Annotated in this window: 45 protein-coding genes (1 of these 45 only partly in view); 15 read left to right on the top strand and 30 right to left on the bottom strand. The window is 38.5% G+C overall.

The annotated features are described in order from the left end of the window. Window positions 1-22: 22 nt before the first annotated feature. Window positions 23-403 carry a nuclear transport factor 2 family protein gene (locus H4J46_RS09445; protein WP_182233247.1) on the bottom strand — a complete coding sequence of 127 codons (381 nt, stop codon included), beginning with the start codon at window positions 401-403 and terminating at the stop codon, window positions 23-25. A 172-nt stretch (window positions 404-575) separates the two neighbouring features. On the opposite strand from H4J46_RS09445, the gene H4J46_RS09440 reads away from it, so the two are divergent. Continuing rightward, window positions 576-1232 carry a TetR/AcrR family transcriptional regulator gene (locus H4J46_RS09440; RefSeq protein WP_182135772.1) on the top strand — a complete coding sequence of 219 codons (657 nt, stop codon included), beginning with the start codon at window positions 576-578 and terminating at the stop codon, window positions 1230-1232. 139 nt (window positions 1233-1371) lie between these two features. Here H4J46_RS09440 and H4J46_RS09435 read toward each other — a convergent pair whose 3' ends face one another. Continuing rightward, window positions 1372-2127: a 3-deoxy-D-manno-octulosonic acid kinase gene (locus tag H4J46_RS09435; protein WP_220462988.1), complete on the bottom strand. Its 756-nt coding sequence runs from the start codon at window positions 2125-2127 to the stop codon at window positions 1372-1374. A gap of 48 nt (window positions 2128-2175) precedes the next feature. Between H4J46_RS09435 and H4J46_RS09430 the strand changes: the two genes are divergently transcribed. Genes H4J46_RS09430 through H4J46_RS09420 form a run of 3 tightly spaced genes read left to right on the top strand, consistent with a single transcriptional unit; the run spans window position 2176 to window position 4406 of the window. Further along, window positions 2176-3264: a glycosyltransferase family 9 protein gene (locus tag H4J46_RS09430; protein ID WP_182233246.1), complete on the top strand. Its 1089-nt coding sequence runs from the start codon at window positions 2176-2178 to the stop codon at window positions 3262-3264. Window positions 3265-3284: 20 nt separating this feature from the next. Then, window positions 3285-3728, top strand: coding sequence for an NUDIX hydrolase (locus tag H4J46_RS09425; RefSeq protein ID WP_182233245.1), 444 nt, complete (start codon window positions 3285-3287; stop codon window positions 3726-3728). A gap of 51 nt (window positions 3729-3779) precedes the next feature. Continuing rightward, complete coding sequence (locus H4J46_RS09420) at window positions 3780-4406, top strand: PepSY domain-containing protein (RefSeq protein ID WP_310650226.1); 627 nt, start codon at window positions 3780-3782, stop codon at window positions 4404-4406. A 33-nt stretch (window positions 4407-4439) separates the two neighbouring features. On the opposite strand, the gene waaA is transcribed toward H4J46_RS09420, so the two are convergent. Then, window positions 4440-5732, bottom strand: a complete 1293-nt coding sequence (gene waaA, locus H4J46_RS09415) for a lipid IV(A) 3-deoxy-D-manno-octulosonic acid transferase (RefSeq protein WP_182233243.1) — start codon at window positions 5730-5732, stop codon at window positions 4440-4442. A gap of 112 nt (window positions 5733-5844) precedes the next feature. After that, complete coding sequence (locus H4J46_RS09410) at window positions 5845-6273, bottom strand: Lrp/AsnC family transcriptional regulator (RefSeq protein WP_182233242.1); 429 nt, start codon at window positions 6271-6273, stop codon at window positions 5845-5847. Between the two features lie 177 nt (window positions 6274-6450). Between H4J46_RS09410 and H4J46_RS09405 the strand changes: the two genes are divergently transcribed. Genes H4J46_RS09405 through glpG form a run of 4 tightly spaced genes read left to right on the top strand, consistent with a single transcriptional unit; the run spans window position 6451 to window position 9894 of the window. Further along, a complete protein-coding gene (locus H4J46_RS09405; protein ID WP_182233241.1) occupies window positions 6451-7665 on the top strand; it encodes a glycine C-acetyltransferase in 1215 nt (404 codons plus the stop codon). Between the two features lie 2 nt (window positions 7666-7667). Continuing rightward, window positions 7668-8696: an L-threonine 3-dehydrogenase gene (gene tdh, locus H4J46_RS09400; RefSeq protein ID WP_182233240.1), complete on the top strand. Its 1029-nt coding sequence runs from the start codon at window positions 7668-7670 to the stop codon at window positions 8694-8696. Next, the gene (gene glpE / locus H4J46_RS09395) at window positions 8696-9028 is read left to right on the top strand and encodes a thiosulfate sulfurtransferase GlpE (RefSeq protein WP_182233239.1); all 333 of its coding nucleotides are present in this window, start codon (window positions 8696-8698) and stop codon (window positions 9026-9028) included. The genes tdh and glpE overlap by 1 nt, the downstream gene beginning before the upstream one ends. Then, a complete protein-coding gene (gene glpG, locus H4J46_RS09390; protein ID WP_259365766.1) occupies window positions 8992-9894 on the top strand; it encodes a rhomboid family intramembrane serine protease GlpG in 903 nt (300 codons plus the stop codon). Before glpE ends, glpG begins: the two co-directional genes overlap by 37 nt. Window positions 9895-10093: 199 nt before the next feature. On the opposite strand, the gene H4J46_RS09385 is transcribed toward glpG, so the two are convergent. Beyond that, window positions 10094-10474 (bottom strand): flagellar basal body-associated protein FliL, encoded by a 381-nt coding sequence (locus H4J46_RS09385; RefSeq protein ID WP_182233238.1) that lies wholly within the window; start codon window positions 10472-10474, stop codon window positions 10094-10096. 312 nt (window positions 10475-10786) lie between these two features. Here H4J46_RS09385 and H4J46_RS09380 point away from each other — a divergent pair, with 312 nt between their 5' ends. Further along, window positions 10787-11353, top strand: coding sequence for a chorismate lyase (locus H4J46_RS09380; RefSeq protein ID WP_182233237.1), 567 nt, complete (start codon window positions 10787-10789; stop codon window positions 11351-11353). Between the two features lie 12 nt (window positions 11354-11365). Continuing rightward, window positions 11366-12226, top strand: coding sequence for a 4-hydroxybenzoate octaprenyltransferase (gene ubiA, locus H4J46_RS09375; RefSeq protein WP_259365765.1), 861 nt, complete (start codon window positions 11366-11368; stop codon window positions 12224-12226). A gap of 150 nt (window positions 12227-12376) precedes the next feature. Here the strand turns inward: ubiA and H4J46_RS09370 are convergent, their stop codons facing one another. The 3 genes from H4J46_RS09370 to plsB form a co-directional block, all read right to left on the bottom strand. After that, window positions 12377-13864, bottom strand: a complete 1488-nt coding sequence (locus H4J46_RS09370) for a glutamate synthase subunit beta (protein ID WP_182233236.1) — start codon at window positions 13862-13864, stop codon at window positions 12377-12379. Between the two features lie 20 nt (window positions 13865-13884). After that, the gene (gltB, locus tag H4J46_RS09365; RefSeq protein WP_182233235.1) at window positions 13885-18492 is read right to left on the bottom strand and encodes a glutamate synthase large subunit; all 4608 of its coding nucleotides are present in this window, start codon (window positions 18490-18492) and stop codon (window positions 13885-13887) included. 1423 nt (window positions 18493-19915) lie between these two features. Next, complete coding sequence (gene plsB, locus H4J46_RS09360) at window positions 19916-22357, bottom strand: glycerol-3-phosphate 1-O-acyltransferase PlsB (protein ID WP_182233234.1); 2442 nt, start codon at window positions 22355-22357, stop codon at window positions 19916-19918. A gap of 208 nt (window positions 22358-22565) precedes the next feature. On the opposite strand from plsB, the gene H4J46_RS09355 reads away from it, so the two are divergent. Then, window positions 22566-23057: an NYN domain-containing protein gene (locus H4J46_RS09355; RefSeq protein WP_182233233.1), complete on the top strand. Its 492-nt coding sequence runs from the start codon at window positions 22566-22568 to the stop codon at window positions 23055-23057. A 190-nt stretch (window positions 23058-23247) separates the two neighbouring features. After that, window positions 23248-24192 carry a response regulator gene (locus tag H4J46_RS09350; protein ID WP_182233232.1) on the top strand — a complete coding sequence of 315 codons (945 nt, stop codon included), beginning with the start codon at window positions 23248-23250 and terminating at the stop codon, window positions 24190-24192. 295 nt (window positions 24193-24487) lie between these two features. Here H4J46_RS09350 and fic read toward each other — a convergent pair whose 3' ends face one another. The 18 genes from fic to H4J46_RS09260 all read right to left on the bottom strand — a co-directional run bounded on the left by fic (window position 24488) and on the right by H4J46_RS09260 (window position 52266). Beyond that, window positions 24488-25594: a protein adenylyltransferase Fic gene (fic, locus tag H4J46_RS09345; protein ID WP_182233231.1), complete on the bottom strand. Its 1107-nt coding sequence runs from the start codon at window positions 25592-25594 to the stop codon at window positions 24488-24490. Window positions 25595-26001: 407 nt separating this feature from the next. Then, window positions 26002-26436, bottom strand: a complete 435-nt coding sequence (locus tag H4J46_RS09340) for a 5-methylcytosine restriction system specificity protein McrC (RefSeq protein WP_182233230.1) — start codon at window positions 26434-26436, stop codon at window positions 26002-26004. 100 nt (window positions 26437-26536) lie between these two features. Further along, window positions 26537-28222: a nuclease-related domain-containing DEAD/DEAH box helicase gene (locus H4J46_RS09335; RefSeq protein ID WP_182233229.1), complete on the bottom strand. Its 1686-nt coding sequence runs from the start codon at window positions 28220-28222 to the stop codon at window positions 26537-26539. Beyond that, window positions 28222-33843: a sacsin N-terminal ATP-binding-like domain-containing protein gene (locus H4J46_RS09330; RefSeq protein WP_182233228.1), complete on the bottom strand. Its 5622-nt coding sequence runs from the start codon at window positions 33841-33843 to the stop codon at window positions 28222-28224. Before H4J46_RS09330 ends, H4J46_RS09335 begins: the two co-directional genes overlap by 1 nt. 55 nt (window positions 33844-33898) lie before the next feature. Further along, entirely contained in the window at window positions 33899-36889 is a 2991-nt protein-coding gene (locus tag H4J46_RS09325) for a type I restriction endonuclease subunit R (protein WP_182233227.1), read from the bottom strand. A 2-nt stretch (window positions 36890-36891) separates the two neighbouring features. Then, window positions 36892-38046 (bottom strand): restriction endonuclease subunit S, encoded by a 1155-nt coding sequence (locus H4J46_RS09320; protein WP_182233226.1) that lies wholly within the window; start codon window positions 38044-38046, stop codon window positions 36892-36894. Continuing rightward, entirely contained in the window at window positions 38043-39524 is a 1482-nt protein-coding gene (locus tag H4J46_RS09315; RefSeq protein WP_220462987.1) for a class I SAM-dependent DNA methyltransferase, read from the bottom strand. The genes H4J46_RS09320 and H4J46_RS09315 overlap by 4 nt, the downstream gene beginning before the upstream one ends. Continuing rightward, window positions 39521-41302 (bottom strand): DUF262 domain-containing protein, encoded by a 1782-nt coding sequence (locus H4J46_RS09310; RefSeq protein WP_182233225.1) that lies wholly within the window; start codon window positions 41300-41302, stop codon window positions 39521-39523. Before H4J46_RS09310 ends, H4J46_RS09315 begins: the two co-directional genes overlap by 4 nt. Further along, entirely contained in the window at window positions 41302-42783 is a 1482-nt protein-coding gene (locus H4J46_RS09305) for a class I SAM-dependent DNA methyltransferase (RefSeq protein ID WP_182233224.1), read from the bottom strand. Before H4J46_RS09305 ends, H4J46_RS09310 begins: the two co-directional genes overlap by 1 nt. Before the next feature lie 193 nt (window positions 42784-42976). Further along, window positions 42977-44059 (bottom strand): Fic family protein, encoded by a 1083-nt coding sequence (locus H4J46_RS09300; protein ID WP_182233223.1) that lies wholly within the window; start codon window positions 44057-44059, stop codon window positions 42977-42979. A 398-nt stretch (window positions 44060-44457) separates the two neighbouring features. Continuing rightward, the gene (locus H4J46_RS09295; protein WP_259365781.1) at window positions 44458-44973 is read right to left on the bottom strand and encodes an inovirus Gp2 family protein; all 516 of its coding nucleotides are present in this window, start codon (window positions 44971-44973) and stop codon (window positions 44458-44460) included. 579 nt (window positions 44974-45552) lie between these two features. Continuing rightward, a complete protein-coding gene (locus H4J46_RS09290; RefSeq protein ID WP_182233221.1) occupies window positions 45553-45777 on the bottom strand; it encodes an AlpA family transcriptional regulator in 225 nt (74 codons plus the stop codon). A 138-nt stretch (window positions 45778-45915) separates the two neighbouring features. Further along, entirely contained in the window at window positions 45916-46752 is an 837-nt protein-coding gene (locus H4J46_RS09285) for a hypothetical protein (RefSeq protein ID WP_182233220.1), read from the bottom strand. A gap of 36 nt (window positions 46753-46788) precedes the next feature. After that, entirely contained in the window at window positions 46789-48054 is a 1266-nt protein-coding gene (locus H4J46_RS09280; RefSeq protein WP_182233219.1) for a site-specific integrase, read from the bottom strand. A 191-nt stretch (window positions 48055-48245) separates the two neighbouring features. After that, window positions 48246-49109 (bottom strand): YicC/YloC family endoribonuclease, encoded by an 864-nt coding sequence (locus tag H4J46_RS09275; protein ID WP_182233218.1) that lies wholly within the window; start codon window positions 49107-49109, stop codon window positions 48246-48248. Between the two features lie 124 nt (window positions 49110-49233). Further along, complete coding sequence (locus H4J46_RS09270; RefSeq protein ID WP_182233217.1) at window positions 49234-50958, bottom strand: GMC family oxidoreductase; 1725 nt, start codon at window positions 50956-50958, stop codon at window positions 49234-49236. Continuing rightward, entirely contained in the window at window positions 50955-51725 is a 771-nt protein-coding gene (locus H4J46_RS09265; RefSeq protein WP_182233216.1) for a gluconate 2-dehydrogenase subunit 3 family protein, read from the bottom strand. Before H4J46_RS09265 ends, H4J46_RS09270 begins: the two co-directional genes overlap by 4 nt. Next, window positions 51703-52266: a thioredoxin family protein gene (locus H4J46_RS09260; protein WP_182233215.1), complete on the bottom strand. Its 564-nt coding sequence runs from the start codon at window positions 52264-52266 to the stop codon at window positions 51703-51705. Before H4J46_RS09260 ends, H4J46_RS09265 begins: the two co-directional genes overlap by 23 nt. A 167-nt stretch (window positions 52267-52433) precedes the next feature. On the opposite strand from H4J46_RS09260, the gene rph reads away from it, so the two are divergent. Both rph and pyrE read left to right on the top strand, forming a co-directional pair. Then, the gene (gene rph, locus H4J46_RS09255) at window positions 52434-53147 is read left to right on the top strand and encodes a ribonuclease PH (protein WP_146879660.1); all 714 of its coding nucleotides are present in this window, start codon (window positions 52434-52436) and stop codon (window positions 53145-53147) included. An 18-nt stretch (window positions 53148-53165) separates the two neighbouring features. Beyond that, on the top strand, window positions 53166-53807 hold the full coding sequence (gene pyrE, locus H4J46_RS09250; RefSeq protein ID WP_182233214.1) for an orotate phosphoribosyltransferase: 642 nt from the start codon (window positions 53166-53168) through the stop codon (window positions 53805-53807). Between the two features lie 114 nt (window positions 53808-53921). Here the strand turns inward: pyrE and H4J46_RS09245 are convergent, their stop codons facing one another. From H4J46_RS09245 to bioH, 3 genes are all read right to left on the bottom strand, one after another. Beyond that, a complete protein-coding gene (locus H4J46_RS09245; protein ID WP_182233213.1) occupies window positions 53922-54905 on the bottom strand; it encodes a putative metalloprotease CJM1_0395 family protein in 984 nt (327 codons plus the stop codon). A gap of 5 nt (window positions 54906-54910) precedes the next feature. Beyond that, complete coding sequence (locus H4J46_RS09240; protein WP_182233212.1) at window positions 54911-55219, bottom strand: hypothetical protein; 309 nt, start codon at window positions 55217-55219, stop codon at window positions 54911-54913. Window positions 55220-55356: 137 nt separating this feature from the next. Continuing rightward, window positions 55357-56151: a pimeloyl-ACP methyl ester esterase BioH gene (bioH, locus tag H4J46_RS09235; protein ID WP_182233211.1), complete on the bottom strand. Its 795-nt coding sequence runs from the start codon at window positions 56149-56151 to the stop codon at window positions 55357-55359. Between the two features lie 54 nt (window positions 56152-56205). On the opposite strand from bioH, the gene H4J46_RS09230 reads away from it, so the two are divergent. Then, entirely contained in the window at window positions 56206-56973 is a 768-nt protein-coding gene (locus tag H4J46_RS09230; protein WP_182233210.1) for a ComF family protein, read from the top strand. Window positions 56974-56977: 4 nt separating this feature from the next. Here the strand turns inward: H4J46_RS09230 and H4J46_RS09225 are convergent, their stop codons facing one another. Continuing rightward, window positions 56978-57671: the end of a M14 family zinc carboxypeptidase gene (locus tag H4J46_RS09225; protein ID WP_182233209.1), read on the bottom strand. 1859 nt of this gene lie beyond the right edge of the window; only the last 694 of its 2553 coding nucleotides appear in the window; the start codon falls outside the window, past its right edge; it ends in the stop codon at window positions 56978-56980.

Below are 57671 nucleotides of genomic sequence, written 5' to 3'. Positions count from 1 at the left end.
ATCAAATAATTTAAACTACACCCTACTGTTTCAGCTTAGCTAACATGGCCGTCATTTGATCATTAATCATATTTAACGCTTTGTAGGGGCGGATCATTACTTTGAATTCAGTAATTTTTCCGTGCTCATTCCATGTAATCATATCAATACCATTGATGTCGATGCCCTGAATATTTAACGAAAACTCTAATACGGCTGAATTATCGCCTGAAAACTCTCGATCGTAATTGAATGTACCATTTAGAAATGTCTGAAAGGCAGCCGTTAAGTACATGCTGACCATTTTTTTTCCTTGAATAGGTGTATGGATAACAGGTGAAAATAGGGTGACGTCGTCAGCAAGCAAAGTAGAAACCTGAACAATTGCTTTACTTTTTATCAGAGTGTGCCAATTATTAAGCATTTTTATTATTCCTTTTATTTGGTTTTTGTTCACTGTAAACTAAGGCTCAACCAAATCTAACAGGTGTCAACATTAAGTTTACTTAAAGTATTTACTCGAAATGCTTTAATTTTCGCTGATTTTGATAGTATGATGGAAAAATATCTGACAACCAATACAAGAAGTAGTGTCCATGAAAACTCGGGATAAAATAATTCAAGCCAGCATTGTCTTATTTAATGAACAAGGTGAGCGTAATGTTACCACCAATCACATTGCCGCTGATCTTGGTATTAGCCCTGGTAATCTGTATTACCACTTTCGTAATAAAGAAGACATTATACTTTCGATCTATGAAGAGTATGCGCGCAACCTTTTAATAGAAACCATGCCGGAAGTGAACCCTGATGTAAAACCACTTGATGCCATTATTTTGTATATGGATGTGGTGTTTCTGGCGATGATGAAGTTTCGTTTCTTTTATAGTAATTTACCGGTACTGCTAGCAAAAAATCCGTTATTGCACGATAAATATGTTGAAGTACAAGGCTTTATTGCACAACGCGTCAGTGAATTGTTACTGTCGCTGCGTAACGCAAACATGATGGATTTTTTAGATGAAGACCTGCCTGACATTGTCAGTATTTTACGTTTAGTGAACACTTTTTGGCTCAGTTTTTATCAAACACAAAATAATGATAATGAAATGAACGACGCAGTATTCTATCAAGGGGTATTGAAAATATTAGTCATAATTCAACCATACATTAGTGATGAAGCTAAGGATGAATTTTTAGAAGCTCGTGCTATGTACCGTCAACGTTGCCAAGATAGCTTAAAGGTCGCTTAACTACTGCTTAGAGCTCACTTAACTACTGTATAAGTAATCCATAAGCATTGAATGTCATTGAAAGTACTTACTCAAAGTACTTTCAATTAGTAATAACTCAAACTACCAGCAAACCCCGGCTATAGCCATAGCTTAACTTTTAAGACTGGTAGCCGTTTAACAACGCTTGCCAATTTTTTTCACACCATTGAAAATTTGTTATCCTATTATTTTCTTTGCGAAACGATCTCAGTAGTCTAGCCATATTTTCTTCTGGCCATTTAGTCTGCTGTTTACGCTGTTCACCTTGGTCAAAATCGATTAACCAAACCTGATCATTGTCATCAACTAAAATATTATGAGCATTTAAATCATGATGATAAATACCTTGCTGATGAAAAGCCTTTATTACCTTGCCTATTTGTTGCCAAAGTAAGTCATTGATTGCATACTTACTGAGCAAGCCGACCAAATCACTGGCATTTTCAACACGGGATGACAATAAATCAGCGCGATAAAACAAGCCATTTTTAATCACCCGAAAAGCAATAGGTTTTGGCGCGGGTAAGCCTAATGCCCGCATGGATTTGAGTAAAGCAAACTCACGAGCCGCACGCGTATTTTCAATGCCGGTATATAAATATTGATCCTTAATTACTTTGCCAATTAAACCGCCACGATAGTAATGACGCAACACCCAGTTTCGCGCCGTGCCCATAGCATTTTCAGTAGCAATAAACCAAGTCGTGCCACGACCTTGAGCACTGCCAACTACACTATTTTTTGCTTGCCAATAATCACTATTAAGCATTTCAGGTATAAAAGTGCTGACTTCGTCACTATCGTATCGACAATAAACATGGCCTTGATGAAAAAATTTTTCAAGACAAGGTTTTACAATTGCGGGCTGGTTCAAGATAATAGGCCTATATTATATTTATACTCCTATTGTGGTGAATCCTTTATGCTGGGTCAATTATCTGCTCCAAAAAATTTATGTTTATTGCGATTATCTGCCATTGGTGACGTATGTCATGCGGTGGCTATGGTACAAAGTATTCAGCGACAATGGCCAGAAACCCAAATCACTTGGGTAATAGGCAAGATTGAAGCGAGCTTATTACAAGATATGGTTGGCGTTGAGTTTGTTATTTTTGATAAACGTGCCGGCCTAAAAGGCTATCGCGATTTAAGGGAAAACCTTAAAGACCATAAATTTGATGTTTTGCTGCATATGCAAGTAGCACTGCGAGCTAGTATTGCCAGCCTATGTATTCCAGCCAAGGTCAAAATTGGCTTTGATCGCCAACGCGCAAAAGAGGGCCAATGGTTATTCACCAATAAAAAAATAGCGCCGCAAAATCAACCTCATGTGCTAGACGGTTTTATGGGCTTTGCCAAAGCCCTAGGTTTGGAAGTTACTGCACCTTTATGGCAAATGCCGTTAACAGATGACATTCAATTATGGGCTAGTGAAAAGCTTAGTGCCGCGAATACTGCCAGCAAACCCATTGCCGTTATTTGCCCTGCAGCTAGTAAAGCAGAACGTAATTGGCATACTGAAGGATACTCGCAAATAGCCGAGCATTTAAGCCTTTGTGGTTTTAAAGTGGTGATATGTGGCGGCCCAACCACAATGGAAAAGTTACTTGCCGAGGCAATCATTAGTCGCAGTAACTGTAGCCCGGGTGAAAGTGAAATACAGAATTTGGTCGGTCAAACTAGTCTAAAACAATTGTTAGCGGTATTAAAAATTGCTCACCTTGTGGTGGCACCCGATACTGGCCCAGCTCATATGGCGGTGACGGTTGAAACACCGGTTGTAGGTTTATATGCTCACAGCAATCCCAAACGCACAAGTCCTTACTTGTATCCACAATATGTTGTCAGTGCTTATGCGGCAGCAATCAAGGTGCAATATAAAAAAAACGTTGAAGAACTGCCTTGGGGTACCCGTGCCAAAGGTAAAGATTTAATGATGCAAATTAGCATTACTCAAGTAAAGAAAACGATTGATCGCCTTATTCATGATAACTATCCAGAGTTGCTCTAAGCCAGCATTTAGGTCTAGCTATGAAAAAATATGTTACCGGTTTTTTATTCTCTAAGGACGCAAGTCATCTGGTGTTAATTAAGAAAAAAAATCCGCCATGGCAGTGTGGTTTATTTAATGGTGTTGGCGGGAAAATTGAAGCTAATGAGTTATCAGTTGATGCCATGGTCAGAGAATTTATTGAGGAAACTGGCGTTACAACCCACAAAACCGATTGGACCTGTTATGCAAAAATATACCGGCCCCATTACTATGATGTAGATGTTTATTTTGCACATTCTGATCTAGCTTTTAGTGCCAAAACCATTGAGCAAGAGCCAGTACATATTATTAAACTAACGGAATTACCAAATAATATTATTCCAAATTTACAGTGGTTAATTCCGTTAGCTTTAGATAAACAAGCCGATTTTTTAATACCTGTGTTATTACAAGAAGTAGCACAAGCGCGGACTAAAGCATAATGATTAATGAGTCCGGCTAACCTGTTAATCACCATACTAAACCTATAACTAATAACTAATAAAAACAAGAATATAGAGATGAAAAGTAGAAAACTGCATAAACTCATTGGCCTGACTTTAGTGTTACCTATGTTGGGTTGGACACTGACTGGATTAGTATTTTTTATTAAACCCGGCTATCAGGAGGCTTATGAACAATTATCAGTAAAACGTCACCCTTTGAGTCAAGTGTTGACCGTTGCACCAAAGAAAAACTGGCAAGAGGTGAGGTTAGTTAACACTATTTTAGGGGCTCATCTATTGGTGAAATCTAGCCATAAAGTTGAGCATTTAGACCCAGTATCACAACTCGCTAAACCAGCGCCAACGAACTTACAGTTTAAAGCGCTGTTAAATGATGCCTTTAGCGACAACAAAGCGCGTTATGGCGACATTGAGCATGTTAATGGTTTATCAGCACAAACGAGCACAGGCGTGGAAGTAACGCTTGATTGGCAGACCCTGAAATTAAGCCAAACTGGGCAAGACACCAAATTAATTAACTTACTGTACCAAGTACATTATTTGCAATGGACACCGTTCAAAGGCATAAATCAATTGTTAGGGGTAATCGGTCTACTCTTGTTGATTTCCCTCACTGTTTTAGGGGTTAGGCTTTATATGAAACCGCGCTCTTAATCTTAGCCTTAACGCTAAGATTAACCCAAGCATTTATGATTTTAGTAAGGTTTGCAGTGCAGTTAAAGACTGCGCCGTTGCACCTTGGTTTGCCTGCACGACTTTATAGCTATTTTGGCCTAGTGTTTGTGCGCTAGTTTCGTCAACCAGCAAGCGTATAACTTCTTGCGCTAACGCTTGCGCCATAGCTTTATTTTCATTAAGTTGCACTATGCCCTTTGCTGAGGTTAGTTGCGCTAAAATCTCTTTAAAATTACTCATATTTGGGCCAACAATGACTGGCTTTTGAAATAATGCCGGCTCTAATGGGTTATGACCGCCTATATCACTAAAGCTACCCCCCATGGTAACTACGTTAGCTAGTGCGCATGCGGCGAGTAGCTCACCTAAAGTATCAATAACCCATACATTGGTATTGAGTGTTACAGGCTGTTCTTGGCTACGTCTGAGCACTTGATTGCCGGCGTCTGCTGCAAGTTTAACGACTTGTTCAAAGCGCTCAGGGTGTCGAGGTACAATAACCAATAAGGCATTACTGTCTTGCTGTTTTACTTGCTCAAAGGCCTTTAATATCAGTATTTCGTCACCGGGATGTGTGCTGGCTATTAACCAAATTTTACGCTTGTCTACCAATAAAGTGCTTAACGCTTGTTGTTTAGTCGCTACATCATGATTTAACGAGATATCAAATTTTAAGTTACCTGATAACACGCACCTTGCCGTGTTTGCCCCCATCGCCAAATAGTTATCTTGGTTGACTTGGCTTTGGGTTAATATTTTGTCAAAACAGCGAATAGTTGGGGTGATCAACCAAGCGATTTTTTTATAGCTGCGCATGGATTTGTCAGATAATCGACCGTTAACTAACATTAGTTTAATATCATAACTTGCGCACTGAGTGATTAAATTCGGCCATAATTCAGTTTCCATAAAAATCATCGCTTTGGGCTTTAAGCATTTTAGAAATAAAGCAGTAGAAAAAATATTGTCTAGCGGCAGATAACAATGTTGCACTTTATCAGCAAATAATTTTTGCACTTGTGCTGAGCCTGTGGGGGTAAAAGTAGTGACTGTGATCGGCACTTGAGGGTAGTTGCTCAGCAGTTGGGAGATAAAAGGTTGTAAGGCGATAACCTCACCCACACTAGCAGCATGAACAATAATACCGTTAGGCTGAAAATTTTTTGCCAACATACCCAAACGTTCAGGTAGGCGTTGTCGATAAGCTTGATGACTTAGCGAGCGCAACAATAAAACCAGCAAAAGTAGTGGTGTTAAGATAAGAAATAATAATCGGTATAAAACTAAAGCAAGAGTAAAACGCACTTAACCAGCTCAAAAATCTGAAAATCAATGTTGAACAGTATACCTAGCGACTGCTGAACTTTCACTGTAATCTCGGGTATGGGTTGATATTAATCTCATGTATCAGCCCATATTAACGTTTAAAAATAGTATCAAGAATAATTGATGAATTAGTTCTGGCTACGCCTTCAAGTGAACAGACCATATTGAGTACTTCATTTAGCTTCTCTAAAGTACTCGCTTGTATTGTCACTAATAAGTCGTATTCACCGCTAATGGAATATATATGACTGATTTGGTGCACTTTTCGCAAGGCTAAGCAGATAGTTTTTCGCAAATTTGGGTTTACTTTTAATGACACATTAGAGGTAATCAATTGGCTGGTGTATTCACGGCCTAAAACGACACTATAGGCTTCGATAACATGATTATTTTCAAGCTTATTCAGTCGGTTTTGTATCGCCGTTCTTGAAACACCGGTTGCTCTGGCTATGTCAGATACACTGGCTCTGGCATTGAGCCGTAATATTGACAGTAGTTCTTCATCTTTTTCAGTTAACAATGGGCATTCCTAAAATGGCAAAAAGCAAGAAAACAGCCATAATATTACACTTTGACATAGTTATATGTCAATTTGACTATAAAAAAAGACAAATCATTAAGTAATGTCACTTTTTTATGTCATGGTCTGAGCGGATAATACCACCATTGAAAGACTTTTATTTTTTAAGGAATTAATGTGACCGATTCTGCTAGCACCAACAATTTTTATGCCCATTTAACCACGCAAATAAACCAAGTAAAAGAAGACGGTTTATATAAAGCCGAAAGAATAATAACGACGGCGCAACAACCACAAATGGCGGTTAACACCGGCGAAGCTGTAGTGAACTTTTGTGCTAACAACTATTTAGGCTTAGCAAATCACCCCGCATTAATTACCGCGGCTAAACAAGGGTTAGATGAACACGGTTTTGGTATGGCTTCAGTGCGTTTTATTTGTGGCACACAAGACATTCATAAAACCTTAGAGCAAAAATTAAGTGCTTTTTTAGGTATGGAAGATACTATTTTATATTCTTCATGTTTTGACGCTAACGCCGGTTTATTTGAAACTTTGTTAGGGCCTGAAGACGCAATTATTAGTGATTCACTTAACCATGCCTCGATAATTGACGGTGTACGTTTATGTAAAGCAAAACGCTTTCGTTATGCCAATAATGACGCCGCTGAACTTGAAGCGCGTTTAATTGAGGCTGATGAAGCCGGTGCCCGTTTTAAGTTAATTGCTACCGACGGGGTATTTTCGATGGACGGCGTTATTGCTAATCTTAAAGCGGTTTGTGATTTAGCTGACAAATACAACGCCATGGTCATGGTTGATGACTCACATGCAGTGGGTTTTGTTGGTGAACAAGGCCGTGGCAGCCATGAATACTGTGATGTTATGGGTCGTGTTGATATTATTACAGGTACTTTAGGTAAAGCCATGGGTGGCGCATCAGGTGGCTACACTGCAGCGAAAAAAGAAGTGGTTGAATGGTTACGTCAACGTTCACGCCCCTACTTATTTTCTAACTCATTAGCCCCTGCGATTGTTAATGCGTCAATTACTGTGATTGATTTATTAGCCGAAGGCGGCGAATTACGCAAAACATTAAAAGACAACGCTGCCTATTTTAGAAGCCAAATGGAAGCCGCCGGTTTTACCTGTGCTGGTGCTGATCACGCGATTATTCCGGTTATGCTGGGTGATGCCAAAGTAGCCAGCGCTATGGCTGATCGTTTATTAGCTGAAGGCATCTATGTTATTGGGTTCTCTTTCCCTGTCGTACCTAAAGGCCAAGCGCGTATTCGTACACAAATTTCTGCTGCTCATACCAAAGCTGAATTAGATAAGGCCATTGAAGCCTTTGTGCGCATTGGTAAAGAAATGCAAGTGATTGAGGGCTAAACATGAAGTCATTAGCGAAATTAAAGTCTGAACCTGGTATTTGGATGACAGATTCACCTATACCAGAAGTGGGTCATAACGATCTGCTGATCAAAATTAAAAAAACCGCGATTTGCGGTACCGATATTCATATTTATAACTGGGATGAATGGGCACAAAAAACTATTCCTGTACCTATGGTTGTTGGCCATGAATATGCCGGTGAAGTGGTTGGCATGGGTCAAGAAGTACGCGGCTTTGCCGTTGGTGACCGTGTTTCTGGTGAAGGCCATATCACTTGTGGCCATTGTCGTAACTGCCGCGCAGGTCGCACACATTTATGTCGCAATACTGTTGGTGTTGGCGTAAATCGTTCAGGTTCTTTTGCTGAATATTTAGTCCTGCCCGCATTTAACGCTTTTAAATTACCTGATGAAATTTCAGATGACTTAGCGGCTATTTTTGACCCCTTTGGTAATGCGGTTCATACCGCACTGTCGTTTGATTTAGTGGGCGAAGATGTTTTAATCACTGGTGCTGGCCCTATTGGTATTATGGCAGCAGCGGTGGCAAAGCATGTCGGGGCACGTCATGTAGTGATAACAGACGTTAATGAATACCGTTTAGATTTGGCGCGTAAAATGGGTGCTTCTCGTGCGGTTAATGTCACTAAAGAAAAGCTGACTGATGTGATGAACGAGTTAGGCATGACCGAAGGCTTTGACGTGGGAATGGAAATGTCAGGGGTACCGATGGCGTTCATCGACATGTTAAACAACATGAATAATGGTGGTAAAATTGCTATGTTAGGTATTCCTGGACAGGATATGGCGATTGACTGGAGTCAGGTTATTTTTAAAGGCTTAACCATCAAAGGCATTTATGGTCGTGAGATGTTTGAAACTTGGTATAAAATGGCCAGTTTAATTCAATCAGGTCTAGATTTATCACCGATGATTACTCATCACTTTAATATTGATGATTTTCAGCAAGGTTTTGATATCATGCGTTCAGGGCAATCAGGTAAAGTAATTTTAAACTGGGAAAAATAATGGCAAGTAGCGAAGAAGTTTTTAAACATATGCAAATCAGTGAACTGCATCAAACGTTAGCGAGTGATACGCATGTGGTGGTCGATATACGTGATCCAGCTTCGTTTCAATCGGGGCATATCCCTAATGCTATACATTTAAGTAATGACAGTTTAGCTGAATTTTTGCGTACTGCTGATTTTGACGCCCCCGTAGTGGTGTGTTGTTATCATGGTATTTCAAGTCAACAAGCGGCGCAGTTTCTGATCAGCCAAGACTTTACCGAGGTTTATTCTTTGGATGGCGGTTTTACTGATTGGCAATTGCAACATCCGGATACTGTTGCTCGCTAATGTTGCAACAAGCGCTGCGACCCCTGGTAACAGTAACGCAACATAATATTGCCTTACTGTTTTGCAACTACCTGAACACACTTGATGTTCAGGCGCAGGTGCAAAATGAAGAGGCTGGTTTTGTTATCTATTGCCAAGCTGATAAATATGATTTTGCTCAACAAGAGTTTGAGCAATTTATCGCTGAGCCTTACCAAGCTAAATATCAGCAAGCTGCCTGGCAAAATAGTCATGTGACAGAGGTTAACTCAAGTTCTCCAGCTTTATTGAGCAGTTTTAAAACTCAGTTTTTTGCTCATGCTGGTATGGTCACCTCAATGGTTTTCATCTTATGTTGGTTGGTTTTTCTTGCCAGTAATTTTGGTTGGGGCAATACAATATTTCATTATTTACAATTCTACCCTCAACTAAGCTTTGATACGGTATTACAAGCACCTCATCGGTTAATTGGGCCCGCTTTTTTTCACTTCTCATGGTTACATCTTATTTTTAATACTATGTGGTGGTGGCAATTGGGTGGCTCGGTTGAGCAAATCATGGGAAAAGCTAGCTTAGTCAAGTTACTGATTATTTCTGCGCTTGTGTCTAATGTTGGGCAATTTTTTGTTGATGGACCTAACTTTGGTGGTTTATCGGGCGTAGTATATGGGTTGGTTGGCTATGTGTGGTGGCTGGGCTGGTTGCAGCCAGAAAAAGGGCTCTCGCTGCCTAAACCCATTATTGGCTTTATGCTGTTTTGGTTATTATTAGGTTATACCAGCTTAATGCCGATTAATGTTGCGAACACCGCACATTTATTAGGTCTGCTCAGTGGTTGTCTACTGGCTTATATTCACGTTTTACAAGATAAAAAACACACTAGCTAATATGAGTAATACCTGTTTACATTAATAGTTTATTGACTTTATATGCAGGTGACACCTTGAAATGTAAGGTGTTTATTTAATCGTTTGTGTTAGTAATAATTAAATAAATATCGAAGTAGTCACTTATTTTAATCCATAGGTGCATGTGTTTTCATTAAATACTCTGAGTATTAATGATGGGTAGTTGATTTAGCAGCGTTTAGTTATCTAACCATTGAGTGAATAACAATTTTTTAATTAATGGCTTACCTGTTTCTTCTGCTAATAATTGTTTAACTTTCTCTTCACACAAACGCTGTATTTCATTGCGACCATTGATTGATTTTATTTGTGACTCGGGTTGTTGGCCAATAATATTAATAATGGCATCACGCAGCAACGGAGCATGATGTTCAACAATCGTATAATTTACCGAGTCTTCAATCATCAACTCTACCGTTAGGCGAACATAGCCCATTTCTTTCTTAACGGCCACGTAATTAGTCACTATCGAAGGTTCGAAGCCAAAGTAAGCATAGTCAGCCGCTTTGGCAAAAGACGAACTAAGCAGTACTAACATAAAAAAAATGGATGTTTTCATACACTAAAACTCACATGGGTTAATAAATTAACTATTTACAGCCAAACAGTAAATAGTTGATTGCGACTAAATGATAACCTGAATTTTGATTATGCGTTGAGTTATTTAGCGATTTTTTTATCTGACGCTTATCTGACTGATATCTAGCTAATATCAAACTCATGCCTAACTAATAGTACTGGTCTAAAATCGCTAATATCTACAGGTGTAAGTCAGTGGTGTAAGTCAGCGTTATGTAATACGGGGAGTACACTGTATTTTTGTCATGCTAAACGCTATCATACGTCGTTTTTCGTTAAATAGTTTTCAAGTATGACAACAGAGCATTCATTATTTCCTGTGCAAATGGTCGCAAACTGGCAGCCACCAGAAAACTTTACCTTGCCCATTAGCTTACGCGATTGGTTACTCGATCCTAGTTCATTAACCGCACGACTGAAATGCCACGCTCAACAATTTCGTGTCGAAGTGCTAGGCCAATGTGTACAAGCCTGTGATGCGGTTGAAGCCAATGATGATATTACCGCGGGCGAGCAGGTGCTGGTTCGCGAAGTATTATTGTATTGTGACGATATTCCCCAAGTATTCGCCCGAAGTTTATTGCCTTTAAGCTCTTTAACCGGCGCTCAGCAAGAGTTAGCGCATTTGGGTACGCAGTCTTTAGGGCAGGTCTTATTTAACCATCCCGATTTACGGCGCAAAAAAATTGAAGTAGCGCTGTTTGACCAAGATTCTAGTGTCGCTAATCTCGCCAACTATTTAACCTTAAAAAACACTCCACAAGCCCTTTGGGGTCGTCGTTCGGTTTTTGTACTTAATAGTAAACCATTAATGGTGGCAGAAATATTTTTACCTAATGCCATTGCCTATCAAAAATAAAAGAGTATTGCTTTGAGTGACTTGAAGAAAAAATTAAGTGCAATCACACAAATTACCCGTATGGATAAACCTATTGGCACTTACTTGTTGCTTTGGCCAACTTACTGGGCACTATGGATTGCCTCTGATGGTTGGCCGTCATTACATACGCTAGTAGTGTTTAGCCTAGGTGTTTTTTTTATGCGCAGCGCCGGCTGTATTATTAATGATTATGCCGACCAAAAAATTGATGGTGCCGTTAAACGTACGCAAAATCGCCCGTTAGTCACTGGCGCTTTGTCGAGTAATGAAGCCTTACAGTTGTTTGCAACCTTCATTTTACTGGCTTTTGCCTTGGTGCTAACTTTAAGTAATTACACCATTATGCTCTCTGTTGTGGCGGTTATATTAGCTGCCAGTTATCCGTTTATGAAACGTATAACTCATTTTCCACAACTAGTGTTAGGCGCAGCGTTTAGTTGGGGCATGATTATGGCTTTTGCTCAAGAGCAAGGTCAAATACCAGTTACAGCTTGGCTTTTATTTACCGCCAACGTTCTATGGACTACCGCATACGACACTATGTACGCCATGGTCGATCGTGATGATGACTTAAGAATTGGTGTAAAATCGACAGCGATCGTCTTTGCTGAACGTGATAAACGTATTATCTTATTTTTACAATTAATGACCTTAGGCTTATTATTTACCGTTGGTGATATTTTAGCCTTTGGTTGGCCTTTTCAGTTATCGTTAGTGATTGCTGCCGGCTTTTTCTGCTATCAACAAATTTTAATTGCTGACCGTGAGCGTGACCGTTGCTTTCAAGCTTTTTTAAATAATCATTATGTCGGTTTAATTGTCTTTATTGGTGTAATGGTCGAGTATTTATAAGATTGTTAAGTGGCTTTGCCTGTGCTCGCGGCATACCGTACATTCTGTTATGCGCCGCTCCTGCACATAAAAAAGTCCTAGCGTTATAAAAACGCTAGGACTTTTTTAATCATTAATCGCTTTACACTCAAAGCGATTGTCACTATGACCTTAAGGTAAGTAGCTACTACCCATTAAGAAAGTGTCTACTTCACGAGCGCAACGACGACCTTCATCAATAGCCCAAACAATTAAACTTTGACCACGTCGACCATCGCCGGCAGCAAACACGCCTAGCTTGCTAGTAGCAAATTTATCGTATTCTGCCGCTATGTTAGAACGATTGTCTTGCTCAAGGCCGAACTGCTCAATTAAGCCACCTTCAGGGCCCATAAAGCCCATGGCGATGAGTACGATGTCAGCCGGAATAACTTTTTCGCTGCCCGCAACTTCTTGTGGAAACATTTGTCCCTTGTCATTGCGCTGCCAAGTTATATTAACCGTATGAACCGCTTTAACATGACCTTGGCCGTCACTTTCAATTTTTTTAGTCATCACTAAATATTGACGAGGGTCTTGACCTTGAACGGCAATCGCTTCTTTTTGACCATAATCAACCAACAAACGTTTTGGCCATTCTGGCCAAGGATTGTCTGCAGTGCGTTGCCCTGGAGGACATGGCATAATTTCTAGTTGAATAGCGTTTTGGCATTGATGACGTAATGAGGTGCCAATACAATCAGTACCGGTATCACCCCCGCCAATTACCACCACATTTTTGCCTTGAGCATTAATGTACTGGCCATCTTTATGTTCGCTGTCGAGTAAGCTTTTAGTATTAGCTTTCAAGAAGTCCATGGCAAAATGAACACCGTTAAGTTCACGACCTTCAACCGGTAAATCGCGCGGTACGGTTGCACCAACACATAGCACAACAGAATCAAAATCGCTTTCAAGTTGCGCTGCACTAATGTCTGTACCCACTTCGGTATTAGTGACAAACACTATGCCTTCTTCGGCTAAAATATCAACACGACGTTGCACTAGCTCTTTTTGCAATTTCATATTAGGGATACCGTACATGAGTAAACCCCCAATACGATCAGCGCGCTCATAGACAGTGACCATATGACCCGCTTTATTCAGCTGTGCTGCCGCAGCTAGCCCAGCTGGGCCTGAGCCTATAACAGCAACAGTTTTACCGGTACGCGCTGATGGCGGCTGGGCAACGACCCAACCTTCTTTAAAGGCATGATCAATAATTTCTTTTTCATGCAGTTTAATCGCTACTGGGTCAGCATTGATACCCAGTACACAAGCACCCTCACAAGGTGCAGGACATACTCGCCCAGTAAACTCTGGGAAGTTATTGGTTTTATGCAATAACTCGATGGCGTCTTTCCAACGTCCTCGGTAAATCAAGTCATTCCATTCAGGAATAATGTTGTTAACCGGACAACCCGCTACTACCGGAGCAAACTCTGATTTCGCTGACTGACAAAATGGCACACCACAGTCCATACAACGAGAAGCTTGCTGCTCGACATCGGCCAATGGTATTTCTTCATAGACTTCAAGCCAATCAATTAAACGCTCGCTTGGGTCACGTTCAGCTGGCAAGGCACGACCTACGTTGATAAATCCTGTTGGATTTCCCATAATATATTCTCCTTGGCAGCTTAAGCTTTTGCGCTAGCTATGTTGTTTAAATGGATATCGAATGCTTGAACGGCTACGTCATATTCTGACTCGAACTTACCGCTTTCACGTACGTCATTCATGTAGCCTTGCATACGCTTGTAATCAACTGGCATGACTTTAACAAAGCGCTTAACGCTATTGTCCCAATCATTAATTAACTTACTCGCTACATCTGAACCTGTTGCGGTAAAGTGTTCAATAATCAAGGCTTTTAATTCAAGACTTTCTGCATCGGTATCAACCGTTTCTAATGAAACCATTTCCATGTTGCATTTAGGGGCGAAGTCATTGTTCTTATCAAGTACATAAGCGACACCACCAGACATACCCGCCGCAAAGTTACGACCCGTTGTGCCTAAGATAACGGCTTTACCACCCGTCATGTATTCACAACCGTGATCACCAACACCTTCAACAACTGCGGTAGCACCCGAATTACGCACACAGAAACGTTCACCAGCAATACCACGTATAAAAGCAGTACCTGAGGTTGCACCAAAGAAAGCAACGTTACCAATTAGGATGTTTTCACTGGCTGAAAATTTGGCTTTTTTGCTTGGATATACCACCAGATTTGCACCAGAAAGTCCTTTACCAAAGTAATCATTGGCATCGCCTTCCAGTTCAAAATGCAGGCCTTTGGCTGAGAAGCAACCAAAACTTTGACCCGCTGAACCATTGAATTTCACCTTAATGGTGTTTTCTGGTAAACCTTCAGCGTGATATTTTTTAGAGATTTCATTAGAAATCATCGCGCCAATCGTTCTGTCAGTATTGATAACGTCATATTCAAGAGAAACGCTTTGCGATGAATCAAGCGCGACTTGCGCATCTTTTATCATCTTACGATCGATAATGTCGTCAATCAGATGTTTCTGATCGATTGATTTATAAAGTGTTTCATTTTCACCGCAGGTCTCTTTGTGCAATAACGGGGTTAAATCAACACCTTTGTATTTCCAATGTTCTACATTTTTAAGTTGCTTAAGGCACTGGGTCTGACCGACCATCTCTTCAATACTTCTAAAGCCTAGCTCGGCCATAATTTCACGTAAACCTTCTGCCATCATGGTAAAGAAATTCACTAAAATATCGGCACGACCGGTAAAACGCTCTCGCAGGCCTGGATCTTGTGTTGCTACGCCAACGGGGCAAGTATTTAAATGACACTTACGCATCATAATACAACCTTCAACCACCAGTGCTGCCGTTGCCATGCCGTATTCTTCTGCGCCAAGCAATGTAGCAATCGCTAAATCGCGTGGTGTTTTAAGCTGGCCATCCGTTTGTACGGTAATTCGGCTACGCAGTTTATTACGTACCAAGGTTTGATGGGTTTCAGCCAAACCAAGTTCCCACGGTAAGCCGGTATGTTTAATTGAACTCAGTGGTGAAGCGCCTGTGCCACCATCGTGACCCGCAATCAGTACCACATCAGCATAAGCTTTGGCTACACCTGATGCGACTGTACCCACACCCGCTTCAGAGACTAATTTAACGTTAACACGGGCATCGCGGTTAGCATTTTTAAGATCGAAGATAAGCTGCGATAGATCTTCAATAGAATATATATCATGATGTGGCGGTGGCGAAATCAAGCCAACACCGGGTGTTGAACCACGTGTTTTACCAATCCAAGCATCAACTTTATCACCAGGTAACTGACCACCCTCACCCGGTTTAGCGCCCTGCGCCATTTTAATTTGTAACTCATCAGCATTAGCCAAATAATGACTGGTCACACCAAAACGACCCGAAGCAACTTGCTTGATGCGTGAATTCATCGAATCACCATTTTCTAACGGCGTAAAGCGAATCGGGTCTTCACCACCTTCACCGCTGTTACTCTTACCGCCAATGCGGTTCATCGCAATGGCTAATGTAGTGTGTGCTTCCCACGAGATTGAACCAAATGACATAGCGCCAGAGGCAAAACGTTTGAAAATGTTTTCAATCGGTTCAACTTCACTTAAGGGAATTGAAGCGCGATCACTACTAAATTCAAGTAAACCACGTAAAGTAAAAGCTTCTTTACTCTGATCATCAACTGTTTTGGTGTATTGCTTAAATTGATTAGTATCGTTACTAGCGGTTGAATGCTGCAGTAAACGAATAACCGTTGGGCTAAATAGATGACGTTCGCCATCATGACGCCACGAGTATTCACCACCGGTTGGCAATAAGTTTTCAATGGCAATACGACTCGCGTCAGGGAAGCCCTCACGATGGCGTAATAGCGCTTCTTGAGCGATTTGATCTAGGCTTAAGCCTTCGATTCGACTGACAGTACCAGTAAAGTACTTATCAACAACTTCAGCGTTAATACCCAAAGCTTCAAAAACTTGCGCACCTAAGTAAGACTGTAATGTTGAAATACCCATCTTAGAGAAGGTTTTTAATAAACCACTACCAACGGCTTTAGTATATTTGTCGGTGATTTGCTCGTTTGATAATTGGCTATCAAGTACGCCTTCATCACGTAAACCATACATGCTTTCTAGTGCTAAGTAGGGGTTTACCGCTGCTGCGCCATAACCAATAACGGTGGCAAAATGGTGCGTCTCGCGAATATCAGCAGATTCAAGAATAATATCAGCGTCAGAGCGTAAATTTTCACGAATTAAATAATGATGCACAGCAGCGGTTGCTAATACCGATGGAATAGCGACATGATCATTGTCAACTTCACGGTCACTTAATATTAATATGGCATAACCATCTTCAACCGCATTTTTGGCATATAAACACACTCGATCCAGTGCATTTTTAAGCGCGCCAGCTTTACCACTAGCTTTAAAAGTAATACTAATAGTTTTTGATTGCAGATGATCATTATCAATATGCTGTAACTTTCGTAATTGCTCGTTAGTCAGTACCGGTTGCTCAATTTCAACTTTATGACAATGCGCTGCGGTTTCTTCTAGTAGGTTAAGTGACTTACCGATATAACCACGCAATGACATCACTAACTCTTCACGGATCGGATCTATAGGCGGGTTAGTCACCTGAGCAAACAACTGCTTAAAATAATGTGATAATTGCTGTGGACGATGTGACAGTACTGCTAATGGCGTATCTGTGCCCATCGCGCCTAATGGCTCTTTCGACGTGCCCACCATGCCGGCCAGTATTAAGTTAAGATCTTCACTGGTATAACCAAAGGCTTTTTGGATTTTACGCAATTCGGCTAATGGCGGCTGTGCAATAGAAGCCGGTGATACAGGCAGTTGATCTAAATCAACTTTATTTTCTGCTACCCACTGACCATAAGGTTGTGCCGAACTGACTTCTTGTTTTACTTCGTCATCACTGATGATGCGACCTTGCTTTAAGTCAGCAATGAATATTTTACCCGGTTGCAAACGACCTTTTTCAACAACGGTGGATTGATCAACACACAAGGTGCCCGTTTCAGAGCCCATGATTAAGGTGCCATCGTCAGTTAGCAAGTAACGCGAAGGACGTAAACCGTTACGATCTAGCGTCGCACCAATAACATTGCCATCGGTAAACGATAACGAGGCTGGGCCATCCCAAGGCTCCATAATACAAGCATAATACTCATAAAATGCGCGTTTGGTCGCATCCATATCTGTTTGAGTTTGCCATGCTTCTGGCACCATCATCATCATGACTTGCGCTAGCGAACGGCCACTTAGCACCAATAACTCAATGGCCATATCAAGGTTGGCAGAGTCAGAGTTATCGTTATTACAAATTGGATTCAACATGTTTAATTCAGCAGCACTAAAATTAACTGAACTAAACAATGCTTCACGGGCATTCATCCAGTTAATGTTACCGCGTACGGTATTAATTTCACCATTATGGGCAATATAACGAAACGGTTGCGCACGACGCCAAGCAGGAAAAGTGTTGGTTGAGAAGCGTGAGTGAAACATCGCCATACCAGAGATAGTTCGCTTGTCTTGCAGATCAAGATAATATTGGCGAACTTGCTGCGTGGTAAACTGCCCTTTATAAACAATTTTAGTTGACGACATTGAGGTAACATAAAACTCGTCACGTTCTTCGGCAATAGTGGCATTAATTTTATGTGAGGTGTATTTGCGCAAGACAAACAGCTTGCGCTCAAATTCTTGTGCTGTTAATTTTTCTGGTTTGGCAATAAACACCTGTTCTATGTTCGGCTCGCTGTCAGATGCAGCAGCGCCTAACATAGAGTTGTCACCTGGGACATCACGATAACCTATCAAGGTTAAGCCCAAGTCAGTAATATTTTGGTTTAATATGCTTTTACACGCGTCACTTTGCTCTTTTGAGCGCGGAAAGAAAATCATGCCGACGCCGTAATCTCCAGCATCGGGTAAGGTAAAACCTAAGCTTGCAACTTCTGCGCTTAAAAAATCATGAGGTATTTGAATAAGAATACCGGCACCGTCACCGCTTTTCACGTCAAAACCTGTACCACCACGATGTTCCATACAACTCAACATAGTGAGTGCATTGTCAATAATATCGTGAGATTTTTTACCCTTTAGGTTGGCAACAAAGCCAATGCCACAACTGTCATGTTCAAACTCGGCGCGATAAAGGCCTTGGGATTTTTTACTCATATCATTCATTGCTCATTCCTCTTTCATCAAGCGCTTGCTATTAGCTAAATTGTCTTCGCTAATTAAGTCATCTATTTTTAATGCTCAAAGTGTGCGCTACTGATCCTTCAGAATATTACTTTGAATTTCTTGAACATCTATCGCAAAACTTCTACTGAGTCTTTATGAGATGATATGTCATTAATGAAAATCATTATTTAAAGCGGCCGGGAAAATTATCTGTAAAATGGCTCTGAGTCAACTCTAATGTGAATTTATATTCTAATTATTTGCATATAAATAGTGATAAAATGGTATTAAAAACTATTTATATTTGCCCTCCAAGTCTTTAAATTACTTTTATCACAGCACATTAGCTAATTTTATTTTTTTTCATAAGGCACTAATTATAATACATATATAGTTAAAAATTAGCTTGACTGCAAAGAAAATAATTATATTTTTACAAGGGTTTTCTTTATTATCAATCATCTCATTTTAAGGCATTTCCTACTCATATAATTTGGGAGTAATAAAAGTAACACTCAGCCAGTTAAGTGATATTTTGGCTACATTTTCGTCTTTGCAAGTTGTGGCCATGAGGCTAATTTTAACATTTTCGGGTGTTTTTTTACTCATCACCCCAATGTGAGCTTAAATTTTGATCGGCTATAAGCACTGAAAAGTTAGCGGATAAAAATAAACATATGATATTTCCGCACAAAAAATCAACTGTAAGATAAAAATCATCTTGGCTACATGAGCCAAAATAGAAGCTAAGGTGATATTAATAACTAACCTTATCTCAGTAAGGCAAGAGTAATCGCGAGTAAGTTCAATATAAACTTTTTCATGCTCAATGCAGCAATGCAAAAAGCCCAATAAATGATTACCAGCAAGCAAGGGCTAAACTCAGTCAGCTTAAGCTTATATAAGTAGTAACAGCTAATCGAACATCTACATCTACATCTACATGTAGATGTAGATGTAGATGTAGATGTAGATGTTCAGCTTTGGCTACTAGGGTAAAACATCATCAAGAAAGGCTTTTTAAATAAAACTAAGTAGGTTAGCAATCCATGCTGGGGATGAAATCGTCGCCTTAAGTGCTTATGTTCGGACCATAGCAAAGCCACAGGCAAAAAAGCAGACAAGATGCTTTTTTACAGTTAAGGCCATTAACACGATTACAAGCGACAACACACCGCCTATTGGGGTACGCCATCAACTAGAACATCGATTGCATTAGCGTCTTTAGCCGTGAGCCTAAAACAGCCACAGCAGCGTCACTTCGACCTTTGCCGATTAATGAGGCCTATCAGCTTGCCGCTTTGCCACGTTATGAGTTAGAGATTTAAGTCTTTATCAAACCTTAACCACCCGCATTATGGGCTACTTGCTGTTAACACAACGAACGGTCGTAAAAAGCAATATAGCAGTTAGTCGGCTAATACTAGCGGACAATACTTTGTAGAACCTCGATATCAACTAAATTACTCGCTGAGATTTTTAATAAGCCTAGCGTGCTGCTATCAACTAACTTATCGTCGTCATCTAGCAGGATATAGCCTTGATTTTTCATCGCGGTAATTAATGTTGCTTGCGCCTTTTTATCAATAAATTCAGGAGCATTAATATTGTTTAATACTGATAAACGTTGAGCAATAGCCACCACTTTTTCATTTAACTCAAGCTTTTTAACAGGCGCTAATTGACTAAGGAGTGAGGTAATAATGGCAACACGTTGCATAGTTTCATTAACACATTCCGCTATTAAACGTATTTTTGCCCGATTTCCATCGCCACTGCTTAATAACCAAACACCGGTTTTGCTTTGTTTTGCAATGCCCTCTTGTGCCAAAAATTGACAAACAGCTTTGACTTGTTGCGCAACATCATCGGCGGATTGCCATAAAAATAAATCTGTTTTTAATAATGCTATTAAGCGCTGAACTTGGCAAAGTAAACTGTCTTGACTAATTTTTGCGTTACGCTCTAGTAAACGACAAACCAGTGATGGCAATATAAAGGTATGCAAAATATTGTTGCGATAGTAACGCAACTCCAAGATTGCACTATCAGTTAGAGAAATAATTTCACCAAAACTGTCTTGGTTTACCGTCACTTTATTGAGCAAAATTACATGCTCTAACAATGCTGATCCACTGTCATCTGGTATGGTTAATTCCACATGGTATGGCGCAAAGCGTTGCATGGCCATGAAAAAATCAAGCTGGCTGATTAACTCAACTTTAGATAAAGCTTTATTTTCTGTTGCATGTAAAATCAGTGACACTAAAGCCACGCCATTTAACGCCGCGCATTGGTTGATTGAGGTCATGACTTGCTGTGCTAACAAGTTAACACTTGGGTTTAGCCATTTAGGTTTTTGTGGGTCAATGGGGTCAATTGCTTGTTTCCAGTCAGGTACCTGACTATTTAGAAACTGATTAACATTAATTGGCTCACCAAAGTTAACGTAACCTTTACCATAGTTACGTAAATTTCGTATCGCTTTAATCACGCCAAATATCGACTCACCCTTCTTTTGGCTGCCACTCAATTCTTTATGATAAGTACCCACTTCCATCACGTGTTCGTAGCCAAGATAAACCGGCACTAAGGTTAATGGTCGGTCAATACCGCGCAGCATACTTTGAATGGTCATGGCGAGCATACCAGTTTTCGGTGACAATAATCGACCAGTTCGGCTACGTCCACCTTCAGAATAATATTTAACTGGGTAGCCACGTTCAAAAAGTAGACCTAAATATTCACGAAAAATAGTGGAATAAAGGCGATTACCCTTAAAGCTGCGACGAATAAAAAAGGCACCAGCTTTTCTAAAAATAGGGCCCGCTGGCCAAAAATTTAAATTAATGCCTGCAGCGATACGTGGCGTGACTAAGCCTTGCTGAAAAATCACATAAGTGAGTAGCAAATAATCCATATGGCTGCGATGACAGGGCACGTAGATAATTTCATGCCCTTCTTGCGCTAAGTTGCGCAAGCGCTCAGCTTTATTCACTTCGATACCGCTATACAGGCGATTCCATAACCAACCCAGAATGCGTTCGCCAAAACGAACAGTAACATCACGATAATCACCGGCAATTTCATCCATGATGGCTAAGGCCTGCTTTTTAGCTTGTGCTTCAGTGATATTTTTATTTTTTGCTTCTTCACTGATCACGCGTTTTATCGCGGGATTGACGATTAAGTTAGCGAACATTTGTTGACGATGCATCAGTCTGGGCCCTGTGGCCGCGATGATTTGTCGATGAAAGTGAAAACGTGCAATGCGCATTAATTTTCGCGCACTGACTTCATCACTACCGTGCTTATCGGCCATATGGCGAAATGAAATAGCGGCACTAAAACGCACTAAAGTATGGCGGCCTAAAAATAAGACAATGAAAAATTTGCGTAACCAATTAGGTGATTCTTGATCGGCTAACAGCGTGCCCACATTAGTATTGTTTTTTTCTTTCGTCGGAGTACGACCCCAAATTACATTGGCTGGAATAAGTTGAGCGTCTAGTTTTTCATTATTAGCGTGAGCATTAAGCAATTCAAACCCTTGCGCTATTGCCGTAGTTTTTGTTGATGTACGCCAATAAAATAATGCCGTGGGTTTTTCCAAAAACAACAAACGTGACAAGATTTGACCATCAACATTCACTGGCGCTAATGGATCAGGCAAATGGGCTTTTTTACAAGCGGTACGTAACGATAAAACATCGCTGGCCGATTGATGACGTAGCACATAAAATACCGGTTGCTCAGTGGTTAATTGACCTAAGTTAATTATTTCATCAGCAACCACTTTGCAATGCACGAATAACTTTATCGGTAGACGTAGTAATAAATAAAATAATTTACGAATGGCTAACATCTTGTTTACTCAACTTTATTTGATCATCTATTATAACACTTAGCTTAAAAGTTATCTCTTATACTAAGACTAAATTTAGGATTGGGGTGCTGGTTCTTAGCAGCTAATAATTAACTGCTAAAAGTGCTCAAACCAAGTACCATAATGAAATATAACGAATTTATTGAAATGAAGTCAAAATATAGCTTCATTTAGCAAAGAGGATTTTATGCAAAATAGCGATCAATTACCAAAAATTGCCATATTTGTTGATGTACAAAATATTTATTACACCACACGAGATACTTTTCAACAGCAATTTAATTATCGAGCGTTTTGGCAAGAAATCAGCCAACAAGGGGATATTGTCTTGGCAAATGCTTATGCGATACAACGCAGTGACGACCAACAGCATAAATTTCAAAAAGCCTTAAAACATATTGGCTTTGATGTAAAACTCAAACCTTTTATTCAGCGGCGCGACGGATCTGCAAAAGGTGATTGGGATGTCGGCATAGCCATTGATGTGATGGAGGCAGCAGCCGAAGTTGATATCGTTATATTACTTTCAGGTGATGGCGATTTTGATTTGTTGCTGAAAAAGATCATGTTACGCGACGGCGTAAGAACCCATGTTTATGGCGTCACAGCGCTAACCGCACAGTCATTAATTAATGCCGCGAGTGAGTTTTCCCCTATTGATCGCCAGCTATTGTTGTAGCTAACGTTATGAGTAGCCAACTTGGCAATATTAAGTGTATGCTAAGAGTCCAAATACATCGAATGCAAGTCAATACGTTTCAATGCCCCGTAAGTTACGGTGCCAACTTTAGCTAAATTTTCCATTCAAGGTTGAGCTGAGAATGGTACTGGCCGGTCAATTTAAAAATAATAATACAAAAGGTACACGTATGTCAGTTGAAGCATTACATAAAGTGATTTTATACCCCTTTATCAACGAGTCACTTGCCAGTTTAAAAGCGATGACAAATCTTATTGGCGAGGCTGGTGAGGCTTTTGTAGACAGTGTCGATGATTTTCGTTTTAAAGGTTACGCAGTATGTTCCCAAGTCACTGGTGGCTTAGATGGAGTTATCATGATGCACCATTACCCAGAAACGGCTATCGCGATAGGTAACTCAGTTTGTCAGCATATGTTTGAAGAAAAGTATCAATATACTGAAATTAATGAAGAGTTAAGTCATGCCTTAGCCGAATGGGGTAATACCATTGTTGGTCGCTCAACCGACTTACATGGTCGTTATAGCTTAGATTATAAATTTTCTAGTCCGTACTTTGTTCACAACGTAAATGACATGGAAAAATACTTAGCGGGTGTCACCGAGGTTATCACCGTGCCGATCACTATCGAAGGGATTGGTCGTTATTATTTTAATCTCTTGATCCGCAAGGTTGAATATCAAACTATAGGTATTAAAAGAGAAGCCAGTACTGGTATTAGTAATCCTCACACCCAAACATTACCGCTAGACAGCAAAATACTTTTAGTTGATGACAGTGGCATGATCCGTAAAGCACTAAGACGTTATTTATTACAGCTTGGTTATAGCAACATTATTGAAGCTGAAGATGGTTCGGTTGCCGTTACTATGGTGCGGGATCACAAACCTGACTTTCTATTTCTAGATGTTGTTATGGCGCAAATGAATGGTGACCTAGCATTAGCCAAAATAAGAGCTGATGGCAGTAACGTTCCCGTGGTTATGTTATCTTCAATAACAGACCAGGTGTTGATTAAACGTTGTGAAAGCCAAGGTATCTCTGGCTTTATTTTTAAACCAATCAAGGCTGATACTGGAGCAGAAATTATTAAGCAATACTTAAAAATAGCTTAACTAGCGACCTGCTGATAATAATGTCCACCGGTTTATCAACAACATTTTGAGCATCATAGGTTACAGATAACATGATTAATTCACGGTTACTTTTTTGCTTGTAAGCTAGTACTGTTAATAGCAAGAGCACACTACTTTGCACTTGTAGTGTGCTCTTGCTAGCATCACGCCAATAATATTTAGATGAGGATGGCAAATTACCACGAAGCAAGTCCGCTATTAACGAACAAAAAGCGGCTAGGTTATTCGGTGCTTAATTCATTGAATTTCTATTCATTAGAGCTTAAGTGCTACATTAAGCGTAAGGCAGAAAATTATTGTTATTTTGGGTCATTAAGCGCATTAACTTAGGATGAAAAAAGAGCTTTTCTTTACCTGATTGGATTTCTTCAAGTACACCAATATCAGCCAGTTGCTTTAAATAAACAGAGGCTGTTTGTCGTTTTGCAATATCTCGTTCAACTAAATTATTAATACGGCAATAAGGTTGTTCAAAAATAATTTGCACTAATTCATAACTATAAATTTTAGGTAACTTGACTTGAATATACTGACTAGTTGCTTCCATTAACGTCCGAATAGCGGCTATTTTTTTTGTTGTCCACCGCGCCGTTTCAGTGACACCATTAAGAATAAAAACAATCCATTCTTCCCAATTAGCAGTTGAGGTTACACTTGTTAATAGCCGGTAATAGTCCGCTTTATGCTGAACGATATAGCGACTTAAATATAAAATTGGCAAGGTTAAAAGTTCTTGCTCTAATAAATACAGGATATTGATTATACGACCTGTTCTGCCATTGCCATCGTGAAATGGGTGAATAGCTTCAAACTGATAATGGCTAACAGCCATTTTTATTAATGGGTCTATATCATCTTCAGCATGTAGAAAGTTTTCCCAATTAGTGAGTAAATCTCTTATAGCTGCTTCACCTATGGGTGGGGTATAAACTATTTCTTGAGTATCTTGATTATTAATTACCGTGCCAGGCACTTTTCGAATATCCATACCTGTGCCTTTCAAGGTACTGCATACATCTACTGTAGTATTTGCACAAAGTGGTCGTTTAGCTAATTGAAGATAACCTTCGTACAATGCCGTTCTGTATCGTAGCGCTTCTTTGGTTGCCGGATCTGCTAAGCTGTCTTCCTGAGAAAACTGAAATAACTTATCAGTAGTGGTAACAATATTTTCTATTTCCGAACTGTCTTTTGCTTCTAATAAGGGTAGAAGGTTTATTAATAATGCTTGATTCGGTAATAACTCGCCCGCTTGTTTTAGCCCAGCAAGTGCTGCACGGGCTGGAATACAGGCTTTGAGAATACGGATAGATTCCATGTTATCTATAGCGGGTGGTAATAACGGCATATGATTAAAAGGAGTTTCAGCTTGCCATAACATGTTTATATATTCTCAATATTTCGACATGAAAAAAGTATATGTTAATTGGATCGACACGTAAAGATCTTATGTCGAATAAATCACCATATATCGTCACGTTCAATTTTCATGTCGATGAAATCGACATAGTGAGTGTTTTACCTATTTTCTTCATTAAGTTCACTAGCTACAACCTACATTAGCAAATAAGAAAAATCAGGCATAAAAAAACCTCGAATAACGAGGTTTTAATTACTGCGCAGTGCAACTAAAGGTACATCATAATACTATTCAATATTCTGGATCTGAATAAATAATAAAAAAATAAAAATATTTATTTTCAATTAGTTAAGTTTAATTTTCGTATTTAAAGATCGAATTAGTAACCATTTTAGTAACCACATTAGGATTTATCATAATATTATTAGTTACAACAAAAGAGAGTTATCAATATCAAACGGTATAACCTTAATGACCGCACCATTATCAAATCTGAAGTCAGGAATTCTCTTAGTAAAATCTTCTGATAGTGGGTAAATCAACCAAATCTCAGAAGTTTCGTCTTCATTTTTTTGATAAGATTGGTTATACGCCAGCATCTGATAAATGTCGCCTTCACTAATGTTGTATTTTTTTGAAGGGAGATTCTCATCTATAAGCTTCCATTTAGTATCCGCAATTATTATTCTGCTTTGGAAAGTAATATGTAGATCTGGTCGCAGTTGGTATAGCTTCTTTGCCACTATGCTACCATGAGTTGTATGAGTTAATAAGCAATGTTGCCTTACCTGTGATTGAATATAATGCTCAGGGAGTTGCTCCTTAAACTTAACTGCTACATAATCTTCAAAAACTCTTTCCATTACAACTAGATCCTATTTTGTGTAACGCTACGTGCATGAAATTTACTTTTGCGTATATTCCCTCGTAATTTTCACGTAGTGTAACCAAAAACTACTAGCTTTAAATACCTAATCTATTTTTCATTGCTTTACTGCAAGAAACCCAAAGCCTTAATCGTGCTCTAGAAATAGAAACATAAAGTAATGAATCACTGGTGTCTTCTTCATTTAGAATCCATAAAATTATTATCTTTGACTCTAAGCCTTTAAATCTTTTTGCAGTCTCTACTAATACGAGATCATCTCGATTTAAACTTTTATATTTAAAAAATTTATTAAACTTACTATCTTCTAATAGTTCTCTGGCATATGAAAAATCACCAATTGTTAATATTGTTATATTTCTTGGTGATATTTTTTCCGATAAAATTAATTCATTAACTAAAGAAGATATTTTTTCAGACTGGGTTTTGTTCGAGTCGTCACTGTCAATCCAGTTGTTATTCGAGCCCTCAAGTCTAGGTGGTTCTATCTCAACACCTTGATAGTATTTATAAGCTAAGTTGTGAATTGATGCAGTATTTCTACAATTATCTAAAAGATATAGCGGCTCATCATTAATTGGGAGTGAATCAATACTGGTGTAGATTGACTGATTACTATCATGAAAAATATAAAAATTAGGCTGGTATTTGCGATCTAGAAGCAATTCAATACTCAACCAAAACTCGTCTCTAAAATCTTGTCCTTCATCGATTATTACTACATCATATTCTATTGGGCAGATATCATATGAGTTAATGAGTGCGTCAGGCATAAGTACATCATATAAATTTCCATGAGAATACGTCATTTTAGATTCAGCGGTTAAATCTCTACCTGTACTTGATTTAACTTGTCGAATTCTCCAAGAGCAAAATTCATGAAAACTCATAGCATGAACTGCATCATGTGAGATTGATTTATATTTTAAATTGTTGCCTAAATTTTTGTTATAGCAGAGCAAAAGAACTGAAAGCCCCTGGTTAGATAGATTTATAGCGTGCTCTAAAGCAAGAACTGTTTTGCCTGTCCCTGCTCCACCTTCAATAATTGCGGTTTTTCTACGTTTTAGTTGCCTTAAAATATTCTTTTGTTGATCAGTTAATTTTATTTGAACTTCGCTATCTTGCTCAATTGCTAGTTTTAATGAAGGATTAATACTTATATTTTTTCCGAACACCTTTTCAGCAGTTTTTACACCATTTGAGCCTAGGGTATCATAAAGATCATTGGAGCCTTTCCAATAGTTGAAAACACTAACAATCCAACTGCGAATTTCTTTTAGGTCGTCTCCTCCACCTAATATTTCAGAAGGCATTTCAACAGATGCTAATAGCTTGGTGTTCAATATGTCTGGAAATAGTGCTGCGTGAGCTAATAGAGGATTCGTATTACCTAATTGAGATTTTAGATGCCTTGATATTTCATATTTAGAGTCTTTTGCTTGTTTTATTGGGTTTTTAATTTCATGTTTTACCCTATTTCTGTCAATCGAGTACCATTGGTTTACTCTTTTGTTATATTCAATTCCACCACCTTTAACTTCAATAACTAAGATCCCAAGTTCAGGTGAAAAAATGACAAAATCAGCTTCTCTATCAGAGTGACTTTTATGCTTTTGGTTTTCCCTTATATATTCACAAGAATGGATTACTAACCATTCATTAGGCAAAGCTACTTCTATTGCTCGATATACTTTTTGTTCGGCAAAGGACTCTATATTTAAAATTTGAGATTCATTTAATTTGGGAATAATATTTGCCATCAGACGAGTTCCCAATTGTTGTTGTATGGTTTTTTAACTTTCTTTCCAAATGCATTAACTAGTTCAAATAAATTGATTTCTCCACGAGGTGAAATAGATAAAATTTGATATTCTTCATCGCCATCGGGAAGTTTAATTTTGTCACCTATACTCGGCAAAGGCTTTTCAGGTGTTGAGGCAGTATCTATTAGTTGTTTCCAACTGGAATCGAAATTAAATCGATTAACTAATCTTACTGGATTATCAAACTGATGGACTTCTGTATTCCTAGTATTTATATTTTCAACTACAAACAACCACCAATTTTGAGTATCCAATGCTAAATTAAACTGAGCCGGAGTTAGACCGACGCCCTCCTCAGCCCAAATACCAGTTAAAGTTTTAACCTCTATATAACGAATAACGTCATGAGTCTCTGAAACTTCAATTAAATCATAGCCTTTATTATTCCGAGGGGCCTTTTTAATTTGGTTGGAGGTAGATAATACATATTTCCTTTGGTTATCAATTACGTAATCTTCACCTTTATCACCGATTTGTGTTGCTGTGTTTGTTTTTTGAGAGGTCGAATCACCAGAGTCTTGTTCTGATGATACATAGACCGGAAGCCTATTATTTGAGCTAACTATATCCGATTTAGGAGCATTTTCGCCAGTTCTATCAGACTTCGCTATTCCGTTAGATTTGTCAAATACTCCCTCTCTAGAAGAATCATTTTTTGGCCTTGATGGAGGCTCGATGATTCGTTCATTTGGACCTCGCAACTCATTTAATTTTAATGTTTTACGTTTGTTTTCACTTTGTTCATGCGAAATTGGAGAAGTATCATTTGGCTCAACCGGTGGCTTAATTTCTGTTTTCTTCTTTACGCCCGTGCGATTAGAGGTACTTACATTTGAATGATTATCACGTACGTTGTTTTCAGGATTAATTTCAATGGTGCTGTTATCTGCTTGCCCGTTTCGTTTAGCAGGTTTTCCTTCATCAATTTTTGTACTCAGTGTTTCAGCGCCGTTATGCTCGTGGTCGTCTATAGTTCTTCTCCTCTGATTACTATATGTGTCATCACGCTCAAGACCGTAAGCACTTTCATCGTCAATCTCATCTATATTGTAACTCTCGTCTTCGAATAACGGCTGAATGTCGCTGTCTGAAGCAATCTCACCTTGCGAGTCCCAACTTTCAAGAATTATATTCGAGTCGTCAAAATAATCGTTTTCATTTTCAACAACTAATGGAGTAATGTTCTTAGAATCTAGAAAGTTTTCAATTGATTCTTTATCCCTCTGATCTTTTATAAGCCTTCGTATGAGCATTATGTTATCGCTATCAGAGATATTTGCAGACTCTGCGATATAGCTAGCAAGGCTATCCCAAAGGTCATCTTCTTCTTGATTAACAACATATAAAACATCGTCATCTTTATAGGTGGTCATCAAATCAGTGGAATAAATCCAATCATCCGAAATAAAAAAGTCGATTACTAAAGTATCCATTAAGTGGACTTTTTGAGGAACAAACTCTCCTGAAAATAATTCAACTTTGCCATCTTTTTCATGCGCATAAACTCGTTTAATAGCATCTTTGAAAGAACTTGACGACAAATATTTAAAAAGCCGTTGCATTAACGCCTTATTTAAATTGGTTGCTTCTTTAGATTCATCGTCATTCAATTGACCAAAAGAGTCACGCTGAAGACTCGGTACACTAGCTGCAATAGCCATGAATTTATATTTACCGGCGACAAATTTTAGTTCTTGGTTTTTGCTCTCGGCTTTTTCATAGTTAGTTGAGTCGTTTATCAGTACGTCATTTATATTTTCTAACGAGCTTTCAGTGGATAGGATGTACGACAGTCCTTCTAAGCCGTAGTATTCTTCTCTAACTAATTTCTGTAAAATATCTAAGATTACTTTTGCATCAGAAAGCTGACTATCTTTTAAGGTTTGTAATTTCGGGATTTCGTCCAAAAGTTGTAGCAGTAGCTCTGGGCTAGGTTCAGAAGATACTCCCAATTTTCGTAGCCCTTCGATTGTTCGAGCGCTATTATCTTGATGTGTAAGCTCGTTCCAACAATACGTACTTGTTATATTATATTTACTTTCGAATACCCTTTCAGGTGATATCCACATATTTCCTAAGCGTATGGACTTATCTTTTACGGTTGAGTTTAGATAGATATCTTTAAACTTACCTATATAGAAATAGAACCGTTGAGCAAAAGACAAAACTCTTTTGAGTTCATTTGGCTTATTAACTTCAACTTTCTTTAACACTTCAAAATTTCGAATTACTTTGTCTGGTTCAGGCTTTATGAACCCTAATCTATTTTCAAATTTCTTTCGAAAATCTTTATCTTCAATTTTGTCTAACTTAACGCTCTTATGCAGTGCGAAATAAGTCAAACCAAGTAGGTAATACTCTCTAGACGTAATTAAAGAACTGGCTTTACTTAACGAGGTCCAAGTAGTTTGTGGAGCAAAGATATCTTTTACTTCTTCGACAGGAAGTATTTTTGATTTCGCAAGTTCATCGATTAATCTTCTCGATACTCCAAACTTTACAGCATCAACTTGGTCATAATTATTAATGATATAATTCCATAAACTAATAGCGAGATTAACGTCATTTTCTGCCTCTATAGATATAACCAATCGCATGAAGTGTTTGCTCAAAAGCGTTTTTGATAGCCCTAATTCTTCTAAGAATGAGATCCATTGATATCCTGTCACTCCACCTAAAGACATAACATCAAAAGATGCAATTTGCAGCGCTACTGGAAAACTGAGATAAAGATCTGGATGATATAATTCACAAGCTTTAAATAACTCGCCATCGCTAGCTCTAGGAGCAATTTCCATCCTTGATAAGACATATATTATTTCTTTTAGTTGAGCCTCATTACAGCTATCTTTAATATTATCCCACTCATTAACTATCCACTGTGTTGTTGCGTCAGTTTGTTCGATATTTTTTCTATTTTCCAAGTAAGGCAATACAACATCTTTTAAATAGGAGTGCGGCTCTAATGTTTTTATCCCAAACTTCTTGAAAAGCTCTTTTTCTAAATCACTATTCGTGATTATTACCTCATAGTTATTCTCGACATTACTTAAATGTGTGGGTGCGTTGAAGCCCGCTGATAAATAAAGTTTATTCTTTGATTCAATTTTACGAATACGACCTGTATCCGTTTTCACAAATGCAATTTGGCGCAATTTGTTAATTTCTGGGTTAGACAAGCTTTCGAACCAAGTTTGGTTATGTGATATCTGTTCAATAACAAAAAGGCGTAGGGGTTCATCATTAGAAAGATCGATTTCAGTATTACTAATTAATTGTTTAACAACAATCTCTGCATCAACCATCATTAAGATGTTCGAATGCCTTTTTAAAGCATCATATTTTTCATGGAAATTTATATCGAATAAGTTAAAGCCTAACGATCGGTAGTAGTCGTAATGCTCTAAATATTCTGTATCAATATACAATGGAGATGTTGCTCTTACGCCTGTATGAAAAGGAAGCCAGCGGTTGCTTTCACATTGGGCGATAGGTAGTTTCCTTATTCGCTCAAGGTTGCTCTTAACTTCAACACGGCTTGCATTTGCAATGAACTGAATTAAGGATTCAATCCAAGGAGTATCTATTTTAAAATCGTCAAAATAGAACTCTATGACTTTTAGTAAATTTTCAAAGTTGTCATCAAGCCAGTGCTCAGAAAGCGAACCATAGTTTTCTTTTTGTATTTCAGTTAAGCGCCTATCTAAAAACACATTTTGATTGGTTTGCAGAAGTGAAAAGCTCACTTCCACTTCAGCAAACATTGGTTGAGTTGGCGAGTATATTTTCCCATCCATTGAGAGCGAAAATGGCACAATAGAAAAATCTAAACCATCAGAATCAATTTCTTTTACTAGAAACTTAATAATACCTAACAAATCGTCAGTGTTGTTTATGAAAGAATATGGAAGCTGATTGGGGAAAACAGGGTATTCGATTTCAGGCTCTTGCTTTTGAACTTCTGCATAAATAGCTTGAGCATCAAGCGTATTAATTTTAACAGCGGCGCTACTAAGATTTTTACAAATCTCTTTATTTGGATTACCCAAAATAATAGGGTACGACTGAGTAAGGATATTGAGAAGACATTTATCATCGAAGTCTTTAAATATCCATTGATTTTCATTAGGTTTTAGCCATTTACCCCCTTCACTGGATACTACATACAATGTTTCTAAACTTCTTATTGAACGATAAAAACCTGGAATAACGTGATTGTAGTTTTCGTCTGCCGTTTTTTTTGGCCATAAGCTGAAATAGTGACTGAAGTACTCTTTTCCTTTTATGAATTCAATTAGTTCGGCCCATGCTACTGAAACGGCATGTTTAAACAGCAATCGATTCCATAGTTTTAAAACCTCTTTAACTTCTCCACCGCCTGTAAATGTGATCTCTGTTCTCTTTGAATCTAAGTCAAACCAACCATGTACGCAAACAGGAAAAGGACTGGCTATATCTAAAGGTAAGAACGAAAAAAATTTAGAATCCAGCGTTTTTATCGGTTCGCCATCTTTATTTAGTTTTATAGCTACCCCTGCCCAAGGTAGCACTTTACGCCCTGTAGGTTTAATTGATAACGCTTCAATGGCATGTTTAATGAGTATGTTATCCGGACCGTTAAATAGACCGTTCACTAAAGCCCACATTTCGTGTTCAGTTACTAGGTTGTTTTTATCACGACAATATTTTGAAACAGCTAGTTTTTGAATGTATTTACGATATGGAAGTACTTTATTCGTTGATAACCAATAATTGCACATATCAATAGAGCTGTCGTAATTACCAAAATCAGCTTGGATACTGTTATTAATATTTTCAATTTCACTGGCGTTATTAGTTTCAATTATTAAGTGTTTTATTAACACACCGCTTTCTGTTACTTCTTGTAAAGTTAACTTATGTATATTTCTTAAAAACAAAATGTTATTGGCGTTTTGTTTCCACTCATCACACCAAGCAAGAAAATTATTAAACTCAAAAACTACCGAGCTAATTTCACTTTTGAGTGCAGTTTCTTTGGTTCTTAACGGAAGTCTAAATAATGTTTTATTTTTAAAATCTGGAATTGTTTCGGTATAAAACGTATCTAACCACCCCTGAATTTCAACATCATCCAGATCATCCCATTCTACGATGTAATCACTTCCTTCTGCATTTACAGAGTGGTTCAAAACATCAAACCACAATGCTCGGCCATTCGATATCAAAGAAGGATCATCTGAAACACTGAAGCTACAGCTAAAGCCTTGTCCAAATCTACCTGTTTTGGAAGGGTCGTCTCTCTTACCTTCAGCACTTATCTCTACGATACTTTCAAAATCGTTCTCTCTAAAGAAAGAGTTATTTTCAATTAATAAAGCAGGACCTTTAGCAACAGAAAAAGGTGAACCGGATAAGTGTTGGTGAATTCGTTTATCGAACGTAATGGTTAACTCTGTAGCGCCTGCGTCATCTGCATTTTGTAAATATTCTTTTAATATTGAATCAGTTGAATATCCGTCAATGAGGTCTCTAATTCTTGGGACCAGTCTTTCACGATAAGTTTTTGTTTTTTTCATCATACTTCCTTGATTGATTATCGTGGCAACAATCTAATTAGCCGTTTGCTTTCAATTAATAATATTCTTTTATATACCCATAAGCTCTATCAAACAGCACTTGGTCGGTATGTAACTTATACTTTAGTAAAGCCTTGCGTAGTGACTTTTGTACTTCACGTTCGCCGCCTGTGGTGGTTTGCCAGCCAGGAAAACGGACGACCCGTACTATGGCATCTATGTCGGCGACTATGCGTTCTACTACTGCGGGTGTTTGGTCATCTTTTAGCTCTAAAAACAAATCTGTTAGTGCTGATTTTGGTGTTTTTTCTTGACGTTCTGCATCTAGAACTTTTTCAGCTTGAACAGTTTCTTTGGCAATTTTGCACAATTCTTTAACAAAATCGATAGAGGCTATTAAGCCTTTTTCAGCTTTATCGCGTAGCGCTTCTAAGCGTTCACTTAGAGATTTAAATGCGGGCAAATCGCCACGGTCTTTAAAGCGTTTCGCTAATTCCTTTTCAAGTTGCTTAATTTTACGCGGATCGGGGTTATTGAAGATATTCTCGATAACATCGGCATCAAGTACAAACTCTTCTAGGTTATGTACTTCACCCACATGAATATTGTCATGAATTAACTGCATGGTTTGTGCGCCAAGGGCTAACCACAATAACTTACCAATATTGTCAGAGGCAGGCTTCACTGACTCGTATACCTGCGCCAGCCATTTATAGTCTCCGTTGTATGGGTCAAGTATGGGATCAGGCGATAACGATTCCCAAAGCTTTGCCAAGTACTTAAAGTCTAAGGCAAAAGCATCTTTCTTCTCATTGTTAGCAATAGCATTTTGAGCGGCTTCTAAGCCCTCAAAACCTTCAAGCTTTCGGTCTACGTCAACAAAGTGAGTTAAAGCATCTTGCATCGCTTGCGGTAATTTTTCACGTAATGCACTTAAGTTAGAGATCACTTGCTTAACGCTTTCTTCATCAAACTCTAGTGCTTTGGCGGCATCATCAAACACACCAAAATAATCAACAATACAGCCGAAGGTTTTCTTTGGATATAAACGGTTAGTACGGCAGATAGCTTGCAATAAGGTATGATCTTTTATCGACTTATCCAAATACATGGTTTGCAGTATGGGTGCATCAAACCCTGTTAATAATTTAGCGGTAACAATAAGGAATTTTAGCTCTGACTGCGCATCATTAAATTCATCTACTAGCTTTTCTTGCTGACTTTTATCTACGCCCCACTTTTGTTTAAAGTCAAAGTCATCATTTGCGGTGGTAGAAATAACCACCTTGCTGGCGCTTTCTGGAAAATGTTTATCAAGCTCTTCTTTGTATTGCACACAAGCATGTCTGTCTGGCGTTACTATCATCGCCTTAAAGCCATGCGGTTCAACTTTATCCATAAAGTGAATAGCGATGTCTTCTACAATTTTTCCAACCCGTTCAGGCGCTTTTAAAAATGCTGCCATTTTTGCAGACTTTTGATTTAGCGCATCGGCTTCTTCATCACTCAAGGCGGCACTTTCTTTGAATTCGGCAAAGGCTGTATCCAATGCGGCTTTATCTACATGCACATCCACTAAACGTGGTTCAAAGTGTAATGGCAACGTAGCTTCGTCACGAATCGAATCATGGAAGGTATAACGCGACATATAGCCGCCTTTATCTTCTTCTGCACCAAATGCCCAAAAGGTATTTTTATCTGCTTTGTTAACTGGCGTACCGGTTAAACCAAACAAAAAGGCATTAGGTAATGCAGCACGCATTTGTCGGCCTAAATCCCCTTCTTGGGTACGATGCGCTTCATCGACTAATACAATGATGTTATCGCGCAGGTTCATATTAGGTTTAGCATCCCGGAATTTGAAAATCGTTGAGATAATTATCTTACGGGTATCGCGCTCTAGCATTTGTTGTAATTCTTTAATGCTATCGGTTGATTCAACATTGGCAACATCGGCAGCATTGAAGGTGCCGCTAATTTGAGTGTCTAAATCGGTTCTATCGACCAATACAATAACGGTTGGGCTTTTAAGCGCAGCAGCACGGCGAAGTTTTTGTGCCGCAAATACCATTAGTAATGATTTACCTGAACCTTGAAAATGCCAAATTAAGCCTTTTTTAATTTTACCTTCAATAACCCGCTGAACAATTTTATTCGCGCCTTCATATTGCTGAAAGCGTGGTATTACTTTAATGCGTTGTTTCTTTTTATTGGTGGTAAACAACGAGAAGCTACGCATAATATCAAGCAAGCGAGCTGGGCTTAATAAGTCAGTTAGTTCTTTACCAATCTCAGCTAAGCCTAATGCTTTAGAGATTTGATTGTCACCTTCTTCAATACGCCAAGGTGCCCAAAATTCTAGTGGACAACGTATTGCACCATAAAAAAGCTCTTTGCCTTCGGTGGCAAAAGATAAAATATTAGGGACAAACAATTGCGGTACGGCATTTTCGTAAATGCTATGCACCTCATGTGCACCATCTAACCAACTTACTGATGGTCGAATAGGTGTTTTAGCTTCACCCACCACTACAGGAATACCGTTAATCATCAATACAACATCGGGTATTTTGGTTTCGCGGTGATGAATACGGAATTGGTTAGTTACCACATAATCGTTACGGGTTAAGTCGTCAAAATCGATTAGGTTTACGGGTACATGACGATTATTTTCGCCAAACGGCATAGTTTTTTCGCCTGTCATCCAAGCGAAAAACTCTTCATTGGCTTTTACCAAGCCGACTTGATTTACCGAAATTAAAATAGCACGGAGTTTATGTATTACTTCATCAGCCAAATGTGGGTTAGTTTCAATCTCTGGGTTAAGGCGAACTAATGCCTTAACTAATACAGATTCAACTAACACCTCGTTAACTCCACGACCTAGTTGCTCTGCCGATTGGAATTTCCATTGCATTTCTGAGTCTAGAGCATATTGACCATGGGGATCTTTAACTTGGTTACCCTCCGGTAAAGAGTTTAAATTAACGCCACTCATTTGTTGGATGATGTAGTGTTCCACACTATTTAATTCGGTAAATCCCATACCTAAAACACCTCATTCACAATACTTTTCAATAATGATTGGGAGCTTGTAGTAACAAGCTCTAAGTTTGCTTTATTCAATAATATTTTTTTAATTTTAGCTTCCATTCTTAATTTAAATTCCTTAGTCGGTATAGGAACCTCTATGTCATAGAACATTTTTGGGTCCACTCTTTTATGGCTATTACTGGTTCCTTGAACCAAGCGTAAAATCTTTTGAATAAAAGGATGGGACTCTAAATATGCAGTTAAATATAACATCGGTAAATCCTCTGTGGGTCTTATAGGTAACCACTCCGTAGACCCCAATTTCATATTCCCTTCACTTTTAGTGATTGCCCAAACTTTAGGAGTATTAGGGTTTAACTTACTAAACAAAATGACATCATCATCAATTACTAACTTATTACTTTTAATCGATGATGCAATTACTCTTTCAGGAACCTTTTTATCAATAAATGAAGGTAGACTATAATGTAAAACTTCTTCATCCTCTAAGTCTTGAGGTTTTACTGATTTTAATTTTTTTGTATACAAAGAACCAAGTTTGACTTTTTTATTCGACTTGTTGCTATATTCATTAATTAGGCTTTTAGCGATACTTTTCTCTAAAACCTTTAGTTTTTCAAGAGTACCTAAGTTTGCTTGAATTTGCTGATCCGCTGAAAAAAATAAACTGGCTAACTCATCCTGCACACTTAGTGGAGGCACTAATACTTCTAGTTTCTCTATATCTCGCCACCTTACGTGTGGATTGGTTGATCCAATAATTGATGATATTGAGTGCTGGTAAAAATGCTCACTATGAAATAAAAACTTTAAAAACTCTGTTCGAGCTAGTTTTTTGTTCACTTCCAGCGTTAATGTTTTTTCACCACAAATCCCCTCAAAATGAGCAATCGCAGTCCTCTTAAGATGAGGGTTTCTAGTAGGAAATAGAATTTGTCCTTTTCTAAATATTTTATAAAAAGTAGGGGGTAATTCATCTCCATTTTTTTGAGATGCCCATCGTTTTATATGTAATGTCTCCGCGTCTAAATGTTCAACTTTTAAGTACTTGTCAAATCGACTACATGCTTTTTCTTTATCATTTTCTTCTTTCTTAAGTAAAAGCTTTGCGATTGAGTATGTTTTCCATGATGATTTATCTAAATTCATACTGACTTACCTCCCTCTAAGTGATCAATTAAATCATTCATAGATTTATTATACTTTATGGATTTATTGCTCCATTCCTCTAGGGTTTCTTGAAAGCTTTTTTTCGAACCATCATCACCTCTTGTAGATTTAACGTAGTTTGTAACAAGTAAAGAGCTGTCATTTTTTATAATTTCAACATTAGAAACAACGCGAGCAAAACCATCTATATCTTTATATTCACTATAGGCCCTAAAAATTTTGTCTATATGATGTTCCAACAAATATGATATTGTTTTTTCATCTTTAACTTCATCAAAAGCATTAATAAATAGGATTTTACCTTTCTTATTTTTATCTTTATTAGTTCTTCTGATAAGTAACGCTGACTCCATTGCTGAGTTATAAAAAAGATTTTTCCCCAAAGCAATAACACATTCAACAGTGTCTGTTTCAATCATTTCTCTACGCATTTTCTTTTCACTGTCTCTAAAAAGAATACCGTGAGGCCAAAGTTGTATACAACGTCCATTTTCCTCATTCATACTCTTATGTATATGCTGTTCAAACGCATAATCTGCACAATTTTGAGGAGGGGTACCCCATAAATTACGCCCATAAGGATCGTTAACAAAAGTATCTCTATCCCAAGACTTAATTGAGTATGGCGGGTTAGCTAAGATGACATTGAATTTTTTTAGTTCATCGTTTTCGAGTAAACCTGGATTAGTTAAAGTATCACCGCGAACGATATCGAACTCTTCAATACCATGCATAAACATGTTCATACGGGCAATAGCTGAGGTAAGTAGGTTTATTTCTTGGCCATACAATTTTAGGGTGCGATATTCTTTACCTTCATCTTTTAAATGCAAGGCACAGTTAAGTAATAATCCCCCAGAACCACAAGTAGGGTCGTAAACTGACTCGCCTGGTTGTGGGTCCATGATCATAGTCATCAACTTTACTACGGTACGGTTTGTATAGAACTCCGCTGCGGTATGGCCGCCGTCGTCAGCAAATTCTTTAATGAGATATTCGTAAGCGTTACCGAGTTTATCGTCAGGCACGTTTTTTAAGTTAAGCTTGTGCTGAGAATAATGCTCAATAAGGTCTGTGAGCATACTATCTGAAAGACGCTCTTTATTGGTCCAACTGGCATCACCAAAAATACCATGCAAAGTATCTGGGTTTGCTTGTTCAATGGCTCGCATAGCGTTTTGCAGTGCTAAACCAATGTTAGTGGTAGTTTCACGAACATCAGTCCAATGCGCACCTTGGGGTATTTGAAAATGATGATTTTCAGCAAAGGCTGCGTATGCAATATCACCATCACTTTCTGCTAAGGCACTTTCAAACTCTTCATCGTAAACATCGGAGATACGTTTAAAGAACAATAACGGAAATATGTATTGCTTGTAATCACCCGCATCTATAGTGCCTCTGAGCGCTGTGGCTGCACCCCAAAGGTATTTTTCTAACTCTTGTTGGGTCATCATGCTTCGAACTCCAACGCGCCTGTTTTCGTTGAGACGTTCAGTACTTTAATAAGTTGCTCTTTTAATGTTGCTCGACGTATTTCCATAAAGCCCAAGAAATCTTTGAAATCTAGGGATTGATCTGTTCGTATGTGATTTTGATTTAAGAAATTATTTTTACCTACATCATCTTGGTAATTTTCAACTAACCATTCAGTAAACGGTTTATCACTTTTCTCTGTATTAGTTGTTCCATGTAGCAGTTGAATATTTGGCAATAAATTGCATTGCTCGATGTATAAATTAATTTCATCTTCACTTAAACCTATTTTTCTTAGATTTTTCTTTTTAAATGCTGATTGAGGGTGAATATGGTCTTGCTGATATTTATGCGTGTAATTAAGCCCTGGACAAATCAGTGTTAATGCAGCATAAGACTTTGGCTTGCCGTATTTAAGATCAAGTATGTTTTCAATATCATCCTCAGAAACTATTAGTGATCGTGAACGCCCTTTATAGTGCTCAATAATTTCAGCAAGCGGGAACTTACCGATATTATTATTTATTATTTCTCTCAAGACAGGGTATATTCCATCAGTAGATGAACTAAATGTACCTTTTAACGTAACTCGAGCAAGCCATTCCTTAATACTATTACGATCTTCTTTATGGTCTTTAGAGTGAAGTATTTTTTCTGCACATTTGTTTTTGTAGATAAAGTGCGCAATTGGAACAATGATGTTCGTTGATAATAAATTATCTTTGCAATAGCCTATGTGTGATATAAGTTCTACAGAGGCTCTGATTGATTCAGATATAAATTCCCAGTTACTTTCGATTTTCTTCATATTTTCTTTGGTGAAATTATCTGATTTAAATTTCACGTCAAAATCTTCAAGCACTAGACATGCCTTTAAAATATTATCCTTTGTAAATGAAAACCCATCACCGATACGATTTATTTCATCTACAAAAGCATGAATTTCTTCTCGTGCATCTTTATCCCCCCACTGCGCAGTAGCAATTGAAAGTAGTAAATCTGAATAGCTAAGTTTAGTCCCGCCACTGTTAATACGAATAAAGATTTGTAATACTTTATCTAAGTCTTCACTTTCTTCTAAATAAGCGCTGATTGTACCTTTTTGATGAATAACATTATGAAACTCTGTCAATGAGCGTAATGCAAATTTAGTACATTCAGTAGGGAACTTAGAACTATCTGTCAGGCCTTGTTCCATTAGGTAACTCATTACAGCAGTAGTATCATTAAAATCTAAGATATCAGCACATAAAAACCAAAAATTTTCTTCCTTTGATTCTGCTCCCTGCTCTGTTAGAAACTTGAAATTGTATTCGATTTCCAATTCATCTGATGGTTTCAAAAGGTTCAAATAGAGTTTTTTGGGTGGGTAAGCGCTTTTACTGTCACGACGAAGATATGGCAATTTTTTAGAAAAAGTTCCCGTTAAAGCTACGTAAATTGAAGTCATTCTTTGTTGACCATCAAGAATAGCCGTAACATCCTCATCATTTGTCAATTCAGCTTTTCGATTATGGCGACAGTTTTTTTCATGATAATTATTTAAAAACTCATAAAACTGAAAATCCTGTACTTTTTCTTTATCGACTCGCCAAAACAAAAAAGTACTAATAGGATAATCTCGCATCAGTGAATCGAACAATGTTTCGATTTGTTCTGTATCCCAAACGAACTCACGCTGTATTGAAGGTAATACGTAATGGCGCTTTCTGATATTATTTATTACTTTTTTAATTGTAATCGGTGTTTCGTAAGCCATTATAAAAATCCCTTTAATATTTGTTTAAATTTATCTTCAGCTTCTTGGCTAGCTTGCCACGCGGCTTTCAAGTCACTCATCGCTTCTTCTACTGATGGCAAGCTATCTTCAATGATTTTTTCCACGTAAAGTGGGATGTTTAAATTAAAGTCGTTTTCTTCTAAGTCAGCTTTAGAGGCTACTTTTACGTAGTTTTCTACGTCTTGATAATTGTGATACCAATCGTAAATTTGTTGTACGTGGTTTGGTTCAAGGAAGTTTTGTGCTCGACCTACTCGGATTTGGTCAGAGGCATCAATAAACAATACTTTACCTTTCTTGTCGGCAGATTTATTTTGCTTAAATACCATCACACAAGCGGCTAATTGCGTACCGTAAAATACGTTAGGACCTAAACCAATAACAGCTTCTAGCATGTCTAGCTCAAGTAATAGCTTACGAATTTTACCTTCTGCGGCTTTTCTAAATAATGTTCCATGAGGTAATACTACCGTCATGCGGCCAGTGCTGTTCATGGACTTAACCATGTGTTGCACCCAAGCCATGTCACCATTACCTTTTGGTGGTACGCCAGCAATGTTACGTCCGTAGGGATCATTAGCCCAGTTTTCAGCGCCCCACTCTTTAAGTGAAAATGGTGGGTTGGCAATAACGCAGTCAAACGTTTTAAGGCCGTCTGCTTCAAAAAAAGCAGGGTGGCGTAAAGTATCACCACGCAGAATTTCAAAATCTTCAATGCCATGTAGGAACATGTTCATTCGAGCAATTGAGCTAGAGGTTAAGTTTTTCTCTTGGCCGAATAGTTTAAGTGTTCGGTAATCTTCGTTGTTATGTTTAAGGTGGTCAACACACTCAAGTAACATACCGCCCGTGCCACATGCAGGGTCGTAAATGGTTTCACCTTCGTGTGGGTCTAATATCAACCCAAGCAAATGCACAACCGAACGAGGTGTATAGAATTCACCGGCCTTTTTATTGGTTAAATCAGCGAAGTGTTTAATTAGGTATTCGTAAGCATTACCGAGCATATCAGGGTCAACTTTTTGGTTACCTAATGTGTATTGAGAAAAGTGCTCGACTAAGTTGATGAGTAATGCATCTGAAAGCTTATTTTTATTGCTCCACTGCGCATCACCAAATATGCCATAAAGGAATTCTTGATTCGCTTGTTCTATGCCGCGTAGCGCATTTTCAATTGCAGCACCTACGTTGGTGGTAGTTTCGCGGACATCTTGCCAATGGCAACCTTCAGGTATTTCAAAACGATGAAACTCTGGCAAGGCTGCGTATGCTTCATCACCATCTGATTCTTCAAGTGCTATACGATATTCTTCATCGTAAACATCAGAAATACGCTTAAAGAAAAGTAACGGGAATATGTAAACTTTAAAATCAGAAGCATCGACTGGACCTTTTAAGATCCAGGCCGCTTTTGATAGGTATTGCTCTAGTTGGGAGAGTGTTATTTTTTCACTTGTCATATATTGAATCAATCTAGTTAATGTGGTTTATGTAAGTTGATATAGCTTAAAAATGAGACTTTGATGCCAAGCTTTATTTGCACTATATGACCTGTTCATGAGTTTGATTTACATGACTCGTTTGATGTTTTAACCATGACGACTATTGTCCTTCTTCCCTGCTCATCGAGATAATAAAATTTATAAATTGGTCCTAATTTTTTCTTTCAATAAACAATGCGACCAATGATTGATTGATATAATAATTACTTCTACCTATTTTTTCTTTATGTAGCAAGCCTATATCAACTAATTGTTCAAGATATTTGGCTGCTGTTAACCGGGTAATACTTAAGTCATTCATCACAAATTCAATTTTTGTATAGGGATGATTAAATAAGTTATTCAGTAATTCTTGGCGATATATCTTAGGTAGCTCACTACGAATTTTTTGTTTAAAGTTACGCATAAGCACTTTGATATTTTTAATCATCTCGATTGTTGCTTTAGCCGTTTCAGCTATACCTTCTAGCATATATAACAACCACGGTTCCCATTCACCTGTTTCTCGCACCGCTTGCAATTGTTGATAGTAATCTTTTTTGGTTTCAATTAAGTAGCGACTTAAGTAAAGCACGGGTAGGTCAAGCAGGTCTTGCGCGACCAGATAGAGCATATTAATAATACGCCCAGTTCTACCATTGCCGTCATAAAATGGATGAATACTTTCAAACTGATGATGGATTATTGCCATTTTAACTAACGGGTCAGCACTGCATAGCTCATCATCATTGATATATTGCACAAGATTATCCATTAAGCGCTCAATATCTTGCGGATGCTGCGGTGGTGTATAAATAACTTCAACGGTTTGTGCGTTTTTAAGCTCAGTACCTGGTAACTTACGTAACCCTGCTTTGTTGCGCTCTAACGTTTGTTGAATAGCCAAAATATCAGCTAGCCTAATTAAACCGGAACCTCGAACTAATGCAAAACCTTGCCTTAACGCTATGGCGTAATCTTGTACTTCTTTGGTTGTAGGGTTTAACGCTGCTTCAGTTAATAGCTCAGCCTTAAATAATTCATCATGAGTGGTAATAATATTTTCAATTTCAGAACTATGTTTAGCTTCTTGCAGTGTCAGCGTATTGATCAGAATGGCTTCATTAGGAATGGATTCTGCCACCCCTTTTAATTCAGCGAGATAACGGTGCGCTATGGCTGTTTTTTTTAAGACCGCTCGAGTTTCCCAATGTTCGATATTGGGTAAAGGCAATTCAGCTATTGGTAGGCTCATTATCCGATCTTTTGATATGTATATAAAAAAAGATAGTTTATACACATAATTACAACATGTATAGAAAACACAAATATTTATACACATAACAGTGTCATGTATAAATATCTCAATAATTTATATAAGTTAAAAACCACTACTTTTTCAATAAAATTAAGCATGCATTTTACCATACGTCATTGTTTCTAAAATGTGTGTTCAAAATTCATATGATTTTTAAGAGGAGCTCTCCTAAAAATAATAACACCTTGTATTTTAATGTTTTAATTTTTTATCATTGTTTTTATATGAAAAAAAATCTGAAAATACAACTGCGAAAACTGCGAAAACTGGGTGCGAAAAATTGCTAAAGTGCGAATAATAGATATTAAAAAATTGTCTCATTAATTATTCTTAATTCATTTACTTAACATTTGGTGGGTAATTAATGGGTCAACGAGTAACTTCTCGTTTAGCACATTACCTTTATTATTAGGCTTTAGTTTGATGACATTACATAAATAACTGTTAGCAGGCTTATTATGCTCTTTAGTGTGGTTTTTAATAAGATAGCTTAAGCGGTATATTGCTGGATTAATTGAGGCTTTATCTCCTCGGTATATAACATAATAAGGCTTATCAACAAAGTAGACGCTGCCTTGACAATGTTGTATCCAGTCAGTCTTAAGTTGCGTTAGTATGTTATGAGGGAGCATAGCTTTATGACCACTTAACAATAATGCTAAATGATAATGTTGTTTGTCAGATTTATTTTGTTCTCTAGCGCAGAAGTAACCCACTTTGCATTGATATTGCTTTTCTAGCTTAGAAATAAACTTGTTTAGAAATATACTCATAACTTTATTATCAGCACTGAAATCTACTGGGTGCAAATCGATTCTGACTATGAATACTCTTGAGTAATAATACAGCATTGTTTGACATAATCGAAATAACCTGTCTAATGCCACTTTATTGAGATCTCCCTTTTTAGGTTTATAAACATTATAGGAATGATTTAAGTAGGCGAAAAGAAATGAATTTTGTTTAGTTATTTTAAATATCATAAGTTAAGTTTTAATTTAGAATACTGATTAATTAATGACTAAAGATCTGGTCTTATATTATTAAAAGTCCGCTGAAAAAATTTAGACAATTTGGTCTATAGAACCTGATAAAATAAGGAATTTGGCAATTTTTAAGCTTTATTTTAATGCCTTAGCTGTGTCAAAGTGCGTCATCGAAAGGTATAAAAAAAGCAGGTTCAAATACCTGCCTTTAGATAAGCGATTATCGCTAACGTGATAAATTTCGGCTCAGCCACAATTGAACATCTTTAAACCTCCATAATGATCTTCCGTTTTGTATAACTGCAGGTAACAGAAACTGTCTACTCTTAACGCGACGGGCAAGTGTAGATCTACTGACATTTAGTAACCTTTGAACTTCTGGTTTTTTGAGCATACGATTTTCATCAATGTATTGTTCAATCGGGTCTGAATATGATGTTTTCATTACATATTCACCGAGTTAACCACTTCTCTTGAATGGCACCATTCCAAAATTTCAGAAAGTAACCACCCACAAGAGCTTCCTTCAGGATTCAAGCGCCTGCGTTTCGGAAATAATCCCTTTTGTTCTAATTTCCATGCGGATGTTCTAGAAAGGGATGTAATAGTTTTACGCTCTGCCTCACGCACTATGCGATCTGTATTTGATGTACTCTGATGTTTATACATGTTTACTCCTGCTTATTAATATTTCGGAGTAATTTTGCCTAACACAGAGAATTGTGAATATAAGACTGGAGTGCAGACGTCTTTTTATACTTACTAAGCATTTGATATAAATAAGTTTAATTTATTTATTTGTATATTTTATTGTATTTCATATTTTTTTAAAATTCTTTCGATTGTACTTTTTGGGTAGTCCCTTTCAAATAGCTCAATAAGCTTGTTATACCTGGGACTTTTTAAGGATGGGCACCCATTAAAATCCAAATTAAGATTAGATATCCAAGTACCTATAGTTTTTGGTTCAGGACAATTAAGTTCGAAATTTGCGAACGCCTTAAGTTTGTGATTTTGTCCAGTATTGGTGAATTTTTGGATTATAGCGTGTATAGCTCTCGCTAACGTAGCTGGTTTAGGCTTGTTGAAGTTAGGATTTGCATCTATGTAGAGCACCATTGATTTAACTAACTTCTTAACAGATTCCGATTTTTTAGCTTTCTCAATACCTCCCTTTTTAGGATAAATAACATTACTATCATAGCCATTAGAAGCGTGATCGCCTAAATTAATACTTTGGTCATGCCCACCTAATTGATAGGCCATCATTGTATTTAGAAATGAATATTGATCAAATAAATGTAAATCGATTGGCTCCCTGTTTTCGATCTGAAAATAAATGATTTTCAAACAACCAGACATTGATTCCATGTTAATTTGAGCACTACCCATCTGTGTCGGTCCTGTTACACCATTGCTTTCAATTTCTAATGGATAACCGGTAGCAATAATGTCTTTGGTCCTTTTCTCCATCAACCTTAAAATATTGTTACCTGGAAAAGGTGAGCTCTTTACATTTATTAACTGTTCGCTATGCAGAGTGTTATTAGATTCACTACCTTGTTCTTCAACATGGTATAAGTCAGGAAAAATCAGCCTTTTTCTTGCAAGTTCTAATTCAAGTTTTCTCTTTTTTTTGGTCAAAACAAGGTTCCCTGTGTAATATGATAAAGTATTGACCTAATCATTAGCTATCCTGAAAAATGAAGTGACATTTGATAAATCATTCACTATAGGGTTAATTAAAATAGAAAGTTTTGTTAAAGCTTCCGTGCGTTCATCCAAGTAATCATAGCGATCATAAATTCCTGTGGTGCCTTTTATTTTGTGATTTAAACAACGTTCTGCAATATCCTGTGGTATGCCTGTTTTGGATAATAAACTACGACAAGTTCTTCGCAAATCATGCACCGTAAAATGTTCAACGCCGGCGTTACCCAATAAATTAGGATAAGGCTGTTTATTACTATCGACTTTCTTGCCAAACATTTTTGCTAGTGCATGATTCAAGGTATCGTCAGAAATATAACCCCGTCGCTTACTCGCCCGCCTTGCTGGAAATACATATTCTGAACCTGCCGATTTCACTTTTAATTCTCTAAGCCAATTCAAGACACTTTCAGTTAACGGTATGGTTATAGCTACCTTTGTTTTGCTCCTTTCTAATGGTAAATACCATAATTGCTTATCGAAATCGATTTCTTGCCATCGAGCCCCAATAAGCTCACCTTTGCGCACACCAAGACTTACTAAAAGAGCAACAGCTAAATAGTTATCACGAGTGAATATGTGAGCATGTTGACGAAATATTCGAAAAACGATCCCAAGTTCTTTCATATCAAGAATACGTTCTCTGCTTTTTTCTGCACCGCCAGCATCTGATACTTTAAAAGCACTTGCCGGATTAGCCGTTGCTAAATCTAATTTACAAGCGTGATTAAACAGTTGTTTACAGTAAGCTAAAGTATCGTTTGCTATCGATGGGCGGTCACTACTTGATACTTTTTGAATTATGGCTCTAATATCGCGAGCGTTGACCTGGCCTATTGCCAAGTCACCAATAAGGGGTTTGATTTCCTTATGGTAGATTCTTTTCGGAATATTGGGATATTTTAATCTTTTTGATAGCTCTTGATACCAGTCATCAAATAAATGATTAACCGTTTTAATTATTATTTCATTATCTCTTGCTCGTTCAGCAAGTGGATCATTACCAGCTCTTATTTGTTGCATAATAAGTGCAGCTTCTAATTTTGCATTTACTAAAGGCATATTTGGATATTGCCCGCCGGCGATACGCATAAATTTTCTTTTACCATTAATGAGATATCGAACTTCCCAGTAAGCTTTCCCCACTGTTTGCAATCTAATATATAGTCCATCTCCTATTGATTTTCTGGTTGCTAAGCCTTTGTTAATAAGTTCTCTAACCTGCTTGTCATTCATAAATACGATTACCAATGGTTACTAAAATGAAAATAAGAAGGTCAAGGGTGGTTACTAATGAACTTAGTAACCCTTTTAGTAACCACTTATTAGTTAACTTTACGGAACAGTATAGAACAAGAGAAAACAAAAAGCCCCACAAAAGTGAGGCTTTACAATGAATTATTAACAACAAGAAACAAGGAGGAACGCTATTCTATGTTCTGGATCTGCTCGCGCATCTGCTCAATTAACACTTTTAACTCAACCGCTGAGTTGGTGATATCGGCATTAATCGATTTTGAACCTAAGGTGTTTGCTTCGCGGTTAAACTCTTGCATCATAAAATCTAAACGTCGGCCTTGTGCGCCACCTTTTTTCAATATGCTGCGGGTTTCTTTTACGTGACTAAATAGACGGTCAATTTCTTCATCAACATCCATCTTTTGCGCTAGTAATACCAGTTCTTGCTCAACACGTGATGATTCAAGTTCAATATTGGCATCAGCAAATTTGTCGGTAATGCGCTTACGTTGCCATTGAATAATTTCTGGCATGTGGCCTTTGACTATGTCGGCTTGCTCAATGATGCCATCTAAGCGCTGCTCGAGAAGCATCTTAAGGTTTTCCCCTTCATCGGTACGAGCAACAATAAAGTCTTTTAATGCTTGGTCAAAACCGGCCAGTACTTCTGCTTGAATGGTATTCATGTCAGCTTCTTCCGCTTCCATCACACCAGGCCAACTCATAATTTCAACGGGGTTTACCGTCGCGTTATTAGCTAAACTTGAAATAGTATTGGCATGGGTCATTAATTCGGCAGCTAGCTCTGCATTTAATGTGATTTTACTTTTTTCTGCTGGGTTAGCATTAAAACGTAAATTACATTCTACTTTTCCGCGATTTAATTGCTTGCGAAATCGTTCTCTTAGTACTGGCTCTATGCTTCTAAATTGCTCGGGTAAACGAAAATAAGTTTCGAGGAAACGTTGATTAACAGAACGGATTTCCCAAACGGCATTGCCCCATTCGCCCTTAATTTCATGGCGTGCGAACGCTGTCATACTATGGATCATTGAGTTTCCTAAATTTTTTAAATTAACATTGTAGTGAATTATGCCCTAGCTACTACTGGGTATCTACATTAATAAGCTGTAGCTAGCGAGATCATGGTGGCAATATACCCGCTCCACGTCAATATTAAGTCTTTGCTTGCTGCCAGCGCGCTTTAATATGGTCTGCAACCCGAAACGAGTTGGCATAAATAGTAAAGGTGTAAGGCACACTGCCGCCTGTTGGCATAAACGAGGCGTCGGTAACAAATAAGTTTTCAACCTCATGTGTTTGGCAATTTTTATTCAATACTGACGTTTTAGGGTCATGACCAAAACGACAACCACCCGCCATTAAGTTGGTCGGTGGCGAACTGCTCACCGATGATGAAACGTTGCTTGCGCCCATTTCTATTAATAATTTTTCAGCTTTTTCAGCAAGATATTCACCTACATCTACATCGTGGTTATGCGCGCCAATACGGACTTTCGCCACAGGGTCACCCCACTTATCGGTGACGTCATCATCTAACGCAACAAAACAATTATCGGTTGGCAACCAGTCATTAAACACTTCGAAACGGAGTGTTTTATAGCTGGTGAATTCAGTTTTTATGCTTTGTTTGAGTGCTTCACCCCAAAGTAGTGTTTCACTATTTTGGCTTTCATCATATTGCCACTGTGTGCCTTGCGCACGCGAAATAGGATTTTGATAAAACAAGAAATCTATGGTGCCACCTTTGGCTTTTCCGTCACGATTAATGCCGGTAAAAGCTTTATCATCAATTTGATACCAGTCTTGTAAAGCACGGTTAATAAAAGGCCCTACTTGGGTAAGTTGTGTTTTTTTCTCGTCGGTTAAGTCTTTATAAAAGAAGTCACCACGACCCGTTCCACCGGCACTAAAAACTAAGTTTTTACCGACTTGGCCAGCATTATTGGCTAAACCGTTAGGGAATTTTTCGCCTTTGGAAGCCAATAACAAACGTGAGGTTTCAATGGCTTGGCATGCCACTACATAATATTTAGCCTGAACAGTTTTTTTACGTCCTGCTTGGTCATAATAGTGCACACCAGATATTTCACCTTGGCTATCGGTCGCAATGTTATACACTTTTGCATGGGGTGTTATGGTGCAATTACCCGTAGCCACTGCGTGGTTCAATAATGCCGCTCGGCCACCGCCTTTCGCACCTGACGAACAACCATAACTGCTGCAATAACCTGAATATTCACAGCTATTTCTGCCCATTGCCGGTTGAGACAATATCGCTCTCGGCACTGGCACTGTGTGATAACCTATTTTTTCTGCACTTTCGTCTATCCACGATGAAATGGCATGTTCAGCCAACGGTGGGTACGGAAAATCGGTTGAACGAGGTTCTTGATGTGGATGTGCAGTGGCTCTGCCTGATACACCAACCACCTTTTCAACTATCGCGTAGTAAGGTTCTAGCTCATCATAACTAATCGGCCAGTCAACGACATTTGCGCCTTTAATGGCACCAAATTCAGTTTTCAAACGAAAATCTACCGGCTTTAAACGATGAAAGTAGCCACTCATAAAATTTGACGAGCCGCCAACTACGGTGCCATTCCAAAAGCTCCAACCCGATTCACTGGTTGCTTCGCCTTGCCAAAAACTTTCACCTGCGGCGTTTTCATATTCTTCTTCTATAACATGCTGTTCGTCTTCAAGTTTAGGGTTGTAAGCATCACGTAAGCTAATCGCAAGTTCATCTTTATAAAACTCTTTCTCTGTTAGCCAAGCGCCTTTCTCTAGCACTAACACTTTAGCGCCTGCATTGGCTAAGGTATAAGCCACTGGTGAAGCGCCTGCGCCACTACCCACTATACAAATATCATATTTCATGCTTTTCGAGTTCCTATTTTCTTGCCTATATATTGCTGATGGCTGACAATTTTTGTGCTTGTTGTCTTGGAAATCGGCGCTTTGCTACTCAGCACAATAGGTTGTTTACCGGGTAACTCATAATAACGCTGCCCAGCTTGAGGTAAGGGAAAACCCGCTTGATGATCTAACCATTGCCAACCTATACCATTAGGATTACCACCATAACTTGGCGGTGTCAGCATGGCCTCGAAAATATAGCTCACTAAATTACTTAACCAATTTTCGCCCGCGCGTGAGCGACTAATAGCCCGCAATATTTTTTCTTTTTCATCAAAGCTTAATAGCACAAAATTTTTCTGTAATTCACTGTTGCTGAAACCATTTAGCCAGCCAACGCCTTTATAAATAAATTCAATTTCATCGTTGTCGGTGGGCTGTTGAAACACTACATTGTATAAATACTGTGTTGCTTGAATTTCTTTTGCACTAGGGCCCGTTGGCGACTCAGGTAATAAATGCGCAAGTACCGCTTCAAGGGTTAACCAAGGGTCAGTTTTCAATACCTGGGCAAATTGCTCACTAGCCAGTGTTGACCAAGCACGTAATGGCATAGCGGCAACCATAGTCGCGCCAGCTGCAGATTTTAGTGCACTGCGCCTGGAAACTTTCTTTTGTAGCCATTTGGGCGTGCAAAAATTTTCATCAAAAAATGAGCTCACTCGCAACATTGCTTTGTTCGTTGTTTGCTTTCGAACCATGGCGTTAACCTTTTGTACTTGAGTCATTTAAATTTTCCTTATTATTTTTCATCTGCCATTTTGCTAAAAAAGTCAGCCAGTACTGTGCAGAATACTGCAAGTCGTCAAGTAATTCAGCGGTATCTTTAGACAACAACATTTGGCCGGTATTGGTTGAAACATACATATGTGGGTAACCTTGCACAGGTGGCAACGACTTCATAAAAGCTTCGTTTTCATTGCTGTCACTCACGCTTATTTTAAGCAGGACATAATTATCATGTAGTGCTTGATAAATTTCAGGATTTTTCGCTAGAAAAGCATCCATTTTATGACACCAAGTACACCAATTGCCGCCAATTTCAATTAACACATTTTTGTTACTGGCTTGCGCGATGGCAATGGCTGCTTGCGCGTCTTTGAAAGGATCACGCTTATCATCATAAATTTTACTGTATAACGGCAATTCGTTTGCAGTGGCAATAATTGACTGGTGTGCAGAAGCTTGCGCACTTGCTGGACTGGTGAACAGTAAACTTGATAACAATACACTGGCTAACCATAAAACAATAAACAGCTGAAATTTCATAAATTCTCTCTACATCAATAATATTCAATGGCAACTAACAACAAACCCACAATACAGTGACCTTATATTAATTAACTATATTTCAAAATACTTGTCACGTCATTATGTCAAATTGCTATCCGAACGATTATAATGCGCAGCAATTATACTATGATAGGAAATGCAACATGCGTCCAAGCGGCAGAACTTTAGGGCAAATACGTCCTGTAACCATTACGCGTCAATTTACCGCTCATGCAGAAGGCTCAGTGCTTATTGAGTTTGGTGATACCAAAGTTATATGTACCGCTACAGTCGAAACCGGTGTACCACGTTTTATGAAAGGCCAGGGCAAAGGTTGGATCAACGCTGAATACGGCATGTTACCTCGCTCTACTCACACGCGTATGCGTCGCGAAGCTGCCAATGGCAAACAAAGTGGGCGTACCTTAGAGATTTCTCGTTTAATCGCGCGTTCATTGCGTGCTGCTGTTGATTTAGCTGCACTCGGTGAAAACACTATTACGATTGATTGTGACGTTATTCAAGCTGACGGTGGCACACGTACCGCTTCAATTACCGGCGCTTGTGTCGCTTTGGTTGATGCATTAAACCATATGCGCGCTAAAGGTATTATCAATAACAATCCCCTTAAGCACATGATTGCCGCTGTTTCTGTTGGTATCTATAAAGGTGAAGCGATTTCTGATTTAGAATATGTAGAAGATTCAGCCGCGGATACTGACATGAACGTGGTCATGACCGAAACCGGCAAGTTAATTGAAGTGCAAGGCACAGCCGAAGAAGAACCGTTTAGTTTTGATGAAATGCAACAAATGCTAGCACTTGCTAAGAACAGTATTAATGAACTGTTTGATATTCAAAAAACTGCTTTAAATTAAGCCAGACAGGAGCTAATTATGAAAGATTATCAACGTGAATTTATTGAATTTGCTTTAGCTAAACAAGTGTTACGTTTTGGCGAATTCACCTTAAAGTCAGGCCGCATTAGTCCTTATTTTTTCAATGCGGGTTTATTCAATACCGGTGGTGATTTAGCCCGTTTAGGACGTTTTTATGCCGCGGCATTGCAAGACTCTAACATTGACTACAATTTGTTGTTTGGCCCTGCTTACAAAGGCATTCCTATTGCCACTACCACAGCCGTTGCACTTGCTGACAGTTACAATATTGATATGCCTTATTGCTTTAACCGCAAAGAAGCTAAAACCCACGGTGAAGGTGGTAGCTTAGTAGGTTCGCCCCTTCAAGGTAAAGTGATGCTGGTTGATGATGTAATCACCGCAGGCACTGCCATTCGTGAGTCAATGCAAATCATTCAGGCTCACGGTGCTGAATTATCCGGTGTACTGATTGCCTTAGACCGACAAGAAAAAGGCCAAGCAGAGCTTTCTGCCATTCAAGAAGTTGAGCGTGACTTTAATACCCAGGTCATTTCTATTGTCACCTTAGCAAACTTAATCAGCTACTTGGAAGAAAAACCAGACATGACTGACAGCTTGGCTAGCATTAAAAAATATCGTGAAGATTACGGTATTTAAGTAATAAATTAACTATTGCTATAGTCAGCAAATGGTATGGTCACCAAACGTAAAAAGCCTGCAAAATTGCAGGCTTTTTTGTTATTAAAAATCGTCTCACAGGGTCAGCGTTCACTAGGCCGTTAACTCGAATTGATAGCTTGCTGATTTTGCATAGGCTTGATTAATAGTAGCGTAAAACTTTTCAATGCGGCCCGCTCTTTCATCAACCGCTAATGGTCGGCTTGGCACTAAGGCTTCTTGCGCTGATAAAGTTTGGGCAATTTGACGATCGAAAGCGTTACTGCTGTCATTATTTTCAAAGCTACTATCATTTTTCAGCAGCTCTTTATCAGGATATAACTGACCTAACTGCAGCTTAGCCTCAACATGGTCAGCGCTGATATTTGTTAACTCGGCCTGAGCCTCTAAAATAATACTAGCCGCCAAAGCAGCAACGCGAATATCTTGTGCTGATGGATTAGCCGGTGCTAAGGCAGCCGCTTGCACTTTATTCATTTTAGCAATGGTCTCTGTAGGCTCACCTGCAATGGGCGTTAAATCGACAGAGACTTCACCTGAAACAACATATTTTTTACCATTTGGCCCAATTTCATATGAATAAGATGGCGCGCCAGTAAATGAACCACCAACTCCAGCATGAGCGTTTTCATGATTACGCACCGCTTTATCGCGACTTTCCAAGCTGCGAATAATTTCTGTATTTACCAACTCTTCCACTCTTGATTGTTGGTCACGACTTGAAGGTGTTGAATCTCCAGAGCCATCGTTATTTTGCTTGTTAGCCTCTTGTTCTGAGTGCTTTGCTGAGTCTTGCCCTGAACTGTTGCCTGAGCCATTACCTGAACTATTGCCAATAACATCGTTAGCGAGCTCAGCTTGTTTACGTAAGCTGGCAAAATCTACTTGCTGATTGTTTTGTGCGGGGGTGCGGCCACGCTCTTTGTCAGAAGCCGGACCTTTTTCGGCAGCTGATTGACTCGATGGCTCAGGTTTTGTGATGACTTCTCTTTGCTGATTTTCACGACGTAGGCTATCTGTCTGCAGGTTTACCGCAGTTTGTATGGGTAGATGAGTGTTTTGTGGCGTGATATTCATAACCGCTAAACGGTAACGTCCAATAACGAGCCTAAGTTTTCATCGGCTGATTGCAGAATTTCAACAGACGCCTTCGCTTGAAATTCTGCCACACGTAGATCTATGAGAGACTGCGTTAGCTTTACCGGACTATCACCCTTTTGTTTAGTTAGCTCGTTAACATTAGCCACAGGAGCATTAGTTGCTTGAGCGACGCCATAAGATTCAGCCGCTAGGCTGGCACTAGACGCTATATTTTCGGCGGATTTATAAACATCTTCATTAGCTTTTTGAAGGCCTTGTACACCAAGATTAAAGGCGGATTGAATTTCCACAAAATACTCCTCAATGATTACTGACACTTACACTGTACTTATACTCTGTACTTATCTGCTAAATTTACGGTTCAACTTAACATCTAGCTACCTGCTTAATTATCAACCAAAAGTGTTAAAAAGTAAACCGTTACTCTTTAACTAAGATGTTCAGTTAACCAGCTTTGCAATATCGCTAAAAACTCAGCCTGATGGGATATAAATGGCGCATGTGAGGCTTGTTCAAATATATAACTTTGGCTGTGAGGGGCAAGTTGATCAATTAAGGCAATAACTTGTTTGGGTACTAAACCATCAAGCTTGCCGTATAGGCGCAAAAATGGCTGATGAATATTTTGTAGCTGCGCAGACAAATCTGAGCTTTCTAATAAACTTAATGAGTCGTCTAACACCTGTCGCGTAGGCTGTTCATATTGCATAACTAGCTCGCGAAGTTTTTTAATGTCTTGGCGAATATGTGGACTACCCATGGCTTGAATTTTCAAAAAATTACTAATAGTTTTTGTCGTGTCTTGGGCAAGTTGTTTGTGGAACAACGCCAAAACACTTGCCTTAACGCCTGGCCAATTATCTTGTGCTACAAACTGTGGTGAGCTCGCCACAGTGACTAGCCCTAATACTTGCGCTGGATACTTAATAGCCATTTGACTGGCAACTAATCCCCCTAAAGACCAACCAATATAAACTGCCGGTTTAGCTACCGCTTGTACAATAGCCTCTGCTATCTCAACTAATGAATATTGAGCCAGTTGTACTGATTTATTAGTCGCAAAGCCTGGTAGATCTACCGTGATCACTTGAAAGTTTGCTTGGAGCTGCGCTAAACACGGTTGCCAAACAGCCGAGTTAAGGCCCCAACCGTGGATGAATACCAAAGGAATACCTTGGCCTTGGCTCGCAATTTTTAATCTTTCTGCCATGCTATTTTTCATGCTTAGTGTGCTCAATATTTGGTAGGCGCACAGTTTAACCAAAGGAAGCTGAAAATGGAATTTAGCAGCAAGCGCAACAGGGAAATACTATTAACTTTACAGCAGAAATTGCGCCATGAGATGAAAAAAATCAGCTTAAAAATAAGTTGCTGCTCCTTATGTGGTAACACTTGCCAACATCACCCATTACTTTGTCAGTATTGCCAAGCAGATTTACCTTATTTTAATTACCAACATCTGCCTTATGATTTATTGTTATGGCCCGCCGTTACAAAACTGATCCCCATAAAACATTTTGATCACCTATTAGCCATTGCGCCTTATGTGTGGCCCTTCAATACTTGGATTAGTCAGTTGAAATATCAACATAAGACCGAATTAGCCGAGTTGTTAACTTATCTACTTATTCATCACTGGCAGCAATATCTTAGCCTTGAAGGCACAAATTTAACGCTCGACAACACTCGGATCGTGCCGGTGCCATTACATTTAAAAAAGTGGCAAGAACGCGGGTTTAATCAAGCAGACCTGATTGCGCGCAAGTTTGCCCAAAATTTTGGTTATCTTTATCAAGCAGATCTTGTTGTTAGGAAAAAATTGACAGAAAGTCAGGTAGGTAAGTCAGGTACTGAACGCAGAAAAAATTTAAAACAAGCTTTTAGCTTAAATATCAACCCGAAGACAAGCTTACCTGAGCATGTTATTTTGATTGATGATGTGGTGACCACAGGCACAACCGCCAATGAAATTTGTAAGCTGCTAAAAAAAAGCGGAGTGCAAAGTATTACACTCCTGAGTTTATGCTTAGCGATACCTAACTAACGCTTTATTCTGCCAAGTTGGCACTAAAAGCTTTAGCAAAAAATAAACTGTTCGCAATAATCTTCATACTGCCCAAAAAGTAGCCCCTAAAAGCTAAGTTGTCAGTACTAGCAATAATACGACCTTTACCGACATTGTGAGCTACCAGTGTTGGGTTATTCGCTAAACGATTCACTAAATTTTTATCGGTATAACCACTAAGCAAAGGTACGTTACTGTATTTTGCTACCGTTATAAATGGCTGCGATGTTTGCTCCATAATTATGGTGCTATTTCGAAATACCGGTAACTTACTGTTTTGATAACCATATGCTAGCGGATGACTGACATCTAATTCGGCTTGAAAAATAGCGCCTGCAATACGTTTTCGACCCGCCAGTTGCTCTTTATCGCCATAAGTTAATTTATCCGTATCAAATAACTGGTCGATATGCGCTTTACTAACAAAATCAATTTTTAATAACTCTATTTCTGAGAACCAAAGTGCGGCGCGTTTTTGACCAAATAGCACACCACCATTAGCTAACCATGAAGTAAGTTTATTCTGTACCTTGCTATCTAACGCAGTATATCGGCCATCAACCATAATTATATGGCTATAGTCAGCTAAATTAATCGCAGCTAAGCGTGGTATTTCAACGACCGTAACCGGAATTTCCAGTAGACTATCAAGATAGTAAAGCATTTCACCTGCTTCA

The sequence above is a fragment of the Colwellia sp. MB02u-6 genome, assembly GCF_014077095.1.
Lineage (GTDB): Bacteria > Pseudomonadota > Gammaproteobacteria > Enterobacterales > Alteromonadaceae > Cognaticolwellia.
This window is presented reverse-complemented; position numbering and strand designations above follow the sequence as displayed.

Bases quoted from the DNA above. Each gene is read 5' to 3' on its own strand.
- H4J46_RS09445 (WP_182233247.1), bottom strand. From the start codon at position 403: ATGCTTAATAATTGGCACACTCTGATAAAAAGTAAAGCAATTGTTCAG.
- H4J46_RS09440 (WP_182135772.1), top strand. From the start codon at position 576: ATGAAAACTCGGGATAAAATAATTCAAGCCAGCATTGTCTTATTTAAT.
- H4J46_RS09430 (WP_182233246.1), top strand. From the start codon at position 2,176: ATGCTGGGTCAATTATCTGCTCCAAAAAATTTATGTTTATTGCGATTA.
- H4J46_RS09425 (WP_182233245.1), top strand. From the start codon at position 3,285: ATGAAAAAATATGTTACCGGTTTTTTATTCTCTAAGGACGCAAGTCAT.
- tdh (WP_182233240.1), top strand. From the start codon at position 7,668: ATGAAGTCATTAGCGAAATTAAAGTCTGAACCTGGTATTTGGATGACA.
- glpE (WP_182233239.1), top strand. From the start codon at position 8,696: ATGGCAAGTAGCGAAGAAGTTTTTAAACATATGCAAATCAGTGAACTG.
- H4J46_RS09385 (WP_182233238.1), bottom strand. From the start codon at position 10,474: ATGAAAACATCCATTTTTTTTATGTTAGTACTGCTTAGTTCGTCTTTT.
- H4J46_RS09380 (WP_182233237.1), top strand. From the start codon at position 10,787: ATGACAACAGAGCATTCATTATTTCCTGTGCAAATGGTCGCAAACTGG.
- H4J46_RS09370 (WP_182233236.1), bottom strand. From the start codon at position 13,864: ATGGGAAATCCAACAGGATTTATCAACGTAGGTCGTGCCTTGCCAGCT.
- gltB (WP_182233235.1), bottom strand. From the start codon at position 18,492: ATGAATGATATGAGTAAAAAATCCCAAGGCCTTTATCGCGCCGAGTTT.
- plsB (WP_182233234.1), bottom strand. From the start codon at position 22,357: ATGTTAGCCATTCGTAAATTATTTTATTTATTACTACGTCTACCGATA.
- H4J46_RS09355 (WP_182233233.1), top strand. From the start codon at position 22,566: ATGCAAAATAGCGATCAATTACCAAAAATTGCCATATTTGTTGATGTA.
- H4J46_RS09350 (WP_182233232.1), top strand. From the start codon at position 23,248: ATGTCAGTTGAAGCATTACATAAAGTGATTTTATACCCCTTTATCAAC.
- fic (WP_182233231.1), bottom strand. From the start codon at position 25,594: ATGTTATGGCAAGCTGAAACTCCTTTTAATCATATGCCGTTATTACCA.
- H4J46_RS09340 (WP_182233230.1), bottom strand. From the start codon at position 26,436: ATGGAAAGAGTTTTTGAAGATTATGTAGCAGTTAAGTTTAAGGAGCAA.
- H4J46_RS09335 (WP_182233229.1), bottom strand. From the start codon at position 28,222: ATGGCAAATATTATTCCCAAATTAAATGAATCTCAAATTTTAAATATA.
- H4J46_RS09330 (WP_182233228.1), bottom strand. From the start codon at position 33,843: ATGAAAAAAACAAAAACTTATCGTGAAAGACTGGTCCCAAGAATTAGA.
- H4J46_RS09325 (WP_182233227.1), bottom strand. From the start codon at position 36,889: ATGGGATTTACCGAATTAAATAGTGTGGAACACTACATCATCCAACAA.
- H4J46_RS09320 (WP_182233226.1), bottom strand. From the start codon at position 38,046: ATGAATTTAGATAAATCATCATGGAAAACATACTCAATCGCAAAGCTT.
- H4J46_RS09315 (WP_220462987.1), bottom strand. From the start codon at position 39,524: ATGATGACCCAACAAGAGTTAGAAAAATACCTTTGGGGTGCAGCCACA.
- H4J46_RS09310 (WP_182233225.1), bottom strand. From the start codon at position 41,302: ATGGCTTACGAAACACCGATTACAATTAAAAAAGTAATAAATAATATC.
- H4J46_RS09305 (WP_182233224.1), bottom strand. From the start codon at position 42,783: ATGACAAGTGAAAAAATAACACTCTCCCAACTAGAGCAATACCTATCA.
- H4J46_RS09300 (WP_182233223.1), bottom strand. From the start codon at position 44,059: ATGAGCCTACCAATAGCTGAATTGCCTTTACCCAATATCGAACATTGG.
- H4J46_RS09295 (WP_259365781.1), bottom strand. From the start codon at position 44,973: ATGCTGTATTATTACTCAAGAGTATTCATAGTCAGAATCGATTTGCAC.
- H4J46_RS09290 (WP_182233221.1), bottom strand. From the start codon at position 45,777: ATGTATAAACATCAGAGTACATCAAATACAGATCGCATAGTGCGTGAG.
- H4J46_RS09280 (WP_182233219.1), bottom strand. From the start codon at position 48,054: ATGAATGACAAGCAGGTTAGAGAACTTATTAACAAAGGCTTAGCAACC.
- H4J46_RS09275 (WP_182233218.1), bottom strand. From the start codon at position 49,109: ATGATCCATAGTATGACAGCGTTCGCACGCCATGAAATTAAGGGCGAA.
- H4J46_RS09270 (WP_182233217.1), bottom strand. From the start codon at position 50,958: ATGAAATATGATATTTGTATAGTGGGTAGTGGCGCAGGCGCTTCACCA.
- H4J46_RS09265 (WP_182233216.1), bottom strand. From the start codon at position 51,725: ATGACTCAAGTACAAAAGGTTAACGCCATGGTTCGAAAGCAAACAACG.
- H4J46_RS09260 (WP_182233215.1), bottom strand. From the start codon at position 52,266: ATGAAATTTCAGCTGTTTATTGTTTTATGGTTAGCCAGTGTATTGTTA.
- rph (WP_146879660.1), top strand. From the start codon at position 52,434: ATGCGTCCAAGCGGCAGAACTTTAGGGCAAATACGTCCTGTAACCATT.
- pyrE (WP_182233214.1), top strand. From the start codon at position 53,166: ATGAAAGATTATCAACGTGAATTTATTGAATTTGCTTTAGCTAAACAA.
- H4J46_RS09245 (WP_182233213.1), bottom strand. From the start codon at position 54,905: ATGAATATCACGCCACAAAACACTCATCTACCCATACAAACTGCGGTA.
- bioH (WP_182233211.1), bottom strand. From the start codon at position 56,151: ATGAAAAATAGCATGGCAGAAAGATTAAAAATTGCGAGCCAAGGCCAA.
- H4J46_RS09230 (WP_182233210.1), top strand. From the start codon at position 56,206: ATGGAATTTAGCAGCAAGCGCAACAGGGAAATACTATTAACTTTACAG.